We start from the raw sequence: 54,301 nt of genomic DNA on the forward strand, positions 1-54,301 counted from the left end.
CCACGGCATGGCAGGCGGCAATCAGCACCACCGCCTGTTCCAGCGAGGTCTTCCCGGCCAGATTGGCGCAGTGACGCCGCGACTCTTCCGTCAGCGTCTGAAGAATGTCCTCCCCCGCCGGGTGGTCCTTGGCGGAGCCGAACAGGGCGACCTGATAGCCTCTTGCAATCAGCGATTGCGCCAGCGCGGCATAATGATAGTGCGGCCAGCGTTTGGCGGGGCCGAATTCCGCGCCGGGGCAGAAGCCAATCAGCGGACGGGCATCGTTCAGACCGAAGGTTTGCCGCATCGCGGCGATTTCTTCAGATGCGACCTGTAGCCGGGGCCACAGCAGCGGCTGCGGCAGATCCTGCGCGCTATGAATACGGTTGCCGTCGTAGGCCAGGGCGACGTAGCGCTGCACCATCAGCGGAAAGGCGGATTTATCCAGCACGCGGATATCATTCAGCAGGCCGTAGCGCATTTCTCCGCGCCAGCCGGTCCGTTGCGCAACCTTGGCGAAAAAGGGCACCAGCGCGGATTTAAACGAGTTGGGCAGCACATAGGCGCGATCGTAACGGGCGGCGCGCAGCGCGACCCCCAGGCGGCGACGTTCGCCCAGCGCCAGCGCGCCGTGGCCCAGCGGCATGGCCAGCGCCTGATTGACCTCCGGCATGCGCGCCAGCAAAGGACGGCACCAGGCGGGCGCCATCACGTCAATGACCGCCTGCGGGTGTTGCGCCTTAAGCGTGCGATACAGGCTGTGCGACATCATCATATCGCCTACCCAGGAGGGGCCGATGACCAGGATTTTCATGCTGTTTTCATACCGCTTATCTCATTCCTTGTTCGCTTAAACGGTACGGTTCAGCCAGGCCATGTATTCGGCCACGCCCTCGGCGACGGTTTTAAACGGTTTATCGTAACCCGCGGCGCGCAGTTTGGTCAGATCCGCCTGGGTATAGGCCTGATAACGGCCCTTCAGCTTGGCGGGAAATTCGATGTATTCCACGCTGCCTGTTTTATGGAACGCCAGCGTGGCGTCGGCGACGGCCTGGAATGATTCAGCCCGACCTGTGCCGCAGTTGAAAATACCGGAAACCCCTTTTTGCCAGAACCACAGGTTGACGGCGGCGACGTCGGCGACGTAGATAAAGTCCCGTTTGAAGTTTTCGCTGCCGGAGAACAGTTTCGGGTTTTCGCCCTGCTTGATCTGGCTGTTCAGGTGGAAGGCGACGCTCGCCATGCTGCCTTTGTGCCCTTCACGCGGTCCGTAGACGTTGAAGTAGCGGAAACCGCAAATCTGTGACTCGGCCTGCGGCAGGATTTCGCGTATGTATTGGTCGAACAGGAATTTGGAGTAGCCGTAGACATTCAGCGGCTGCTCATACTGACGCTCTTCGACGAAGTTATCGTCACGCCCGCCATAGGTGGCGGCGGAGGAGGCGTACAGGAACGGGATATTGCGATCGAGACAGTAGTGCAGCAGGTCTTTGGAGTATTGATAGTTGTTGTCCATCATATACTTGCCGTCCCACTCGGTGGTTGACGAGCAGGCGCCTTCATGGAAGACGGCGTCAATATCGCCCAGGTCGTCGCCGGCGATGATACTGGCGATGAAATCCTCTTTGTCCATATAGTCGGTGATATCCAGATCCACCAGATTGACGAATTTCGTCCCGTCTTTCAGGTTATCGACAACCAGAATATCCCGATAGCCAATGTCATTGAGTGCTTTTACGATATTGCTGCCGATAAAGCCGGCGCCGCCAGTAACGATAATCATGGGATCTACCCTTGTTAATCTTGCCGGTGAGGCACCGCGCCTCACCCTATGTATATGACCGTTATAATAGCATTTCATTTTACCGCAAGCAGCCCGGCGTTTGCGCTATCCGCCAATTGCGCATCTGTGACCGGCATCAGACAATGTGCCACGGGTCGTGACGCGGATTGCATTTTCAGACTCTTTACCGCTCATTTCCGGTGGCTTCCGCTAGCTTATTAAGGGTTACGGACAGGCTTTTAACCGGAGAAAATCCCTATGCCCGCCGCCTTTTATCAACAGCTCGCCGCACAGATTATGGCCGCCCGCCAGGAGGGGCTTTTCAAGGAAGAGCGGCTGATTACCTCCCCGCAGCAGGCGGAAATCGCCGTGGCGGACCAGAATAATCTGCTGAATTTCTGCGCCAACAACTATCTCGGGCTGGCCGACGACGCGCAGGTGATAGCGGCGGCGAAAGCGGGGTTGGACCGCCACGGCTTCGGCATGGCGTCGGTGCGCTTTATCTGCGGCACGCAGGATATTCACAAACGGCTGGAGCAGCGGTTGGCGGACTTCCTGGGCATGGATGACGCGATTCTGTACTCATCCTGCTTTGACGCCAACGGCGGCCTGTTTGAAACGCTGCTGGGTCCGGAGGACGCCATCCTGTCCGATGCGTTGAATCACGCGTCGATCATCGACGGCATCCGGCTCTCCAAAGCCCGGCGCTACCGCTATGCCAACAACGATATGAATCAGCTGGAGGCGCAGCTGCAGCAGGCCAGAGCCGAGGGGGCGCGCCATATCATGATCGCCACCGACGGCGTCTTTTCGATGGATGGGGTGATCGCCAATTTGGCGGGGATCTGCGATCTGGCCGAGCGCTACGATGCGCTGGTGATGGTGGATGACTCCCACGCGGTCGGTGTCGTCGGGGACCGGGGGAGAGGCACGCACGAATACTGCGGCGTGATGAAACGGGTCGACATTATTACCGGGACGTTGGGCAAAGCCCTGGGGGGCGCCTCCGGCGGCTATACCGCCGGGCGGCGCGAGGTGATCGACTGGCTGCGCCAGCGCTCGCGCCCTTATCTTTTCTCCAATTCGCTGGCCCCGGCGATCGTCACCGCCTCGCTCAGGGTGCTTGAAATTCTGGCGCAGGGGGATGAGCTGCGTCAGCGGCTGTGGGCCAATGCCCGCCAGTTCCGCGAGCAGATGACCAACGCGGGCTTTACCCTGGCCGGGGCCGACCACGCCATCATTCCCGTAATGCTCGGCGAGGCGCAGCTGGCGCAGGACTTTGCCCGGGCGTTGCAGCGCGAGGGGATTTACGTGACGGGATTCTTTTACCCGGTAGTGCCCGGCGGACAGGCGCGCATCCGCACCCAGATGTCCGCCGCGCATACGCCGCAACAGGTTCAGCGGGCTGTCGACGCCTTTATCCGGGTGGGGCGGCGCCTGGGGGTGATTGCCTGAGAGAGCGATGATGAAAGCACTGGTGAAATTACGCGCTGAACCGGGGATCTGGATGACCGATGCGCCGCGGCCGGCGCTGGGCCATAACGACGTGATGATCAAAATCCGTAAGAGCGCTATCTGCGGCACCGACGTCCACATCTATAACTGGGATGAATGGTCGCGGAAAACCATTCCGGTCCCGATCGTCGTCGGACATGAGTACGTCGGCGAAATCGTGGCCATCGGTCAGGAAGTCAGCGGGTTCGGCATCGGCGACCGCGTTTCCGGCGAAGGACACATTACCTGCGGACACTGTCGCAATTGCCGCGCCGGGCGCCGCCATTTGTGCCGTAATACCCTTGGCGTCGGCGTTAATCGCCCCGGTTCGTTTGCCGAATATCTGGTTATTCCCGCCGATAACGCCTTCCGCATTCCCGACAATATTTCCGACGAGCTGGCCGCCATCTTCGATCCCTTCGGCAATGCGGTGCATACCGCGTTATCGTTTGATTTGGTCGGCGAAGACGTGCTGATCGCCGGCGCCGGGCCGATCGGCATTATGGCGGCGGCGGTGTGCCGCCACGTGGGCGCCCGCCATGTGGTGATTACCGATGTGAACGATTACCGGCTGGAGCTTGCCGCTAAAATGGGGGTGACGCGGGCGGTCAACGTGGCGCGCGAAAACCTGGCCGCGGTGATGATTGAGCTGGGAATGTCCGAAGGTTTTGATATCGGGCTGGAAATGTCGGGCGCGCCGGCCGCGTTTCGCGCCATGCTAAAGTCGATGAATCACGGCGGGCGTATCGCCATGCTGGGCATTCCCCCGCGGCCGATGGCGATCGACTGGGGCGAGGTAATTTTTAAAGGATTGTTTATCAAGGGCATCTATGGACGGGAAATGTTTGAAACCTGGTACAAAATGTCGGCGCTGCTGCAGTCCGGCCTGGATCTGTCGCCGATCGTCACCCACCGCTTTTCCATTGATGATTTTCAACAGGGGTTCGACGCCATGCGCTCCGGCCAGGCGGGTAAAGTGATCCTTGACTGGGGTGACAGCGCCGGCTGATATGAGATCTCCGAGCCTGCGCGAGGCCCGGAGATGCTGCGAGAATAAAACTACCGCCTGGTCGCCGGTTCACCCGGCGCCAGCCAGGTTTGCCAGCGGCGTTTTACAAAGGTGACGGCGGCGCTGTCGCGGATGCTGCTGGCGGCCAGCTCGAAGATAGCGCCCTCTTTCACCGGCTGCGGCGCTTTTTTCACCTTGCACTGCTGCACGCCGCGGAATGGATTGCGGGGTTTGGCCGGTTTCTGCGTTTCTGACGGCGGCAGGGGTTGGTAGTGCGCCGGTTCGTTCAGCAACTGGCTGGGACGCACCAGCACAATGTCGGGCTCCAGCGTCGGCAGCATTTGCTGCAGCACCCGGATGGTCGACGGATGCGGATGCCCGATGGCGATGGCGGAACCGCTGCGCCGCGCTATCTGCACCGCGCGGTTAAACTGGCGGCGGATATCGGCTTCGTTCTGCGAGTCATCGAGGAATACTCGGCGCTTAATCACTTTTACCCCGGTTCCGACGGCGGCCTGACTGGCCTGGCTGCTGCCGATGGTCATGCTGTCGAGAAAATAGAGATGATAGGCGCTCAGGGCCTGCATCACTTTCTGCATGCCGGGGAGGCTGGCGGTCATCGCGCTGCCCATATGGTTGTTCATCCCTACGGCGTAAGGAACGTTGTTGACGGACTGGCGGATAATGCGCTGGATCTCTTCGCTGCTCATGCCGGGATGCAGGGTATCGCGCTCCAGCGGCTGTTTGCTCATTGGCGCCATCGGCAGGTGAATCAGCACTTCGCGCCCTTGATTATGCGCTTTGGTCGCCATTTCTCTGGCGTAAGGCGCGTTGGGCAATACCGCGACCGAAATGGCGGTCGGCAGGTTTAAAATCTGATTCTCGTTATGAGGACGGTAGCCAAAGTCATCGATGACGATGGAAAGTTTGCCGGCCATCAGACAAGGGGATAGCGTTAATAAACTGAAAAATAAAATTATTTTGGATTTTAAATGAGACAAGACTATCTTCCCAGCCAAGGTTGTGGATTGACCGCCTGACCCTGGCGACGAATTTCAAAATAGAGCGCCGGCTGGCTTTGCCCGCCGCTGGTGCCCACCAGCGCGATGGGCTGGCCCGCTTTAACCTGCGCGCCGACGGAAACCAGCGCGCTTTGATTGTAGCCGTATAAACTCATGTCGCCTTTGCCGTGCTGCACCACCACCACCAGGCCGTAGCCTTGCAGCCAGTCGGCCATCAGAACGTTGCCGTCGGCGATGGCTTTCACTTCGGTTCCCTCCGGCGCGGCGATAACCAGCCCTTTCCAGCGTAACTCGCCCTGCAGCGGTTCGCCGAAACGGTGTTCGATCCTCCCGCGCACCGGCCAGAATGCCTGGGCGGCGGGCCGCCCCAGCCCGCCGGTGCGCGCCATCAGCGACTGTTCGCTTTCCGTCGGCTTATAGCTGCCGCCGCGGCGTTTGGCCTGCTGCTCTTTCGCCCGTACTTTGGCGGCTTCGCGCGCTTCACGTTCGGCTCTGGCTTTGGCTTCGCGCTCGGCCCGGGCGATCTGATCGCGCAGGCGGGTTTCATTCTGCCGCAGCTCGGCTAGCTGACGCTGATCTTTTTCCAGCGAGCTTTCCAGGGTGACCAGCGTTTTTTTACGTTCGGACTGCGCCTGTTCCAGCGCCTGCTGCTGTTGCTGCTGGTCGCTCAGCAGCGTTTTCTGCTGGTTTTGTTTCTGCTCCAGCAGCTGTTTCTGATCGGCCAGTTCGCTTTGCGTTTGCTGAAGGTCGTTGATGGATTTCTGACGCGCGTCGTTCAGATAACCGAAATAGGCGAGAATACGTTCGCTGCGCTGGCTTTCCTCCCCGCTCAGAATCAGCTGCAGCGCGCTGTGCCGACCCTGACGGAATGCGGCGTCAAGCTGATGGGCCAGGATGTTCTGCTGCGTTTTCTGCTGCGACTGCAGCCGGGTAATGGAGGCGCCGAGCGCGGCCAGTTCCTTATTCAATGCGGCCAGCGTGTTGCGCGTCTCATGGAGCTGGCGGCTCGACTGGGCAATCGACTGCTCCTGCTTTTTCAATTGCTGGAGTAGCGCGCCGCGCTGCTGTCGCTGTTGCTGAACGATTTTTTCTTTTGCCGCGATATCCTGCTGCAGGTTTTTGAGCTGCGCCTGGTTATCCGCCGCCTGGCTGGCGGCGGACAACAGCAAAACGCCGACGCAAAACGCGCTGGCGCACCGGGTGAACCGCTTGTGGCGCGCCGCAGATCCAACGTTGGCGCCACATGCCGCTCGCAACTGAACAGATAACGCTTTTTTACTCATATCAAGGGATTATTCCACGATGAACCGCGGCTGACCAGTTGTCTGTTGTCCGATTTCTATTTCCATTCGTGACAAAAACGACGCGGCGCCGGCGCAGCGGATGCATCAATAATAGATAAATGGGAACGTATGCGCATAAAATGGGTGAATTACCTTATCTGCGCGGAAATTTTTTATGGCCCGCCATCCCTGGCGGCCACCCTGCGGGCCGTCGCCGATGCGACGTTAAAAATTTCTCCTGGAAATTTTTTATGTATCGCGCCGCAGATTCCGTACGCTATGTTGGCTTACTGGCTGTATTTGCCGTATCACGCAGGTATACTCAGGAACCTTATATTTTTATCGCTTAACTGATTCGGGAGTCGTTACACCCCATGCAAGAGATTATGCCATTTATTAGCAAGCATCCTATATTGAGCGTGGCTTGGGTTGCCCTGCTGGTTGCTGTTATCGTGTTGACGGTGAAGAGTAAATTTTCCAAAGTGAAAGACGTGGCTCGCGGCGAGGCGATCCAGCTAATCAACAAAGAAGATGCCGTGATTGTCGATATTCGTAATCGTGACGACTATCGTCGCGGTCACATTGCCAACGCATTTAACCTGTTGCCCACTGATATTAAAAACGGCAGCGTAGGCGAGTTGGAAAAGCATAAAGCGCAGCCGGTGATCGTGGTGTGCGCCAACGGTCTTTCTTCGCGCGAAGCGGCGAGCAACCTGCTGAAAGCGGGCTTTGAACGCGTACTGGTGCTGAAGGACGGCCTTGCCGGCTGGAGCGGTGAAAATCTGCCTTTGGTCCGTGGCAAATAATCCGCGGGCTGACCGCGACGCCGGGATTAGGTAAACGCAATTTAGATAAATGAACTGACGCCTTCGCTGACGATGGACGGCGTCAAAGAAATCCAACAAAAGGTATTATTTAACATGTCCGAACAAAACAACGCCGAAATGTCTTTCCAGATCCAGCGTATTTATACCAAGGATATCTCTTTTGAAGCGCCGAACGCCCCTCAGGTATTCCAGCAGGAATGGCAGCCTGAAGTGAAGCTGGATCTGGACACGGCATCCAGCCAGTTGGCGGAAGATATCTATGAAGTGGTGCTGCGCGTCACGGTGACGGCTTCGCTGGGTGAAGAGACGGCTTTTCTGTGTGAAGTTCAGCAGGGCGGAATTTTCACCGTGGGCGGTATCGAAGGCACCCAGCTGGCGCACTGCCTGGGCGCATACTGCCCGAACATTCTGTTCCCTTATGCGCGCGAGTGCATCACCAGCCTGGTTTCCCGCGGTACGTTCCCGCAGTTGAACCTGGCGCCGGTCAACTTTGATGCGCTGTTTATGAGCTATCTGCAGCAGCAGACAGAAGGCGAAGGCGCCGCCGAACCGCGTCAGGATGCCTGATGAACGCGTCCGACGCTTCAATGGCCGTCATCGGTGCCGGTTCATACGGCACCGCATTGGCCATTACGCTGGCGCGTAATGGCCACCAGGTCGTGCTCTGGGGGCACGAGCCGGCGCATATCCAGGCCCTGCAGGCCGCTCGCTGTAATCAGGCGTTTCTTCCTGATGTTCCTTTTCCTGATTCGCTGCGGCTGGAAACGGATCTGGCGCGGGCGCTGGCCGCCAGCCGGAATGTGCTGGTGGTGGTGCCCAGCCATGTGTTCGGCGACGTACTGCGCCAGATTAAACCGCATTTGCGGGCTGATGCGCGCATCGTGTGGGCGACCAAGGGGCTGGAAGCGGAAACCGGGCGCCTGCTGCAGGACGTGGCGCGTGAAGCGCTGGGCGAGAAAATCCCGCTGGCCGTCGTGTCCGGGCCGACCTTCGCCAAAGAACTGGCCGCCGGTCTGCCGACGGCGATTGCGCTGGCGGCGACGGATAGCGGCTTTGCCGACGATCTGCAGCATTTGCTGCATTGCGGCAAAAGTTTCCGGGTATACAGCAATCCTGATTTTATCGGCGTACAGTTGGGCGGCGCGGTGAAAAACGTGATTGCCATCGGCGCCGGCATGTCCGACGGCATCGGTTTTGGCGCCAACGCGCGAACGGCGTTGATTACCCGCGGCCTGGCGGAGATGACCCGGCTGGGCGTGGCGTTGGGCGCCGATCCCACCACCTTTATGGGGATGGCCGGGCTGGGCGATCTGGTGCTGACCTGTACGGATAACCAATCCCGTAACCGGCGTTTCGGTATGATGCTGGGGCAGGGGATGGACGTTCAGGAGGCGCAGGATAAAATCGGTCAGGTGGTCGAGGGATACCGTAACACCAAGGAAGTGCTGGCGTTGGCGCAGCGCCACGGCGTGGAAATGCCGATTACCGAACAGCTCTGGCAAGTCCTGTATTGCGGCAAAGACGCCCGGGAAGCAGCGCTAAGTCTGCTGGGGCGTACGCGTAAAGACGAAAGCACTAATTTATAATATCCTGTTTTTTCGGGCTTTCTTAATACAGACGGCCCGGATGTTTTGTGAGTAATAGACATCAGGGGTGATGGCGATTGATGCGTGGCATTTCGGAGAGTAAGGCAATGTCGACAGAAGAACTGGCACTGGTCTGGAACAATATTAAGGCGGAAGCGCGTAGTTTGGCTGATAGCGAACCTATGCTGGCCAGTTTTTTTCATGCCACATTGCTGAAACACGAGAACCTGGGCAGCGCGCTGAGCTATATGCTGGCCAATAAGCTGGCGAGCGCGATCATGCCGGCCATCGCCATTCGTGAAGTGGCTGAAGAGGCGTATCAGGCCGACGCGCAAATGATCGTCGCCGCCGCGCGCGATATTCAGGCGGTGTGCCTGCGCGATCCGGCGGTCGATAAATACTCGACGCCGCTGCTTTACCTGAAAGGGTTTCATGCGTTGCAGGCGTATCGCATCGGTCACTGGCTCTGGTCGCAGGAGCGTAAAGCGCTGGCGATCTATTTCCAGAATCAGATTTCGGTCTCTTTTGGCGTCGATATCCATCCGGCGGCGACGATTGGCTACGGCATTATGCTCGATCACGCCACGGGCATCGTGATCGGTGAAACGGCGGTGGTGGAGAATGATGTCTCTATCCTGCAGTCCGTCACCCTTGGCGGTACGGGCAAGACCAGCGGCGATCGCCATCCTAAAATCCGTGAAGGGGTGATGATCGGCGCGGGCGCCAAAATCCTGGGGAATATTGAGGTCGGTCGCGGCGCTAAAATCGGCGCGGGCTCGGTGGTGTTGCAGTCCGTTCCTCCTCATACCACCGCCGCCGGCGTGCCCGCGCGCATCGTCGGCCGTCCGGAAACGGATAAGCCGTCGATGGATATGGATCAGTATTTCAACGGCGTGAACCGTGGCTTTGAGTATGGCGACGGCATTTAATACCGGCCGCGCATTAATAAAAAACCTCGTATTTATTAATTCTCCGCAAATACGCGGGTTTTTTGTTTTTGCGGGTAAGAACTGTCCGAAACCCTTTCCCTAATTATCATTTATTTAACCGCCATTGCCGTTTGTTCCGCATAATGGCGGCTTATTTTATTGCCGTACCATCTGTGCAAACAGAATGCATTAAGCTATATGTTTTGTTAAACCCGATAGATTTCAAGGGGCGGGAAGGCGCTCGACGCGCCGGCGACTTGAAAAGGTAAGAGTAGTAATATTATGGTTGCAGAGAGTCTACTAATGTATTTAAAGCGTATTTTAATCATCCTGTGTTTTACGGCGTCATCCGCCATGCCGATTGTGACTTATGCAACTGACACGGCGCATAGCGGCGGTGTGGCGAGCAGCGGTACTACGACTAGCGGCGTCGGCGCTGAAGCCGGCGGGCATGATGAAAGCTGGTGGCAGAGAAGTAAAAATAACCTGTCTAAAACATGGTCGGAATCCCCGAACCACGATATCTATATTCCCGCTATTACCTGGCATAACCGCTGGACCTACGATAAAGATAAAACCGATGAATATAACGAGCGTCCGTGGGGCGCGGGATATGGTGTTTCACGCCTGGATGAAGACGGCGACTGGCATGGGATTTACGCCATGGCGTTTAAGGATTCCCATAATAAATGGGAGCCTATCGGCGGTTATGGCTTTGAGAAACGCTGGCGGCCGACCCGCGATCAGGATTTCCAACTGGGGCTGGGTTTTACCGCCGGCGTGACGATGCGCGATAACTGGAACTATATTCCTATTCCGGTGCTGTTGCCTCTGGCCTCAATCAATTATCAGAAGCTCTCTTTCCAGGCGACCTATATTCCCGGCACCTACAATAACGGCAACGTCTTTTTCGCCTGGTTCAGATGGCAAATTTGATCCCGCCGTTCCCCTTTGTTGATACTTAATTCGCCAAACCCCTTTCGCAATAATTGAAAGGGGTTTGACGCAGGGGATTAAATCCGTCGCGTTTATCGGGCGATATTATCGGGTAATTATCCGCTGGTTATTTATTCAAATGTAAACCATATTGACTGAAATTCATTCGCCGTTCTCCGTTACAATAGCGACACTTCTTTCTTGAGCGGATATTGCGCTGTGCCATTACTGATTATCACCACCATATTGTGGGCTTTTTCATTTAGCCTGATTGGCGAATATCTGGCCGGCCAGGTCGACAGCTGGTTTTCCGTATTGATGCGCGTCGGGCTGGCGGCATTGGTCTTCCTGCCGTTTTTACGCTGGCGGGGCTATGCGCCGCGGGTGATTTTACTTTATCTGCTGGTGGGCGCCTGCCAACTGGGGATTATGTATCTGTTTGTTTTCCAGGCGTATCTATACCTTACGGTGCCTGAATTTTTACTCTTCACGGTAATGACGCCGCTGTATGTCACCTTAATTTACGATCTGCTGCGGCGCGAGCGCCTGCGCTGGGGCTATATGTTCAGCGCGCTGCTGGCGGTGCTGGGGGCAGCGGTGATCCGCTACGACGAGGTCAGCACGCATTTTCTGTGGGGGCTGGTGCTGGTACAGGCCGCCAACATTTTCTTTGCCATCGGGCAGGTCGGATACAAGCGCCTGATGGAAGTGCATCCGATGCCGCAGCATACCGCCTTTTCATGGTTCTATCTGGGCGCGCTGGCGGTTTCGGTGGCGGCCTGGCTGCTGTTTGGTAACGCCGATAAACTGCCCACGACGTCGTTGCAGTGGGGAGTCCTGGTTTGGCTGGGGGTTGCGGCTTCGGGGTTGGGCTACTTTATGTGGAACTATGGCGCCACCCAGGTCGACGCGGGCACCCTGGGGATCATGAATAATTTCCACGTTCCCGCCGGGTTGCTGGTCAACCTGGCTATCTGGCAGGAAAAGGTCCACTGGCCGAGCTTTATCATTGGGGCCATTATTATCATGTCCTCGCTGTGGGTACACCGGCATTGGGTCGCGAAGCGTCCCGCACAAAGGGTAAATGCTCACAGGCGTGCTGACGCGCCGAGCGAATAAAGGCTTCGATCACCGGTTGGCGCTGTTCCCCGTCCCGCACGGCGGCGTACAACCGGCTCCACAGCCCCTCTCCCAGCGTTTTTGTCACAATCAGTCCCTGACGTTCAAAGCTCTCCACCACCCAGTGCGGCAGCGCGGCGATCCCCATGCGGGCGGCCACCATCTGGATCAGCAGCAGCGTGTTGTCGACGCTCTTCAGCGCCGGGCTGACGCCGGCCGGTTGCAGAAAGTGGCGCCAGACGTCCAGCCGCTGGCGCTGAACCGGATAGATCATCAGGGTTTCCGCCCCCAGGTCTTCCGGTTCGATTTTATCTTTTCCCACCAGCGGATGGTCGGGCGCCAGCGCCAGCCGGACTTCAAAATCGAACAGCGGCGCGTAGTGCAGCCCGCTGCGCGGCAGGATATCCGAGGTCATCACCAGATCCAGCTCGCCCTGTTGCAGCGCGGGCTGCGGGTCGAAGGTGACGCCGGATTTAAAGTCCGTCGCCACCTGCGGCCAGTTTTGATGGAACTCATCCAGCGCCGGGGTCAGCCACTGAATACAGCTGTGACACTCAATCGCCAGACGCAGCGTGGCCTGGTGCGGTTCATGACACGCCTGTAGCGCCTGCTGAATCTGCGGCAACACCTGCTCGGCCAACTGCAACAGGATCTCTCCCTGCGGCGTAAAGCGCAGCGGCTGGCTTTTACGCACAAATAGCCTGAACCCAAGACGCTGCTCCAGATCGCTGAACTGGTGTGATAACGCCGACTGGGTTTGATGCAGCGCGGCGGCGGCGGCGGCCAACGACCCCGTATTGCGCAGTGCTTGCAGCGTTCGCAGGTGTTTAAGTTCGATCATGAGAGTCCTTCACAGTGACAGTGAATAAATTGCGCTTGTGCATTATACACTACCTGCGGATTATGGATGTGTAAACATCTGGACGGCTAAATGAGGAATTAACGATGACCATCTTAAATCACACACTGGGTTTTCCGCGCGTTGGATTACGACGTGAACTGAAAAAAGCGCAGGAAAGCTATTGGGCAGGCAACGCAACCCGGGAAGAGTTGCTGGCCGTTGGACGCGATCTTCGGGCGCGTCACTGGCAGCAACAAAAGGATGCGGGCGTCGATCTGCTGCCGGTGGGTGATTTCGCCTGGTACGATCATGTCCTCACCACCAGCCTGCTGCTGGGGAACGTACCGGCCCGTCATCAGAATGCCGATGGCTCGGTCGATCTGGACACGCTGTTCCGCATCGGCCGCGGACGCGCGCCGACCGGCGAACCCGCCGCCGCCGCCGAGATGACCAAGTGGTTCAACACTAACTACCATTATATGGTGCCGGAATTTGTCAAAGGCCAGCAGTTCAAACTGACCTGGACGCAACTGCTGGAAGAAGTGGACGAAGCGCTGGCGCTGGGCCACAAGGTGAAGCCCGTGCTGCTGGGGCCGGTCACCTATCTGTGGCTGGGTAAGGTAAAAGGCGAGCAGTTCGATCGCCTGTCGCTGTTGCAGGATATTTTACCGGTCTATCGGCAGGTATTGGCCGAGCTGGCTAAACGCGGCATCGAATGGGTGCAGATCGATGAGCCGGCGCTGGTGCTGGAGCTGCCGCCGGAGTGGCTGGCGGCGTTCCAACCGGCGTACGATGCGCTGCAAGGGCCGGTGAAACTGTTGCTGACCACCTATTTCGACAGCATCGGCCAGAATCTGGATACGGTCAAAGCGCTGCCGGTACAGGGGCTGCACGTCGATCTGGTGCACGGCAAAGACGACGCTGCTGCGCTGAATGAACAATTGCCCGCCGACTGGCTGCTGTCGCTGGGGGTGATTAACGGGCGCAACGTCTGGCGCGCCGACCTGAGCGCCTGGTTTGAGCGCCTGCAACCGCTGGCGGGCAAACGGAATCTGTGGCTGGGAAGCTCCTGCTCTTTGCTGCACAGCCCGATCGATTTAAGCGTCGAAACGCGTCTGGACGATGAGGTGAAAAGCTGGTTTGCCTTCGCCATCCAGAAATGTGCGGAGCTGTCTCTGCTTTCCCAGGCGCTGAACGGCGGCGATGTGCAGGCGCTGGACGCGTACAGCGCGCCGATCCGCGCTCGCCGTACGTCCACCCGCGTAAACAATCCGGCGGTGGAGCGGCGTCTGGCGGCCATCACTGCGCAGGATAGTCTGCGTCAGAGCGCTTACCCGCTGCGCGCCGCGGCTCAGCGCGAACGCTTCAAGCTGCCGGCATGGCCGACCACCACCATCGGCTCTTTCCCGCAAACCACGGAAATTCGCGGCCTGCGTCTGGACTTCAAGCAAGGGCGTCTGGACGGAAACAACTACCGCACCGGCATCGCCGAGCATATCAAGCAGGCGGTGGTCGAGCAGGAACGTCTGGGACTGGACGTGCTGGTGCACGGCGAAGCCGAGCGTAACGATATGGTGGAGTATTTCGGCGAGCATCTGGACGGTTTCGTCTTTACCCAGAACGGCTGGGTGCAGAGCTATGGCTCCCGCTGCGTGAAGCCGCCGGTGATTATCGGCGACGTCAGCCGCCCGCAGGCCATTACCGTTGAGTGGGCGAAATACGCCCAGTCGCTGACCGACAAGCCGATGAAAGGCATGCTTACCGGCCCGGTGACCATTCTGTGCTGGTCGTTCCCGCGCGAAGACGTGACGCGTGAAACCATCGCCAAACAGATTGCGCTGGCGCTGCGCGACGAAGTGGCCGATCTGGAAAAAGCCGGTATCGGCATTATTCAGATCGATGAACCCGCCCTGCGTGAAGGTCTGCCGCTGCGCCGTTCCGACTGGGATGCCTATCTGGCCTGGGCGGTGGACGCTTTCCGCCTGAATGCCGCCGTGGCGCGAGACGATACGCAGATCCACACCCATATGTGTTACTGCGAATTCAACGACATTATGGATTCCATCGCCGCGCTGGACGCCGATGTGATCACCATCGAAACCTCGCGTTCCGATATGGAGCTGCTGGAGTCGTTTGAAGAGTTTGAGTATCCGAACGAAATCGGTCCGGGCGTGTATGATATCCACTCGCCGAATGTGCCGAGCGTGGAGTGGATCGAAGCGCTGCTGAAGAAAGCGGCGCAGCGTATCCCGGCGGAGCGTCTGTGGGTTAACCCGGACTGCGGTCTGAAAACCCGCGGCTGGCCGGAAACCCGCCAGGCGCTGGCCAATATGGTTGAGGCGGCCCGGCGTCTGCGCGACGCGCGCTAAGCCGGTAACATTAACGATCGGTTACAGGGAGGCGCTGCCTCCCTCAGACTATTGACAACGCTCGTTATTAGGGAGAGCGTGGCGAGGGGCCGTAGCGGCGTAAGCCGCCGGAGCGCCCCTCGGTACGGTAGGCCCGGGTATCGCCGACTTACAGGCGACTTTGTCAGCAACCTCCCTTTTTTACGCATAGAAACAGCGGGTTTTTTGTCTGCCGCCAGGAATAGCAACGGCTAAAGAATCTACAATAACGGAACCAAAACGGCGCAAAAGCGTTGTTGATAACGCTTAATAGTGATGTGAATCACAATTTTATGTATGTTGAGTTTCTGTTTCTTTTTTATGAGTGATTGTCATCACTAAAAAACGCCTGGTAATAGGCTAAAATTCTTCCTTATTTCCTCTGATGACTTAACTTATTGCCTGGGAGGGCGGTTATGTCCAAATCTGATGTGTTTCATCTCGGTCTGACAAAGCCTGATTTACAGGGCGCGACGCTGGCGATTGTGCCGGGCGACCCTGAGCGAGTGGAAAAAATAGCCCGCCTGCTGGATAACCCGGTCCCTCTGGCGTCGCACCGTGAATTTACCTCCTGGCGCGGCGAACTGGACGGCAAGCCGATTATCGTCTGTTCCACCGGCATTGGCGGCCCGTCAACGTCGATTGCGGTGGAGGAGCTGGCGCAGCTGGGCATCCGCACCTTCCTGCGGGTGGGGACGACCGGGGCGATCCAGCCGGGCATCAACGTGGGGGATGTGCTGGTGACGACCGCGGCGGTACGGCTCGACGGCGCCAGCCTGCATTTCGCGCCGCTGGAATTTCCGGCGGTGGCCGATTTTGACTGCACCACCGCCCTGGTCGAGGCGGCAAAGGCGTCCGGCGCGGCGCTGCACGTTGGCGTGACCGCATCATCCGATACGTTTTACCCCGGCCAGGAGCGTTATGATACCTTTTCAGGCCGCGTGGTGCGCCGTTTCCAGGGATCGATGGAAGAGTGGCAAAGCATGGGGGTGCTGAATTATGAAATGGAATCCGCCACCCTGCTGACGATGTGCGCCAGCCAGGGGCTGCGCGCCGGGATGATAGCCGGGGTGATTGTCAATCGCACCCAGCAGGAAATTCCCGATGTCGCCACCATGAAGCTGGCTGAAACCACGGTGGTCAAGGTTCTGCTGGACGCCACCCGTCGCCTGCTGGCTCGCGCATAAACGGTATTACCGCATATCGGGCCGGCGATAGGCAATGCCGGCCCGTTTCCCGGCCTGCCCGTTATGACCACCGCAAGGAGATGTATGACCGAACCCACGTTACTCCATCCTTCCCTGGTTCCGCTGGACGGCGGGATCAATTTCCGCGATCTGGGCGGCAATCGGACGGCGGACGGGCGGCTTATCCGCCGCGGCAAGCTATTTCGAGCCGGCTCGCTGGATTTATTGACGCCGGCGGACTGCGAACGCCTGGCCGGCGTGCCCGTCGCCGATGTTCTCGACTACCGCGATCCGGATGAAATCGCCCTCAAGCCCGATATCCTGTGGCCCGGCGCGAACTACCATCCGTTCCCCGCCAACCCGCTGCGGCACGAAGTCACGGCGAATCTGGATTCTTTGGGATCGGAGGTGCTGGAGTCCTTCGACTCGCGGGCCTTTATGCTGGAACTTTACCGCCGTTTGCCTTTCGATAATTCCGCTTATCGCCAACTGGCGTCGCTGCTGTTGCAGCCGGATAACGGCGCGCTGGTACAGCACTGCGCGGTGGGCAAAGACCGCACCGGTCTGGGATCGGCGCTGGTGATGCTGGCGCTGGGGGTTGATGAGCAAACGGTGATTGAAGATTATCTGCTGACCGAAACCACGCTGACGCCATTCCGGCAGCAGTTGATGACGCATCTGGCGCAGACCCTGAGCGAGAAAGCGCTGGGGCGGTTTTCCTATGTGCTGTCGGTTAAGGAAGAGTTTATCGTCACGGCGCTGCGGGCGATTAATGAACGCCACGGTTCGGTTGACGGCTGGATGGAGGCGGAGTACGGGCTGGATAACCGCGCCCGGCAGTTTCTGCAGGATAAATATCTGGCGTGATGCCGAACGCGCCGGGAAAGCGATGACAAAGGCCGGTCATATTAACCGGCCTTGGATCGTTGACAAACTAGCCTTATGACCGTCGTCCCCGCGGCTGTAGGCGGGGACCTTCTTCCGCTGGTAGCGCCGAGTTCAAGGGATTCCCGCCTGCGCGGGAATGACGGATTTGTAGGTTGAGACTTTGTCATCAATTGAAAGGCCGGTCATGGACCGGCCTTTGTCGTTTCCGCGTTTAGCTTTTATCGATCAGCCGGTATTGCGCATCCCCGCGGCGACCCCCGCGATGGTCACCATCAACGCCAGCTCTACCTCCGGGTCCGGCTCTTCCTGCTGACGCGAGCGGTGCAGCAGCTCGGCCTGAAGCACGTTCAACGGGTCGGTATACACGTTGCGCAACGCGATGGATTCGGCGATCCACGGCAGGTCTTCCATCAGGTGATCGTCGTTGGCGATGGTCAGCACCACATGGATATCTTGCGCCAGCTGCTCGCGCAGCTGTTTCCCCAACGGCCACAGCTTCTTGTCGACCAGACGCTGGTCGTAGTATTCGGCCAGCCACAGGTCGGCTTTGGAAAACACCATTTCCAGCATCCCGATGCGGGTGGAGAAAAACGGCCAGTCGCGGCACATGGCTTCCAACTGCGCCTGTTTGCCGTCGTTGACGACCTTCTGCAACGCGGCGCCCGCCCCCAGCCACGCGGGCAGCATCAGGCGGTTCTGCGTCCAGGCGAAAATCCACGGAATGGCGCGCAGGCTTTCCACCCCGCCGGTAGGACGGCGTTTCGCCGGGCGGGAGCCCAACGGTAATTTACCCAGCTCCAGCTCCGGCGTGGCGGAGCGGAAATAAGGGACGAAGTCCGGGTTTTCGCGTACGTAGCCGCGATACATCTCGCAGGAGACGCGGGACAGCTCGTCCATCACCTCGCTCCACTCCTGTTCGGGCTCCGGCGGCGGCAACAGGTTGGCTTCCAGAATCGCCCCGGTGTACAGCGCCAGGCTGCTGATGGTGACTTCCGGCAGGCCGTACTTAAAGCGGATCATCTCCCCCTGTTCGGTGACGCGCAGGCCGCCCTTCAGGCTGCCCGGCGGCTGAGACAGCAGGGCGGCGTGGGCCGGCGCGCCGCCGCGGCCGATGGAGCCGCCGCGACCGTGGAACAGCGTCAGCGCGATGCCGGCTTTCTCGCAGGTTTTAATCAGGGCGTCCTGCGCGCGGTACTGCGCCCACGACGCCGCCATCACGCCGGCGTCTTTCGCCGAGTCGGAATAGCCGATCATCACCATCTGTTTGCCCTGAATGACGCCGCGATACCAGTCGATGTTCAGCAACTGGGTCATTACGTCGTCGGCATTGTTCAGGTCTTCCAGCGTTTCAAACAGCGGGGCGACCGGTAAGGCGAACGGGCAGCCGGCTTCCTTGAGCAGCAAATGCACCGCCAGTACGTCGGAAGGCGTACGCGCCATGGAAATGACGTAGGCGGCGATCGAACCGGCGGGCGCTTTGGCAATGACTTTACAGGTATCGATCACCTCTTTGGTCTCTGCGCTGGGTTCCCACTGGCGCGGCAGCAGCGGACGTTTGGAGCTTAATTCGCGGATCAGGAAGGCCTGTTTGTCGGACTCGGACCAGCTTTCATAGTCGCCCAAACCCAGGTAACGGGTGATTTCCGCCAGCGCCTCGCTGTGATTGGTGCTTTCCTGACGAACGTCGATGCGCACCAGAGGTACGCCGAAGCAGCGCACGCGGCGCAGCGTGTCCAGCAATTGACCGTCGGCGATGATGCCCATGCCGCAGGCATGCAGCGACTGATAACAGGCGAACAGCGGATCCCACAATTGTTCATTGCTGACCAGCAGGTCTTTCGGCGGTAACAGCTCTCCGCCTTTGAGACGCGCATCCAGATAAGCCAGCGTGCTATTCAACTGGGCTCGCAATGATTTCATGATGGCGCGGTACGGCTCCTGTACTTCATCGCCGCCGGCCAGCTTGCGTAGTTCCGGCGTACAGGCGGACATCGACAGTTCCGATACCAGGGTCTGAATATCCTGCAGGAACAGGTCGGCCGCTTTCCAGCGGCTGAGTAATAATACCCGGCGGGTCACTTCGGCGGTCACGTTGGGGTTGCCGTCGCGGTCGCCCCCCATCCATGAGGTAAAGCGTACCGGCACGGCTTCTACGGGCAAACGGTAGCCGAAAGATTTTTCCAGCAGTTCATCCAGCTCGCGTAAAAAAGCGGGAACGCCTTCCCACAGGCTATTTTCCACCACCGCGAATCCCCATTTGGCTTCTTCCAGCGGGGTCGGCCGTATTTTGCGGATTTCGTCGGTATGCCAGGACTGGGCGATCAATTGACGCAGGCGGCGCATAATACGGTTGCGCTCATAGTCCGCCAGATCGTCGTGATCGAGCTGCTTCAGGCAGGTATTCACCTCGACCAGCTTGTGGATCAGCGTGCGACGGGTGATCTCGGTGGGGTGCGCGGTCAGCACCAGCTCGATGGACAGCGATTCGACCGCGTTGCGAATATCCCTTTCCGTCAGATCCTTATTTTCTTTTAAGCGCGCAAAGGCCTTGGAGAGCAGTTCCGGGTTGCTGGCCGCCTCGCCGTGCGGCGAGATGGTGTGGTATTGCTCGGCGGTATTGGTAAAGTTAAGGAATTGGCTAAATGCGCGGGCAACCGGCAATAGCTCATCGTTGGACAGATTTTGTAGTGTGTTCAGCAGTTCCTGACGGTGCTTTTCACTGCCTGCTCGGGAGGATTTTGATAATTTACGGATCCTTTCGACCTTATCAAGAATGTTCTCACCCAGCGCTTCCTTAATCGTATCGCCAAGCAGCTTGCCTAGCATGCTGACGTTACTGCGCATTGCCGAATATTGCTCGCTCATAGTTACCCTGACCCACCTCTGATTTTTTTGTAAGTTTGTTTCACCTGAAAGACGTACTGCGCTCCTTTCATCTAGCCATGATGCGGTTGATTCGTCAATTGACGATTCTTTGTGCGCGTTATTCTTTTATACCGCCCATATTTTTACCTGCTTTGATATGGACATGGCAATTTGTGAAATTTAATTACAGACGTGCTGACATTAGGGGCGCTTATCGGGAGAGGAAACGGGCCGCATGACGTAGCGGCGATCGCGGGCCGTGCAGACCGGCGATCGCCATATTACTTCAGCTTATTTCGCCGGGCGGCGAAATAACTAATGCATTTCCCGGTCGTCGATATAACGGCGTTGGTCCGCGGCGGGAGGGAAATACTGATAAAGCCAGGTTTCGCTCAGCGTCTCGCCCTGCGAACGTAAGAACAGCCGCATATCGACGGGATCGTTCTTCTCGCTGGTCGGATACCAGTCGAACAGAATACGGTAGCCGTCAAAAGGCTCGACGTAGAGGATTTCGATATTTTTGGCCTGACCGTCGGAGAGGGTAATCACCGGCTCTATCCCTCTGGGGGCCGCGGATTTCAGATCGCCGCCGACGAAATCCACCGCAAAACGCCGCGCCCACTGTGCGGGATAGTGTTCGCCCGGCGCCCACCCTTCCGGGAAGCCGCCCATTCCCGTGCGCGTGGCATGCACCCTGGCGAGAGGCGTGCGCTCCGGCGCGTCGGCGCTCCAGTACAGTTTATAGCGGTAGTTGTATTCGCTGCCGGCTTTTATCGGGGTTTCGGGGTGCCAAAAACAGACGATATTATCCAGCGTCTCTCCGGTGGTCGGAATTTCCATCAGCGTGACGGCGCCTTTGCCCCACCGGCCGACGGGCTCCACCCACAGGCTCGGCCGCTTGTGGTACCAGCCGATGACATCCTGGTAATTATCGAAATCGCGATCGGTTTGCAGCAGCCCGAATCCCTTGGGGTTATTGTCCTGATAGGTATTGAAGCGGAGTTTTTGAGGATTGTTCAACGGCCGGCAAATCCATTCTCCCTCTCCCGTCCACATGGCCAGCCGGTCGGAGTCGTGAATCTGGGGATGGATGGTGTCGCACATGCGGCGCTCGTGGTTGCCGCAGCTGAACATGCTGGTCATGGGCGCGATGCCCAATTGCTGGATATCCTTACGGGCATGCAGCTGTTTTTCGATATCCATCACCACGCGCTCCGCCTCGCAGTCGATGACGAAACGGTAGGCGCCCGTGGCGCTGGGGCCGTCCAAAAGCGCATAGACGGTGAAGGAGGTGGCTCCCGCTGCCGGCTGTTCGAACCAGAAGGCGACGAAGTCGGGGAACTCCTCGGGCTGGGAGGTATAGGTGTTGACGGCGATCCCGCGCGCCGACAGGCCGTACTGATAGGTGGAGTCCACGGCGCGGAAATAGCTGGCGCCGAGGAAAGAGACGATGTCCCTCTGGGTCAGTTCCGGCGCTTTAAATACCCTGAAGCCGGCGAAACCGAGATCGTCTTTACCTTCGAGCTGCGAGACGTCGACGCCGGCGCCGGTATAGTCGAACAATTCCGGGCGGAAATGAATTTCACGCGCCGTGTTGTTGGCGGAATCGATGGAGAACATACGTACAGGGCGGGTAAATCCCATGCCGACGTGAAAATATTGTACGTCCAACTGGCGATTTTCCAGCGAGTTCCAGAGCGAATGCCCGGCGTCATAGCGGATATCGTTGTAGGCCTGCGGCGTCAGCTTGGCCAGCGTGGGAGGAAGCGCCGCCGACTGGCCGTTATAGGGCTGCCTGGCGCGATCCGCCGCCATTTTCTTGAGCAGGGAAAAACTGAAAGGCGTCGCATTGCCGTCCGCGATTTGCTCTCCCGCGGCCAGGGCCGCGCGGGGAAAAACCGTGGCCAGCGCCGGAATGCCGCAGCCGGCGGCCAGCGCCATGGAGGCTTTGAGAAATAATCTTCGATTCATAGCAGCATTACTTTCCTTAAGTTGCAGAAACCCCTTTGCGATGGCGAAACTTGCTGGAATAACCAACCGGCAGCAGTGTAACAAGGGCGCTAAGCATGGGCGATGCCGATATGTGCGAATGAAAAACATATTCATCTATTGCTATAAAAACAGCAAAAACTCTTATTATCCTGAACTTTTTTTACCTTTCTTCACAATAGAGCCTGCTATTGAGGCGCGAAGGCCCCGGAAAACGGCCTACAGCTTGGCGCTTTGGCGAACGACCAGCGCATAGGTGAGGGTGAAAGAGAGCGTCAGCGCGATGATGACGCCGGAGACGGCAAAAATAAAATACGGACCGATGTAGGCCGGCAGGCTGAAAATGCTTGATAAGATGTAACCGAATAGCCGCACTCCGAAGAAAGCGATAAACGCGGAGGCGATCGAGCTTGCAGCGGTCGCGGCAATAAAGGCCTTTTTATATTTGGTCAGCACGCCGAATAAAGCGGGTTCCGTAATACCGAGCAGGGCTGACACCGCGGCGGATAACACCACCGATTTGTCCTGGCGGTTTTTGGCGTGAAAATAAATGGAGAATGTTGCGCCGGCAATGGCCATATTCGCCATAAACATCATCGGCATCAGCATATCGAAGCCCCGATCGGTGAAGTTCTGCAGCGCAATGGGGGTCATGGCGTGGTGCATGCCCGTAAGAATCGCCACCGGCCGGATGGCTCCGACCACAAATCCGGCAAAAATGGATGAAATATCAAACAGGTTCTGGATAAACAGCGCCAGTAATTTGCCGAGGTAAATTCCCAGCGGTCCGATCAGCGTCAGCGATACCAGCGCGGTAATGAACAGCGTCAGGGTTGGCGTAAATACCGTTTTCAGCACTGACGGCATAATGGCGTCGACCCAACGATGGATGTAACTCAGCGCCAGTACGGAGAAAATAACCGGAATGACGCTGGCCGAATAGTTAAAAACGGAAACCGGGATAACGCCAAGGAAAAAGAAGGCGCTTACCGCGTCCGGGCTGTGGCCGGCCAGCGCTTTGGCCGCTTCCATCAGTGACGGATACATCAGGCAGGCGGCGATGGCCGCCGCCAGATATTCATTGGTTTTGAATATCTTGGCCGCGGATACCGCCAGAAAGAACGGTAAAAAATAGAATACGCCGCTGGCGATCAGGTCGATAACGATCACCGTATCGGTTTTGGCCGAGATGACATTCAGCGCGATTAATCCGGCCAGCAGCCCTTTGATCATCCCGGCACCGGCGATGGCCGGCACGATAGGACCGAATACGCCGGAGACGGTATCCATAAACAGGGATATCAGGCCTTTTTTATTCTTTTGCGTCTCGGCGTCGGTTGTCGATGGCGATAGCGATAGCATCGCCACTAAAGCCTGGTAATAAGTTTCCACCTGAGGGCCAATAATAATTTGAAACTGGTCGCTTTGATTTTGCGCGCCTAATATTCCCGGCAACGCCTTAATTTCTTCCGCGTTAACTTTATTATCATCAATCAGATCAAAACGAAGGCGAGTCATACAGTGCCAGACTTTATTGATATTTTTATTTCCGCCGACCAGGTTAATGATCGACTGAATTACTTCATTTTTCCCCATAAATAAATCCCTCGCTTGGCCTTCATGTATTTTAGACCGAATTATTTACTGGGATAGTAGGTTTCTCCTTAAGTAAAAACAAACCAATAAATCATGATCTACATCACAACATTAGTTTAAAACTGGGTTGTTTTTTATAAAATCTATAATTGGTATGGTTTTTTTGGTAATTAAATCATTTTTTCAAACCAAAATAATTCTTTTGCATTAAGTCGTTTACAAGGCGAAAAAAAGGCAGTAGAAAGCAAAAAAGAAACGGTTTTTGATATTGCCTTTCCGCCTGTTTTTTCTATTCAGGCCGGAAATGCTGGAGGATACTTTTGTGTTGCCGACAATAATTACCAATATTGAATGTTTGGTCACCCGGCCCGACCGACATAATCTGGTTACCGTTATCGTCAGTACGGATAAAGGCATAACGGGTTATGGCTGTGCGACCTTCCAGCAGCGTCCGCTGGCGGTAAAAGCCATGGTGGATGAATATCTCAAGCCGTTACTGGTCGGGCGGGACGCCAATAATATCGAAGATCTGTGGCATATGATGATGGTTAACGCCTACTGGCGAAACGGCCCCGTCATCAATAATGCGGTGGCCGGCGTGGACATGGCGCTCTGGGATATCAAGGGCAAGCTGGCCGATATGCCGCTCTATCAGCTATTCGGCGGTAAATCCCGCGATGCCGTCGTCGCATACAGTCATGCGGCGAGCGATACGCTGGCCGGGTTGTTTCTGGACGTGGATCGCCTTTATGCCCGCGGCTACCGTCATATTCGCTGCCAGTTGGGTTTTTATGGCGGCAACGCCGCCTTACAGCATGGTACGCGGCAGCCGACGGACGGCGCTTATTACGATCAGGATCAATACATCACCGACACCCTCGCCATGTTTCATGCGCTGAGAGAAAAATATGAAGACCGCTTTCATATTCTGCATGACGTGCATGAGCGGCTTTTCCCCCATCAGGCGGTGCGATTTGCGAAAGAAGTTGAAGCCTATCATCCTTATTTTATTGAGGATATTTTGCCGCCCGATCAGAACGCCTGGCTGGCGCAGATTCGCAGCCAGAGCGCGGTGCCGCTGGCGACCGGGGAGTTGTTCAATAATCCGGCCGAATGGCAGGATCTGGTGATCAACCGGCGAATTGATTTCATTCGTTGCCACGTCTCGCAGATCGGCGGCATCACGCCGGCATTAAAACTGGGGGCGTTTTGCCAGAATTTCGGCGTGCGGCTGGCGTGGCACTGTCCGCCGGACATGACGCCGATCGGCGCCGCCGTGAATGTTCATCTGAATATTCATCTGCATAACGCCGCGATCCAGGAGTTTGTCGATTATCCCGCCAATACCCTCAGGGTTTTCCCTGAGGCCGTCGAGCCGGAGAATGGCTATTTATATCCTATTGAAAAACCAGGAATCGGCGTAGGCATCAATCTGGAAGAGGCCCGTCGGTTTCCGGTCGTCTATCGCCCGCATGAGTGGACGCAGAGCCGGTTGCCGGACGGCGCCATTCACACGCCGTAGGCGGCGATCACGGGGACTGGCGGAACGTCAGGTTATCCTGATTGAAGGGAATGACATAGGCGCAGGAATAGTTGATATCAATAATGTCGCTGGACTCATAGACCCGGCCGCCTTGCAGGATCCCCCGGTTGATAATATGCATGGCGGCAATGCCCTTTTTACAGTCCAGCAGTTCAGCCTGCGCTTTATTCACGGTGACGGCCTGATAGTGCGTCAGTGAATGGGAAATGGCGTAGCCTTTGCTGAGCACATACTGCTGGATGGAGCTCTCAATAATCTTTTGATTGATATCAGGGAAATCAGCCGCCGGCATGGTCGATATCTCAATCTGCACCTTGCGCTTATCCACATAGCGCAGGCGACGGAATTCCCAGATAAAGGAATCCCGGGGGAGTGCGAATATCTGCTGCTCTTCCCGATTCGGGCAGCGTTTATGCAGACTGAGCAAACGGAATGAAATCTGGTTGAATTTCTTTTCGGTAATGGAGTTATAGACCAGCGGATTGCCGCGCACGCCCTGATTAATGAAGTTCCCCGCGCCCTGCACCATAGAAATCGCGCCAATGCTGGCGAGCTTTTCCAATGCGTTGCGGATCGTGAAGCGCGACACGCCGTATTCTTCGGCCAACTGGCGTTCCGGCGGCAGCTTTTCCGGCAGCGGGTCGCTGTGCTGATAGATTTTGCTTAACAGATCCTGGGCGATAAAATCTTTTTTCTTCATTGGTTCTCTCAAACGGCCTTATCCGCTTTGCGGGCGGATAAGGCCGCAAGTCGCAGGGTTACGGGTGGCAGAAATGCTTGATCATCTGCGAAATTAATTCTCTCGTCGGTTTGATAAAGGCGGTATCGAGGAATTCGTCCGGCTGATGCGCCTGATCGATGGAGCCGGGTCCCAGCACCAGCGTCGGGCAGATCTGCTGAATAAACGGCGCTTCGGTACAGTAATTGACCACCTCCGTCGGCGTGCCCAATAATTTTTCCACCACCGACACCAAATGGTGATCCGCCGGGCATTCATAACCGGGGATCGGCGGGTGCAGTTCGGCGATATTCAAGCGGCCGGGCCAGCGCTCGCTCACCGGCGCCAGCGCTTCGGACAGCAGGCCGTTCAGATCGCCGAGCGTCAGCCCCGGCAGCGGGCGGATATCCATATGCAGTTCGCAGCAGCCGCAGATGCGGTTGGCGGCGTCGCCGCCGTGAATATGGCCGAGATTCATCGTCGGGTAGGGAATATGGAACGCCGGGTTGTGATAGCGCTCCTGCAGGGTATTGCGCAGCACCAGCAGATGCGAGACGGCCTCATGCATCAGCTCGATGGCGTTGACGCCGCGGGAGGGATCGCTGGAGTGGCCGGACTGCCCCTGAATGCGGATGGCGCTGGACATATGGCCCTTATGGGCGCGCACCGGCTGCAGCGAAGTGGGTTCGCCGATAATGGCGCAGTCCGGTCTGACCTGCGTGGACCCGGCGAAATATTGGGCGCCGGCCATGGTGGTTTCTTCATCGGCGGTGGCGAGCACATAGAGCGGCTTGCTCAACTGCGCCGGGTCGATATCGCGCAGGGTATCGAGAATAAAGGCGAAAAAGCCTTTCATATCGGCGGTGCCCAGGCCGTACAGCTTGTTGTCGTGCTCGGTCAGCGTGAAGGGATCGCGCGTCCAGCGTCCGTCGTCGAACGGCACGGTATCCGTGTGCCCGGCCAGTAATAATCCCCCCTTGCCTTCACCTATTCTGGCCAGCATGTTAAATTTATGTTGCGTGCCGGGAACGGGCTGTACTTCGACATGAAAGCCCAAATCGCTGAACCAGCCGGACAGCAGGTTGATTAACGCCTGATTACTTTGATCGAGCGCGCTGTCGGTCGCGCTGATCGACGGCGTGGCGATCAACGCCCGGTATAGCTCAAGAAAAGGGGGTAAATTCATCTTCACTGTTGACAGCCTCTGGTTAGGATAGTATCAATATTCATGCATTTATTTTGAATAAAAATACAATAACGCCAGGCGAAAGGAAACCTTAAGGTCATCCGTGACGATTTCGTCTGGCTTCGCGGGTGAACGGCGTGATGGCCGGTGAGCCCTGTAGTCTGGTCCGCAGATAAGTAAGAAGGTACGCAGAATCCCATGCTGAATACGTTGATTGTTGGTGCAAGCGGTTATACCGGCGCCGAACTTGCACTTTACCTGAACCGTCACCCACAGATGAACATAACCGCTTTAGCCGTTTCAGCGCAAAGCGTAGATGCGGGAAAATCACTATCCGATTTGCATCCGCAGCTGAAAGGCATCATTGACCTGCCGGTCCGGCCGTTGACCGATGTCGCTGAAGCCGCCAAAGGCGTGGACGTGGTCTTTCTGGCGACGGATCACAAGGTCAGTCACGATCTGGCGCCCGAGTTTCTGGCCGCGGGCTGTACCGTCTTCGATTTATCAGGGGCGTTTCGCGTTAACGATGCGGAATTTTACCGCCGCTATTATGGTTTTGAGCACCAGCACGCCGACTGGCTGGCGCAGGCGGTCTACGGCCTGGCCGAATGGCGGGCCGAGGGCATCAAGCAGGCGCGGCTGATTGCCGTGCCGGGATGTTACCCCACCGCGTCGCAGCTGGCGCTGAAGCCGCTGGTGGACGGCCAGTTGCTGAACGCCGCGCAATGGCCGGTGATTAACGCCGTCAGCGGCGTCAGCGGCGCGGGACGCAAAGCCTCGATGACCAACAGTTTCTGTGAGGTCAGCCTGCAGCCCTACGGCATTTTCAACCATCGCCATGAGCCGGAAATCTCGACCCACCTCGGCACGCCGGTCATCTTTACGCCGCATCTGGGCAACTTTGCCCGTGGTATACTGGCGACCATCACCTGTCGGCTACAGCCGGGCGTTACGCAGCAGGATGTCGCCGAGGCTTATCACAACGCCTACCACGACAAACCGCTGGTGCGCCTGTATGAGAAGGGCGTGCCGGCGTTGAAATCCGTGGTGGGGCTGCCGTTCTGCGATATCGGTTTTTCCGTACAGGGCGAACACCTGATCGCGGTCGCCGCGGAGGATAATCTGCTGAAAGGCGCGGCGGCGCAGGCCGTACAGTGTATGAATATTCGTTTTGGTTTCCCGGAAACCCAGTCTTTACTTTGATCGCAATTTACCATTCTGAGGCACGAAGAGAACAATGAATCCGTTAATTATCAAGCTAGGCGGCGTTTTACTGGATAGCGAAGAGGCGCTGGAGCGCCTGTTTGGCGCGCTGGTCGCCTATCGCCGGCAACACCAGCGCCCGCTGTTGATCGTGCACGGCGGCGGCTGCCTGGTTGACGATCTGATGAAAAAACTGTCGTTGCCGGTGGTGAAGAAAAACGGCCTGCGGGTTACGCCGGCCGATCAGATCGACATCATTGCCGGGGCGTTGGCCGGTTCGGCGAATAAAACGCTGCTGTCGTGGGCGAAGAAGCACGGCATCGACGCCGTCGGCCTATGTCTGGCGGACGGCGGCAGCACCAGCGTGACGCAGTTGGATGAGGAGCTGGGATTCGTCGGTAAAGCGCAGGCGGGTTCACCGGCGTTGTTGAATACGCTGTTGTCGGCGGGATATTTGCCGGTGGTCAGCTCTATCGGCATTACCGACGGCGGCGACCTGATGAATGTGAACGCCGACCAGGCGGCGACGGCGCTGGCGCAGACGCTGGGGGCGGATTTGATCCTGCTTTCCGACGTGAGCGGCATTCTGGACGGCAAAGGTCAGCGCATTGCGGAAATGACGGCGCAAAAAGCGCAGCAGCTGATCGAGCAGGGCATCATTACCGACGGCATGATCGTCAAGGTCAACGCGGCGCTGGACGCGGCCCGCACCCTGGGGCGGCCGGTGGATATCGCCAGTTGGCGTCATGCCGATCAGCTTCCCGCGCTGTTCAACGGCGTGGCGATCGGCACGCGTATTTTAGCGTAAGCGGTTTTCGGGTATGGCATGATGCCATCCCGGTGTTTATTTGAATTTTGGGAGTAAGGGTTATGGCTTTGTGGGGCGGTCGGTTTAGTCAGGCGGCAGATCAACGTTTTAAACAGTTCAACGACTCGCTGCGGTTTGATTACCGTCTGGCAGAGCAGGATATCAGCGGCTCGATTGGCTGGTCGAAAGCATTGGTTACCGTCAATGTGCTCAGCGAGCAGGAGCAGCAGCAACTGGAACAGGCGCTGAACGCGCTGCTGGCCGAGGTACAGGCGGATCCCGAAGTGATTCTGCAAAGCGACGCGGAGGATATCCACAGCTGGGTCGAGCAGCGTCTGATCGACAAAGTCGGCGATCTGGGGAAAAAACTGCACACCGGGCGCAGCCGCAACGATCAGGTCGCCACCGATCTGAAACTGTGGTGCAAGGCGCAGATTGGCGAACTGCTGCTGGCGGTGCGTCAGCTGCGTCAGGCGCTGGTCGCCACGGCGGAGGCCAATCAGGACGCCGTGATGCCGGGTTATACCCATCTGCAGCGCGCCCAGCCGGTCACTTTCGCCCACTGGTGTCTGGCCTATCACGAAATGCTGGTGCGTGACGAAAGCCGTCTGGAAGACACGCTGAAACGTCTGGACGTCAGCCCGCTGGGCTGCGGCGCATTAGCCGGCACCGCCTATCCTATCGATCGCGAACAGCTGGCCGGCTGGCTGGGGTTCGCCTCCGCCACGCGCAACAGCCTGGACACGGTATCCGACCGCGATCACGTGCTGGAACTACTGTCCGACGCCTCGATCGGCATGATCCATTTATCCCGTTTCGCCGAAGATCTGATCTTCTTCAACAGCGGCGAGGCGGCGTTCGTGGAGCTTTCCGATCGGGTGACCTCCGGCTCCTCGCTGATGCCGCAGAAGAAAAACCCCGACGCGCTGGAGCTGATCCGCGGCAAGTGCGGCCGGGTTCAGGGGGCGCTGAGCGGCATGATGGTGACGCTGAAAGGGCTGCCGCTGGCGTATAACAAAGATATGCAGGAAGACAAGGAAGGGCTGTTCGATGCGCTGGATACCTGGCACGACTGCCTGATGATGGCCGGCCTGGTGCTGGAAGGGATTCAGGTGAAACGTCCGCGCTGCCGGGAAGCGGCGGAGCAGGGTTACGCCAACGCCACGGAGCTGGCGGACTATCTGGTGGACAAGGGCATCCCGTTCCGCGAGGCGCACCATATCGTCGGCGAAGCGGTGGTGGAAGCCATCCGCCAGGGGAAAGCGCTGGAGGCGCTGTCGCTGGCGGACTTGCAGATGTTCAGCCCTGTTATCGCCGAGGATGTGTATCCGATCCTGTCGCTGCAATCCTGCCTGGATAAACGCGCCGCGCAGGGCGGGGTGTCGCCGCAGCAGGTGGCGCAGGCCATTCAGGACGCGAAACGGCGTCTGGCGTAATTAAGCGCGCCATCCCGCTCTCAGGCCGGTGAACCCGCCGGCCTGAGGTATCGACGATTATCTTGCCTGCCGCATGCATTTTTGATCTTTTTTCCCCGTAATTGCCCGCCAAACGCCCGCGTAACCCGAATTCTCTCTGGACATCCATACAGTATCATCTTACCTTGACGGGCAGCAGCGACGGTCAGCGGAGGCGGAGTGGATATCAGCATATTTTATGGATTGGGCGGCGGCGTCGTCGGCCTGTTGGTCGGCTGGCTGGTGAGCAGCTTGGCGCACCAGCAGCGGCAGGCGCGCCATGAAACCGAGTTGCGTCTGCTTGAGCAGACGGCGCAGCAGACTCGGCAACTGCTGAGCGAGAGCCAGCAGAGCAACAAACAGTATGAACAGCGGCAGCGCGACCATGAACTGGCGCTGCGTAACCTTCACGGCCAGCTGGCCGCCGGCCAGGAGAAGTTGCAGCAACTGGCGCAGTTGCGTGAGGAGTGCGTTCAGCTAAATCAGGAACTGCGCGCCCTGCGCGAGGTTAACAGCGCTCAGGAGGCGGAACTGCGCGAGGTGACCATCCGGCTGGAAGAGACGCGCATGGCGGCCGAAGAGAAGCAGCGCCTGCTGATGAACAGCGAGCAGCGGCTGACCACCCAGTTTGAAAATCTGGCCAACCGTATTTTCGAACACAGCGGTCGCAAGGTGGATGAGCAGAATAAACAGAGTCTGGATCGCCTGCTGATGCCGCTGCGCGAACAGCTTGATGGGTTCCGGCGTCAGGTGCAGGATAGCTTCGGCGCGGAAGCCCGTGAGCGCCACACCCTGACCCATGAAATTCGTAGTCTGCAACAGCTCAACGCCCAGATGGCCCGGGAAGCGATTAATCTCACCAAGGCGCTGAAAGGGGACAACAAGACGCAGGGCAACTGGGGCGAGGTGGTGCTCAGCCGGGTGCTGGAAGCCTCCGGGCTGCGCGAAGGGTATGAATACCAGACGCAGGTCAGCGTGCAGACCGGCGCCAACAATCGTCTGCAGCCTGACGTGATCGTCCGTCTGCCGCAGGGAAAGGACGTGGTTATCGACGCCAAAATGTCGCTGGTCGCCTATGAGCGCTATTTCAATAGCGAAGACGAGGCGGAACGGTTGGCCGCCCTGAATGAACACCTGCTTTCCGTCCGCGGTCATATTCGTCAGCTGGGCGGCAAAGACTACCAGCAGCTGCCGGGGCTGCGCTCGCTGGATTACGTGCTGATGTTTATTCCCGTCGAACCGGCGTTTCTGGTGGCGATCGATCGTCAGCCGGAGTTGATCGGCGAAGCGCTGAAGCACAATATTATGCTGGTCAGTCCCACCACCTTGCTGGTGGCGCTGCGCACCATCAACAATCTGTGGCGCTATGAGCAACAGAGCCGCAACGCGCAGCAGATCGCCGAGCGGGCGGCGCGCTTGTACGATAAACTGCGGCTGTTCGTCGATGATATGGAAGCGCTGGGCCAGGGGCTGGATAAAGCCCACGGCAGCTACCGGCAGGCGATGAACAAACTCGCTTCCGGGCGGGGGAACCTTATCGGTCAGGCTGAGGGGTTCCGCGCATTGGGCGTGGAGGTAAAGCGCCCGATCAGTCCGTCGCTGGCGGATCAGGCCGCCCGGCATGAAAGCGCCGCTCAGGATGCGCTGACCGAGACGCCCGCGGCGGCGGAAGCCGGGAGCGACCCGCAAAAATCAGCGGCGGAAAAAGGCTAGATCGTTCCCCTGGCGCCGGCTTTACCGGTGATCTCTATCCTGAAACGATCGGCATTAGGACGGTGGGCTTTTTATCCGGGTCTGTTACACTCTTTCCATTAAATGGCTAGACCCGATAGTTGACTAAAATAGTAGGCGGATAACATGGCAAATGAGCCGGAGAAAACAACCGATTTTGGTTTTCGCACTGTCGCCAAGAATGAAAAAGAAGTCATGGTGGCTGACGTTTTCCATTCTGTAGCAGCAAAATACGATCTGATGAATGACCTGATGTCGCTCGGCATTCACCGTATCTGGAAAAGATTCACCATTGAGTGCAGCGGCGTGCGGCGCGGTCAGCGGGTGCTGGACGTCGCCGGCGGCACCGGCGATCTGACGGCGAAATTCTCCCGCATCGTCGGCGATGAGGGGGAAGTGGTGCTGGCCGATATCAATGCCTCGATGCTGAAGGTCGGCCGCGAGAAACTGCGCAACAAAGGCATTATCAATAACGTCAGCTACGTGCAGGCGAACGCGGAAGAGCTGCCTTTCCCGGACGATTTCTTCGACTGCATCACCATCTCTTTCGGTTTGCGCAACGTTACCGATAAAAACAAGGCGCTGCGCTCCATGTACCGGGTACTGAAGCCGGGCGGCCGCCTGCTGGTGCTGGAATTCTCCAAACCGACGCTGAAGCCGTTAAGCAAGGTTTACGACCTGTACTCGTTCCACGTCCTGCCGCGCATCGGCGAGATGGTGGCGAGCGATGCCGGCAGCTATCGCTATCTGGCGGAGTCAATCCGCATGCACCCCGATCAGGAAACCCTGAAGGGGATGATGAGCGAGGCCGGTTTCGACAGCGTCAATTATTTCAATCTTACCGGCGGCATCGTCGCGTTGCATCGTGGTTTTAAATTCTGATTGGATATGCCAATGCTGATAACCTCTGTGCTGACCGCCACGCTGGAAACGGCGCTGAATCAGCTGCTTTTTCGCGACCGCAGTCTGAAAGCGGCGCGTCAGCGCCTGCACGGCAAAACGCTGCAGGTCGAACTGTCTGAACTGAGCGCGCCGCTGGTGCTGATCTTCAGCGAGCAGCGGCTCGACGTGGTAAGCCAGTGGGAGGAGCGCGCGGATTGCCGACTGAAGACGCGTTTATCCGTGTTGTTGAAGTTACGCGATCGGCAGCGGCTTTCTTCACTGATGCGCAGCGGCGACCTGATCGTCGAAGGCGATATTCAGGTGGCGCAGCAGTTTATCGCGCTGCTTGATTTGGCCGAGTTCGACCCGGCGGAATGGCTGGCGCCCTATCTGGGGGATGTGGTCGCTCAGGGATTGAGCCAGACGGCGCAAAAAACGCTGGGCGCGGTGAGCCGCATCGTGCGCGGCCAGCGGCGCGCCCTGTCCGAAACGCTGACCGAAGAGTGGCGGCTGGCGCCGGGCAAACTCGAAAATGCCTGGTTCCAGGAGGAAATCGCCGCCCTGGAGAAATCAGCGGAAAGCCTGGCCGAACGGCTGACCAAGTTGGAGACGCTGCGATGATGCCCGGTGAACTGCTGCGCCTTTACAGCATCGTCCGCGTATTGCTGAGCTACGGCCTGGATGAGCTGATCCCTAAAATGCGTTTGACCATCCCGCTGCGCTTTGGCCGCCGGCTGCTGTTCTGGATGCCGAATCGCCATGCCGACCGGCCGCTGGGGGAACGTATCCGTCTGGCTTTGCAGGAGCTTGGTCCGGTATGGATCAAGTTCGGTCAAATGATGTCGACGCGGCGTGACCTATTCCCGCCGGCGATCGCCGATCAGCTGGCCATGCTGCAGGATCGGGTCGACCCTTTTGACGGGCGGCTGGCGCGCAGGCAAATCGAGCTGTCGATGGGGGAGATCCCGCTGGAGAACTGGTTTGATGATTTTGACGTCAAGCCGCTGGCATCGGCGTCGATTGCGCAAGTGCATACCGCCCGCCTGAAGGCGACCGGCAAAGAGATCGTCATCAAGGTCATCCGGCCGGATATTTTGCCGTTGATTAAAGCCGATATGCGCCTGATGCATCGCCTGGCCGGCTGGCTGCCGCGGCTGCTGCCGGACGGCCGGCGCCTGCGCCCGCGCGAAGTGGTGCGCGAATATGAAAAAACGCTGCTCGATGAGCTGAACCTGCTGCGCGAGGCGGCGAACGCCATTCAGCTGCGGCGTAATTTTGAAAATAGCCGCATGCTGTACATTCCCGAGGTATATCCGGATTACTGTAGCGAGAGTATGCTGGTGATGGAGCGTATCTACGGTATTCCGGTTTCCGATATGGAGGCGTTGAAAGCCAACGGCACCAATCTTCAACTGCTGGCGGAACGCGGCGTTCAGGTCTTTTTTACCCAGGTGTTCCGCGACAGTTTTTTCCATGCCGACATGCACCCCGGCAATATCTTTATCAACGACCAACACCCGGACGATCCGCAATATATCGGGATAGACTGCGGGATAGTCGGTTCGCTGAACAAAGAAGATAAGCGCTATCTGGCGGAGAATTTTATCGCCTTCTTCAATCGCGACTATCGTAAAGTGGCCGAGTTGCATGTGGATTCAGGCTGGGTGCCGGCGGATACCAACGTCGAGGACTTCGAGTTCGCCATCCGCACCGTGTGCGAGCCTATTTTTGAAAAGCCGTTGGCGGAAATTTCATTCGGTCATGTGTTATTGAATCTTTTCAACACCGCCCGCCGTTTTAATATGGAAGTACAGCCTCAGCTTGTTCTGTTGCAAAAAACGCTGCTGTATATCGAAGGCATCGGCCGCCAGCTCTATCCGCAGCTGGACCTGTGGAAAACGGCGAAACCGTTTTTGGAAAACTGGCTGAAAGAGCAGGTCGGCCTGCCGGCGGTGATCCGGGCCTTGAAAGAAAAGGCGCCGTTTTGGGCGGAAAAGCTGCCGGAGATCCCCGAATTGTTTTACGACGGTCTGCGCCAGCACAAGATACTGCGCCAGAGCGTGGACAGGCTGGCGGAGGAGTTGCGCGCCCAGCACGTTCGTCAGGGACAATCCCGTTATCTGCTGGGAATTGGCGCAACGCTATTGATAAGTGGTACGGTGTTACTAGTTAGCCACGTGGAGGCGGATATCGTACCTTCCGGACTGATGGCTGCGGGGGTTGTCGCCTGGATTATCGGTTGGCGTCGAACTCGTTGAAACAGATCATGATGCATAGCAGGATTACCCTATATAATAGGGGTAATTTTGGTGACCCCCCTTTTAAAAGAGGTAAACGTTATGGGCGGTATTAGTATTTGGAACTTGTTGATTATCGCAGTCATCGTCGTATTACTGTTTGGTACCAACAAGCTGAGAACGTTGGGCTCCGATTTGGGCGCTTCCATTAAAGGCTTTAAAAAAGCCATGGGCGACGATGCGTCGTCAGCCGACAAGGCGGATAAAACGCAGCAGGATGCTGATTTTGCAACCAAGTCGATTGCCGAGCAGCAGCCGGAAGTTAAACCGGATGAAACAAAGAGCCAGCATAAAGAGCAGGTATAAGCGGTGTTCGATATCGGGTTTAGCGAGCTGCTATTGGTAATGGTGATCGGCCTGGTGGTTCTTGGGCCGGAACGGTTGCCCGTAGCGGTAAAGACGGTGGTCGGTTGGATTAGAACGCTGCGCTCGCTGGCGTCTACGGTTCAGAATGAGCTGTCGCAGGAATTGAAGCTGCAGGAGTTGCAGGACAGCCTGAAGAAAGTGGAAAAAGCCAGCCTGCAAAATTTGTCGCCGGAATTGAAAGCCTCCATGGATGAGCTGAAAGAGGCGGCGGAGTCCATGAAGCGCGGCTATGCCGAAAAATCGCCTCCGGGCGATGCGCAGGAACCGCCGTCTTATCAGCCGCTAAACGACCCCGAGGCGGTTCATGACGGGGTGATTGATACCGAAAACGCGCCGCCGGCCGTGGCTCATCAGCAGCCTGAGAGCGAGGGGATTGCAAACGCTCCGCCCGCTGGCAACAAAATCAAACCTGAACCGGCGCCTGCGGTTTCTACCCATCAACCAAGTGACGATCGTTAGTTTATGGCCGCTGAAGATACCCAACCGCTGATCAGTCACCTGATCGAACTGCGTAAGCGGTTGCTGAACAGTATTATTTGTGTGCTGGTGGTGTTCTTTTGTCTGGTGTATTTCGCCAACGATATCTACCAGATGGTTTCCGCGCCGCTGATCGCGCAGCTCCCGGTGGGCGCCAGCATGATCGCCACCGACGTGGCGTCGCCGTTTTTTACGCCGATAAAGCTGACGATGATCGTATCGGTGTTCGTCTCCGCGCCGCTGATCCTGTACCAGGTCTGGGCGTTTGTCGCTCCGGCGCTGTACAAACATGAGCGCCGGCTGATGATGCCTTTGCTGCTTTCCAGCAGCCTGTTGTTCTACGCCGGGATGGCGTTCGCCTACTTCGTGGTTTTTCCGCTGGCGTTTGGCTTCTTTGCCAAAACGGCCCCCGAAGGGGTTCTGATCGCCACCGATATCAACAATTACCTCGACTTCGTCATGGCGTTGTTTATGGCGTTCGGCGTGTCGTTTGAAGTGCCGATTGCGATAGTATTGCTATGCTGGAGCGGCGTGGTGACCCCGGAAGACCTGAAAAAGAAACGGCCTTATATGCTGGTCGGCGCTTTCGTGGTCGGCATGCTGTTGACGCCGCCGGATGTGTTCTCGCAGACGCTGCTGGCGCTCCCCATGTATCTGCTGTTCGAAATCGGCGTATTCTTCTCCCGGTTTTATGTTGGTAAAGGCCGCCGCGCTGAAACGGAAGAGCCAGCGCCATAAGGAGCGGCTCCCTGTTTTTGGCAAAGGAAATAGCCTCTCTCTGAGAGGTTTTGTTTTTTGCGCGCCCTGGCGGCGTCACTGTAGCGATAGGCGGGTAAGTAGCCAATGTTCGATATCGGAGTCAATTTAACCAGCTCCCAGTTTGCCAAAGACCGGGAACAGGTGGTCGCGCGCGCAAAACAGGCTGGCGTCAGCGGGATGCTGATTACCGGGACCGGCGTTGCGGAAAGCCGTCAGGCATTGGCGCTGGCGCAACAGTACCCGTCTTACTGCTGGTCGACGGCGGGGGTTCATCCCCACGACGCCAGCCGCTGGGATGAGGCCGCCGCCGAGCAGATTTATCGTCTGGCGCAGTCGGACTCCGTGGTGGCGGTCGGCGAATGCGGGCTCGATTTCAACCGCAACTTTTCCACTCCGCAACAGCAGGAACAGGCGTTCAGCGCTCAACTGGCGCTGGCCGCCGAGCTGGCTTTGCCCGTTTTCCTGCACTGCCGCGATGCTCACGCCCGTTTTATCGCCTTGCTGCGCCCCTGGCTCGACAAGCTTCCGTCCGCGGTGGTCCATTGCTTTACCGGCAGCCGGGACGAGCTTGACGACTGCCTGGCCGCGGGTCTGATGGTCGGCATTACCGGCTGGGTGTGCGACGAACGACGCGGCCTGGCGCTGCGCGCCTTGCTGAAACATATCCCCGCCGATCGGCTGCTGCTGGAAACCGACGCCCCCTATTTACTGCCGCGGGATTTAACGCCCAAACCCGTATCCCGCCGTAACGAACCCTGTTTCCTGCCCCATATCGTTCGTCAGGTTGCGGGCTGGCGCGACGAAGACGTCGCGTGGCTGGGGCAAAAAACAGATGAAAACGCCCGCCGGGTTTTCCGGCTGGTCTGATTCAGGAGAACAATGATATGAGCCATGCCTTTCCCGGTACTTTCCCCGGCCGACGAATGCGGCGTATTCGCCGCCACGATTTCAGCCGCCGTCTGGTGGCTGAAAACCAGCTGACGGTCAACGATCTGATCTACCCGGTTTTTGTTATGGAAGGGAAAAACCGCCGGCAGGAAGTTCCTTCCATGCCGGGGGTATACCGCATGACCATCGACGTGCTGCAGCGCGAGGCCGAAGAGATCGCCAGGCTCGGCATCCCGGTGCTGTCGCTGTTTCCGGTCATCGAGAGCGACAAGAAATCGTTAAACGCCGAGGAAGCCTATAACCCGGACGGCCTGGTGCAGCGCACCGTGCGCGCCCTCAAGGACGCGGTGCCGGAACTGGGGCTGTTGACGGATGTGGCGCTCGATCCCTACACCACGCACGGGCAGGACGGCATCATTGATGAAGACGGCTACGTGGTTAACGACGTCACCAAAGAGATTCTGGTGCGTCAGGCGCTGTCGCACGCCGAGGCCGGCGCGGAAATCGTGGCGCCCAGCGATATGATGGACGGGCGCATCGGCGCGATCCGCGAAACGCTGGAAGCGCGGAACCTGATTAATACGCAGATTATGGCGTATTCGGCGAAATACGCCTCTTGTTACTATGGTCCTTTCCGCGACGCGGTGGGTTCCGCCGGCAATCTGAAAGGGGGGGATAAAAAGACCTATCAGATGGACCCCGCCAACGGCGACGAAGCCCTACAGGAGATTGCGCAGGATCTGCAGGAAGGCGCCGATATGGTGATGGTCAAACCGGGTATGCCGTATCTGGACGTGGTCAGGCGCGTGAAAGAGACGTTCGGCGTGCCGACGTTTGCCTACCAGGTTTCCGGCGAGTACGCCATGCATATGGCGGCGATCCAGAACGGCTGGCTGCAGGAACAGCCGGTTATCATGGAGTCGCTGCTGTGCTTTAAACGCGCCGGGGCCGATGGCGTGCTGACCTACTTCGCCAAGCGCGTGGCGCAATGGCTGCACGACGGGCAGTTACGGCGCTGATCGCCTTTCGTCAGGGCGGCTGGCGCCGTTCCTGGCGATTACATCTTCTGAAACTGCCGGTTATCAATGCTCTGGCGAACCTGTTTATTCAACAAGTTCAGCAGCAGCATTGAGCGGGCTTCCCCATCCGGCTCGGTATAGATAGCCTGCAGGCCGGTGAAAATCCCATCGGTAATCAGCACTTCATCACCCGGCTGCGGGGTTTGCGGATCGATAATGCCCTGCGTCGGACGCAGCGACAGATCATCGATCACCTGCTGGGGGATGACGGCGGGCAGATTGCCGAAGCGCACGAAATTACTGACGCCGCGCGTCGCGCTGACGGTGGTGGTATGGATGTGTTCCGGATCGAACTCCACAAACAGATAGTTCGGAAACAGCGGTTCACAAACCTCGGTACGTTTACCCCGTACAATTTTATCCAGTGTGATCATCGGGCTAAGACAGGTAACATCCTGACGCTCAAGATGCTCCTTCGCCCGCAGTAGTTGACCACGTTTACAATATAGTAAGTACCAGGCTTCCATAATTTTGCAGACTTATGATTTCGGTCGATCAGCATATCAAATGCCGGCGTGGATAAAAAATTTTCGTGAGAAATTTTTAACGCCGCCTGGCAACGGCCTGCCGGCAAGATAAATAGCCGCACTAAGGAGCGACAGGCCGGTGAAGAGACTTTATAATAGCCAGTTCCACAGACTGCCCCGATGATCAGCATGAAATATCGTGACTTACGCGAATTCCTCTCTCTGCTGGAAGAGAGGGGTGAATTGAAACGCATCAGCCAGCCCATTGATCCCTATCTTGAAATGACGGAAATAGCCGATCGCACCCTGCGTGCCGGCGGTCCGGCGCTGCTGTTTGAAAACCCGAAGGGTTACGAGATGCCGGTACTGTGCAATTTGTTCGGTACGGCGCAGCGCGTCGCCATGGGCATGGGGCAGGAGGATGTCGGCGCGTTGCGCGATGTCGGCAAGCTGCTGGCTTTTCTTAAAGAGCCTGAGCCGCCGAAAGGATTCCGCGATCTGGTGGATAAAATGCCTAAATTCCGCCAGGTGCTGAATATGCCGACCAAACGGCTGGCTTCCGCGCCCTGTCAGGAACAGGTATGGCAGGGCGACGACGTCGACTTAAGGCGGATACCGGTGATGCACTGCTGGCCGGAGGACGCCGCGCCGCTGATTACCTGGGGACTGACGGTGACCCGCGGGCCGCACAAAGAGCGCCAGAATCTGGGGATTTACCGGCAGCAGGTGCTGGGGAAAAACCAGTTGATCATGCGTTGGCTGTCGCATCGCGGCGGCGCGTTGGATTTTCAGGAGTGGCGCGAGCAAAATCCGGGGCAGCGCTTCCCGGTTTCCGTCGCGCTGGGCGCCGACCCCGCCACGATCCTGGCCGCCGTCACGCCGGTTCCCGACTCGTTATCCGAATATGCCTTCGCTGGGCTGCTGCGCGGGCACAAAACCGAAGTGGTGAAATGCCTGTCCAACGATCTGGAAGTGCCGGCCGGTGCGGAAATCGTGCTGGAAGGCTATATCGAGCCGGGCGAGACGGCGGCGGAAGGGCCGTATGGCGACCACACGGGGTACTACAATGAAGTCGATAGCTTCCCGGTTTTCACGGTGACGCATATTACCCAGCGGCGCGATGCGATTTATCATTCCACCTATACCGGGCGTCCGCCGGATGAACCCGCCGTATTGGGGGTGGCGCTCAATGAAGTTTTTGTGCCGATTTTGCAAAAGCAATTTCCGGAGATTGTCGATTTTTATTTGCCGCCGGAGGGTTGCTCTTACCGTCTGGCGATCGTTACCATGAAGAAGCAGTATGCCGGTCATGCCAAACGCGTCATGATGGGGGTATGGTCTTTTTTACGGCAGTTTATGTACACCAAATTTGTTATTGTCTGTGACGATGATATTAACGCCCGCGACTGGAAAGACGTTATCTGGGCGATCACCACGCGCATGGACCCGGCGCGCGATACCCTATTGGTGGAAAATACGCCGATAGACTATCTGGATTTCGCCTCGCCGGTTTCCGGTTTGGGTTCCAAAATGGGACTGGATGCCACCAACAAATGGCCGGGCGAAACGCAGCGCGAGTGGGGGCATCCGATCAGGAAAGATCCGCAGGTATGCGCCCGCGTTGATGCCATATGGGATGAACTTGCCATTTTTAGCGACAGAGAACCCCGGTCTTAACCTGCTGTTGCTCTGTTCCCAGCTTTGCTTTGACGACGACCCTACAGAGGGAATGCATGACAACATTGAGCTGTAAAGTGACTTTGGTAGAGGCAATAACCGATACGGTTTATCGGGTGCGTTTATTACCTGAGGCTCCTTTTTCTTTCCGCGCCGGCCAGTATCTGATGGTGGTGATGGACGAACGCGATAAGCGTCCTTTCTCGATGGCGTCCACGCCGATGGAGAAGAACGTTATCGAGCTGCATATCGGCGCTTCCGAGCTTAATCTTTACGCCATGGCGGTGATGGAACGTATCCTGAAAGAGAAAACGCTGACGGTGGACATTCCCCACGGCGAAGCATGGCTGCGGGAAGAGAGCCAGCGTCCGCTGGTGCTGATCGCCGGCGGCACGGGTTTTTCCTATGTGCGCTCTATTTTGCTGACGGCGCTGTCTCAGCAACCCGACCGCGCCGTCGCCATCTATTGGGGAGGCCGGGAAACCAAACACCTTTACGATCTCGCCGAACTGGAAAAGCTCGCCACGCAATATCCCAACCTGCAGGTGATCCCGGTGGTTGAACAGCCGGAAGAGGGCTGGCGCGGCAGAACCGGCACGGTGCTAAGCGCGGTGCTGCAGGATTACGGTTCCCTGGCCGAGCAGGATATTTATATTGCCGGCCGTTTTGAAATGGCCAAAATCGCCCGCGAACGTTTTTGCAACGAACGCGGCGCGCTGACGGCGCATATGTTCAGCGACGCGTTTTCGTTTATCTGAGCAATAAAAACGTTTTAACGAGGCATAGCCTTGGCCCGTCATAAAAGCTTGCCGTTTCCCATGGCGTTCAGATAGCGGAAACGGCAAGCGCGCCTAAAAAGACTATCCGCGGGGCGTGGACGACGATAGCTGAATACGTTCCAGCGGCCCGACGATAAACAGATACGAAATTAACCCCACCAGCCCCATCGAACCGACATAGAGAATGGCGTAATCGAACGATTGCGTTGACGACAGAATAAAACCGATAACGAGCGGCGTAATAATGCTGGCGAGATTGCCGCACATGTTAAAGACGCCGCCGGCGATACCGAGCGTCTCTTTGGGCGAGGTGTCGCTCAGCACGCACCATCCCAGATTGCCGAATCCTTTAGAGAAAAAAGCCAGGCTCATGGCGGCCACCACCACGACTTCCGATTGAGTGTAATTGGCGGCGACGATGGTGCACGACAGCAGCATGCCGCAGATAATCGGCAGTTTGCGCGCGATAGTCAGGCTGTAGCCGCGCCGTAGCAGATAGTCGGAGAACGCGCCGCCGCTCAATCCGCCGATAAAACCGGCGATGGCGGGAATAGACGCGATAAAGCCCACTTTCAGAATGGACATGCCTTTTGCCTGATACAGGTAGGTTGGAAACCAGGTCAAAAAGAACCATGTGATGGACGTGACGCAAAACTGACCGATATAAACGCCGATCATCATGCGATTAATGCACACCGTTTTAAATTGAGCCAAACTGATTTTTTCTTTTTTCTTGCTGGCGCCGAGATGCGGTTCGCCGCCGCCGGACTGAATATAGTCAATTTCCGCCTGATTAATCTTTTTATGACGGAAAGGGTCCTGAACATAAATAAACCATAATCCGCCCAGCGCCACGCCAATCGCGCCGATATAATAAAAGACATAATGCCAGCTTAAATTGTGCAGAATAATCGTCATTAACGGGGTGATAATTCCCAGGGAAATATATTGTGCGGCCTGATATACGGAAGTGACGAAGCCGCGCTCCTTATTCGGGAACCACTGTACGCTCAGCCGGCTGTTGGCGGGAAAGGCGGGCGCCTCTATCGCTCCCATAAGTAAACGCAGTATAATCAATACCACCAGCGGCGAAGCGAAAAGATAAATCGTCCCCTGAAACATGGTGACGATTGACCAGGCGATTAAGGCGCAGCCGTAGACGATGCGCGAACCAAAGCGGTCGAGCAGCCAGCCGCCGGGAATTTGCATGATAACGTAGGAAATACCGAATACCGAAAACGCCAGCCCCATCATTTCGGGATTAAAGCCCAATTCTTTACTCATAATAGGCGCAACCACAGAAAGTGTTGCTCTATCGGCGTAATTAAATACGGTGGCTAAAAAAAGGAATAATAAAATAACGTAGCGGACATTGGTCCGTTTTATGGCAGTGTTCATGGTAAACAACTCCTGTTAAATAGGGTTGTATTTCGTTATGTCGTAGGGATACGGAGCGTCACGGCCAATACGTTGCGTATCGGCCGTGGTAGCGATGTTATTTAAATTCGCACGTCAGGGTGGTCCATTTACGCGCCTGCTCGCTGATGGTGAAGCCCAGCCCGAGACGGTCGGAAACCCACATCCGTCCGTCGCGCAACGCCAGCTGTTCATTAAAGAGCGGGTTCAGCCATTCGAAATGTTCCAGCCAGGGTTCGATGGGGTAGGCGGCGGCAAGATGCAGATGCACCTCCATCGCGAAGTGCGGCGCCAGCTTGCGCCCATGTTTGGCAGCCAGATCCATGATTTTCAGGAACGGCGAAATGCCGCCGACGCGGGGAGCGTCCGGCTGTACGAAGTCGCTGGCATTACCGAGAATCAGCTGCTCATGCTCGCGGAAACTGGTCAACATTTCGCCGGTGGCGATAGGCGTATCAAGCGCGGCGGCCAGCGCGGCATGCCCTTCCACGTCGTAGGCGTCCAGCGGCTCTTCAATCCACACCAGATTGAACGCCTCCATTTTTCTTCCCATACGAATCGCGGTTTCGCGATCCCACTGCTGGTTGGCATCCACCATTAACGGGAAGTCGTCGCCCAATTCTTTACGTACCGCGGTAAGGCGACGAATGTCTTCCGCCGTATTCGGCTGGCCGACTTTGATTTTAATGCCGCCGATTCCGTTTTCACGCGAGATAGCGACATTTTTTAATACCTGATCCAACGGTGTGTGCAGGAAGCCGCCGGAGGTGTTGTAGCACTGTACGGAATCACGGTGTGCTCCCAGCAACTTGGCCAGCGGCAGCCCGGCGCGTTTGGCCTTCATATCCCACAGGGCGATATCGAGCGGCGAAATCGCCTGAACGGCCATGCCGCTGCGGCCGACGGATGCGCCCGCCCACAGCAGTTTGGTGTAGATCTTGTCGATGTCGTTAGGATCTTCTCCCAGCAGATTATCCGCGATTTCTTTGGCGTGGGCATAGATCCCCTGGCCGCCCGCCCGTTTCGAGTAGCTGAAACCGACGCCCTCAAAACCGTCGCGGCTGCGGATTTCTGCGAAAATAATGGCGACTTCGGTCAACGGCTTCTGGCGCCCGGTGAGGACCTTGGCGTCGCTGACGGGCGTAGCGAGCGGTAAAAAAGCCAGCGAAAGTTTGACTGATTCAATACGGTCGCCGGAATCGGCCGCGGTGCGGGCATCGGCGACTTTGGCGTAGCTTACGGCATCTGAATTGGCATGGGCGCTCATGGGCATTCTCCTGGTTAAATGATTGCGCTAACATTTGTAAATTACATTTTCTCTGAAGGCTATTTCCCAGCAATGGATTTGTAAAATAGATCACATTTTGCGCAAAATGGCGTTATTTTTTGTTATTCCCGTCGCGGAATATTGTCTTTTTATGCAATTTAAAAATTATAAATGTTAACGCAATCATTTGGATAAGTGCCTGATGCGACATGTGCAATCGCCCAGCAGAAATAGCAATGCCGCGGGTAAAAAAGCGCAAATGCGCAGGGATAACCAATGGCGCCGCAAACGTCAGCAACGCAACTAGAAAACCGGTTTACTATCAATGATAATGAGGTTCGTCCAAGCCCGACCTTCTATGAGGAAATGTGTCATTGAAAAGCGATAAACGCGCCAGTGGTAATCAGCCGCGCAACCCTACGCTTGAAGATGTGGCCAGAGCGGCTGGCCTGTCGCCAATGACGGTAAGCCGGGCGTTGAATAATCCCGCTATCGTGCGCGCCTCGACCGTCGCCCGGGTGATGGAGGCGGTGCGCATTACCGGCTATATCCCGAATATGCTGGCCGGCGGGCTGGCTTCGCGGCGCAGTAGGCTGATCGCCGTCGTGGTGCCGCAAATCAATAATAATATGTTCGTGGACACGGTTCAGGCGATTAGCGATGAACTGGCCGGGCGCGGTTATCATATGCTGCTGTGCGTTGTGGGATATACGCATGATTCCGAAGCCGATATCGTTTCCACCATCCTGTCGCGCCGCCCCGACGGCATCGTGCTGACCGGCATCCACCATGCGCCGGAACTGCGCAAAATCATTCTTAACGCCAATATTCCGGTGGTGGAAATCTGGGATTTAACCCCGACGCCGCTGGACATGCTGGTGGGGTTTTCCCATGAGAATATCGGTAAGGCCACCGGCCGGTATCTGTTACAGAAAGGCCATACGCGTTTTGCCCTGATTTGGACCGCGGACCGCAGGGCGGAGCAGCGTAAGAAAGGCGTCTATGATGTGGTGCAGCGACAGCCGGGCTGCCATGCGCGCGAGGTTATCGTGCCGCTTCCTGCGACGCTGGCGCTGGGGCGACGCGGTTTGAGCATGTTGCTGGAGGAGGACGCACCGTTTGATGCGGTGATTTGCAGCTCCGATACGCTGGCTCAGGGCGCCATTATGGAAGCGGCGGCGCGGGGGCTGACGGTGCCGAAAGATATCGCGGTGATGGGGTTCGGCGATCTGGCCTTCGCGGCGCATAACATCCCGCCGATCACCACCGTGGGCGTGGACCGCTGGAGAGTAGGCAAAGACGCGGCCACCATGCTGGCCGATAAAATCGAAGGCAAAAGCGTGGATACCCCGGTGGTGGATATCGGTTTTACGCTGATGGAACGCGAATCCGCATAATGCCTGACGGCCGTGCGCGGCGGTAGCGCGCACGTTTGCGTCGCGGCGGCTAAACCCGCTCAAATACCGTGGCGATCCCCTGGCCCAGCCCGATGCACATCGCCGCCACGCCAAATTGCACGTCGCGGCTTTCCATCAGATTGATCAGCGTGGTGGAAATTCGAGCGCCGGAACAGCCCAGCGGGTGACCGAGCGCGATGGCTCCGCCGTTGAGATTGACCTTTTCATCCAACTGCTCCATCAGCCCCAGATCTTTTATGCAGGGCAGGGTTTGCGCCGCGAAGGCCTCATTGAGCTCAAACAGGCCGATATCGTCAAGGCGCAGTCCGGCGCGTTTCAGGGCCAGCGTGGTCGCCGGCACCGGGCCGTATCCCATAATGGACGGTTCGCAACCGACCACCGCCATCGCCCGGATGCGCGCCCGCGGCGTTAATCCCAATGAGGCGGCGCGCGATTCGCTCATGATTAACATCGCCGCCGCGCCGTCGGAAAGGGCGGAAGAGCTGCCGGCGGTGACGGTGCCGTTGAGCGGATCAAAAGCCGGCTTGAGTTCCGCCAGGCCGGCGACGCTGGTTTCCGGCCGAATAACCTCGTCATGGTCAAAGCGGTGTAAAACGCCGTCGGCGTCATGGCCGGACGTCGGGACGATCTCCTTGCGGAAAGCGCCAGACGTTGTGGCGCTGGCGGCGCGCTGATGAGAGCGGGCGGCAAACCGGTCCTGCATCTCCCGGCTGATATTGTGTATGCGCGCCAGCATTTCGGCGGTCAGTCCCATCATGGCGGCGGCTTTGGCGACGGTGCGGCCGAGTCCGGGATGGAAGTCCACGCCGTGGTTCATGGGAACGTGCCCCATATGTTCAACGCCGCCAATCAGGCAGACGTGGGCGTCGCCGACCATAATGGCGCGGGCCGCATCATGCAGCGCCTGCATGGAGGAGCCGCATAGCCGGTTAACGGTGGTCGCCGGAACGGTCACCGGGATTTCCGCCAGAAGCGCGGCGTTGCGGGCCACGTTGAAGCCTTGCTCCAGCGTTTGCTGCACGCAGCCCCAGTAAATATCGTCTATCTCATCCGCTTCCAGCGCCGGGTTTCTGCCAAGCAGGCTGCGCATTAAATGCGCGGATAGCTCTTCGGCCCGCACCTGGCGGAATGCGCCGCCTTTGGAACGGCCCATCGGCGTGCGCACGGCGTCAACAATCACTACGTTTTCCATCTTCTCTGACCTCATGCCGGTTGCCCTTGGGAAACGTCCGCGTGCGGCGCGACGGGGGGATAATAACTTTCGTTGCGGCCGGCTTTCTGTTGCAGCCCGTCAGGAACCTGATAAATGGGACCGAGATGCGCCAGTTGCCGCGCCGTCGCCGCGTAACGGGCGCTGCCCTGGGTGTCCAGATAGCGGCAGGCGCCGCCGCGGAAGGGCGGGAAGCCGAGCCCGTACACCAATGCCATATCCGCCTCCGCCGGGCTATCGATAATGCCTTCCTCCAGGCAGCGGGCCACCTCGTTAATCATCGGGATCATCAGGCGGGCGATAATCTCCTCGGCGCTAAACGCTTTTCGTGGCCGGCTGATTTCCGCCAGCAGGCCGTCAACGCGTTCATCCTGCTCTTTGCGCGGCTTTCCTTTGCCGTCCGTCTGGTAGCGATAGAAACCCAGCCCGTTTTTCTGACCGAAACGCTGGTTGTCGAACAGCACGTCGATGGCGTCCCGGTAGTACTTGCCCATGCGCTGCGGGAATCCTTCGGACATCACCGCCTGCGCGTGGTGGGCGGTATCGATGCCCACCACGTCCAGCAGGTACGCCGGCCCCATCGGCCAGCCAAACTGTTTCTCCATCACGCTATCCACGTCGCAAAAATCCGCGCCGTCGCGCACCAGCAGGTTAAACGCGCAAAAATAGGGAAACAGCACCCGGTTAACGAAGAAGCCGGGGCAGTCATTGACCACAATCGGCGTTTTCCCCATTTTGCCGGCGTAGGCCACCACGCGGGCGATGGTGGTTTCGGCCGTCTGCGGGCCGCGGATAATTTCCACCAGCGGCATGCGATGCACCGGGTTAAAAAAGTGCATGCCGCAAAAGTTTTGCGGCCGTTTTAAGGCGGCGGCCAGTTGGGCAATGGGAATGGTTGAGGTGTTGGAAGCCAGCACGGCGTGCGGGCCGACGTGAGCTTCGGTTTCCGCCAGCACCTCGGCCTTCACCCGCGGGTTTTCAACCACGGCCTCGACCACCATATCGAGGCGCTCAAAACCGGCGTAGTCCAGCGTCGGATGAATATTGGCCAGTATCCCCGCCATTTTTATACCGTCCAGCCTGCCGCGCTCCAGCTGCTTGTTCAGCAGTTTCGCCGCTTCGTTCATTCCCTGGGTAAGCGGCTTCTCATGGATATCTTTCAGGCGGATGGGCGTGCCTTTGTACGCCGACTGATAGGCAATGCCGCCGCCCATAATGCCCGCGCCCAGCACGGCGGCCTGCGCCGGCGGCGATAGCTCGCCGACGCGCTTTTTCGCCTTGCCTTTTACATACTGATCGTTAAGGAAAAGGCCAACCAGCGCGCGAGCGGAATCGGTGCGGGTCAAGGGAATAAAGTTTTGCGTTTCCAACTGCAACGCCGCATTGCGCGGCATGGCGGCGGCGGCCTCAATGGTTTTGACCGCGGTCATCGGCGCCGGGTAATGTTTGCCCGCGGTTTGCAGCACCATGGCTTTGGCGGTGGCGAAACACATGGCGGCCTCGATGTTATTGAGCTTCAGCGCTTCCAGCTTGGGGCGCCGCGCCGCCCGCCAGTCAAGCTCGCCGGCGATGGCCTGCCGCAACATCTGCGCGGCGGCGGCGAGTAATTTTTCATTGGCGACCACCGCATCCACCAGGCCCGCTTTTAATGCTTCGGCCGCGCCGATATCTTTGCCCGCGGCGATAATTTCCAGCGCGCTATCCGCTCCCAGCAAGCGCGGCAGGCGCACCGTTCCGCCAAAACCCGGCATAATGCCCAGTTTGGTTTCCGGCAGGCCGATGCGGATATCGGCGGCGGCAAGGCGGAAATCGGTGGCCAATACGCATTCGCAACCGCCGCCCAACGCATACCCGTTAACGGCGGAAAGCGTGGGGACGGGCAGGTCTTCCAGGCGGCTGAAAATGCCGTTGGCAAAGTCCAGCCACTGGTGAAGTTTGTCTGCCGGCGCCGCAAACAACGAGAGGAACTCGGTGATATCGGCGCCGACGATAAAGGCGGGCTTATCCGAGCGTAATAGCAGCCCTCGCAATTGTTTCTGTTCCGCCAGTATATCCAACGCCTTACCCAGGCTGGTCACCGTCCGGGTATCCAGTTTGTTGACGGAGCCGGGCGCCGCAAAGACCAGCTCCGCAATGCCGTCTTCAAGCCAGTCGAGGTAGAGGGTTTCGCCTTGATAGAGCATGGTGATCTCCGCATTCAGGGGGGGGATCTGGTACGACCAGATGATTGAATTGTGGTTATAATGTTAAATTTTTGCAAACAAGGGATTGTTTTTTTGCCGGGGAGATCACAAAGCAGCCGACACTGCCGTTGCATTACGGCTGTGTTAAAATGGATGGATAATGCAGTGACAAACAGGGATACCCATGGAAAAGCTGGCTTCTTTATATCACCATCATCTGGTTACGTTGCAGCAGCGGGCGCAGGCGGTGCTGGCGCGCCATCAGCTTGACGCCTTGCTGATTCACTCCGGCGAGCTGCTGACGGTATTCCTGGACGATCACGACTACCCATTCAAGGTCAATCCGCAGTTTAAAGCCTGGGTTCCGGTGACCCAGGTGCCGAATTGCTGGTTATGGATCGACGGCGTCAATGCGCCGAAACTGTGGTTTTACTCCCCGGTGGATTACTGGCATAACGTCGCGCCGGTTCCGGAAAGTTTCTGGACGGACGAAGTAGACATTACGGTTCTGCGCAACGCCGATGATATCGGTTCGCTGCTTCCGTCGGCGCGCCGGCGGGTCGCCTACCTCGGTTACGCTCCGCAGCGCGCCCTGAACCTGGGGATTGACGCCGCCAATATTAACCCGCAGGGCGTGCTGGACTACCTGCACTACTATCGCGCCTATAAAACGGACTATGAACTGGCCTGCATGCGCGAAGCCCAGAAAACCGCGGTCGTCGGGCACCGCGCCGCGCACGAGGCTTTTCTGTCCGGCATGAGCGAGTTCGATATCAATCTGGCTTATCTGACGGCCACCGGCCACCGGGATACCGACGTGCCCTACGGCAATATCGTGGCGCTGAATGAGCATGCCGCGGTACTGCATTACACCCAGTTGGATCATCTGGCGCCGTCGGAAGCGCGCAGTTTCCTGATCGATGCGGGCGCGGAATATAATGGCTATGCGGCCGACCTTACCCGCACTTACTCCGCGCAGAGCGATAATGCATTTGCCACGCTGGTGAAAGATTTGAATCAGGAACACCTGAGCCTTATCGACACTATTCGCAGCGGAGTACGCTATACCGATTACCATATTCAGATGCATCAGCGCGTTGCCAGGTTGTTGACGTCACATCGCCTGATTCAGGGGATCAGCGAAGAGGCGATGGTGGAAAAAGGGCTGACCGCGCCGTTCCTGCCGCACGGCCTGGGGCACACTCTGGGATTGCAGGTGCATGACGTGGCGGGCTTTATGCAGGACGACCGCGGCACCCACCTGGCCGCGCCCGCGCAGCATCCCTATCTGCGCTACACCCGGATACTGGAACCCGGCATGGTTGTGACTATCGAACCGGGTATTTATTTTATCGACTCTCTGCTGGCGCCGTGGCGCGAGGGCGAATTCAGCCGGCATTTCGACTGGCAGAGGATTGATGCGCTGAAACCCTTTGGCGGCATCCGCATCGAAGATAATATCGTTATCCATGAAAAACGGGTGGAGAACATGACCCGCGATCTGAATCTATCCTGATGCAGGCCTATCCCGTACCGGCGGCGCCGGTCAGCATAAGTGAGGAAATCAAGAAAAGCCGTTTTATCACTTTGCTGGCGCCGACCGACGGCGTGGACGCCGCGAAAAATTTTGTGCAGCAGGTGAGGGCGCAGCATCCCGCGGCCAGGCATCACTGCTGGGCGTATGTCGCCGGGGCGCCGGACGATTCCCAACAGCTTGGATTTTCCGATGACGGCGAACCTTCCGGCACCGCCGGCAAGCCGATGCTGGCGCAGTTGCTGGGGAGCGGCATCGGGGAGATTAGCGCCGTCGTGGTGCGTTACTACGGCGGGATCCAGTTGGGGACCGGCGGGCTGGTGAAAGCCTATGGCGGCGGCGTCCAGCAGGCGCTGAAGGTAGTATCGCTGCGGGAGAAAGTTTTACAGAAAGAATATGGCTTGCGCTGCGACTATGCGTTATTACCTCAGGTTGAATCACTGCTATATCAGCTCGGTGGGCGGATATTGCACGGTGATTATGGTGCGGAAGTGACATTGCGTCTGTCTATTCCCGTCAGGGGAGTAGAGGAAGCGGCGGAGAGGTTGCGTGATATCAGCCGCGGCTCGTTGCATTTATTGCCGCTTTCACAATAATCCCAGCGCTGGTTTATGAATCATTAAGGAATTTTCTGCAATGCAGTTGCGTGCCATAACCCGTATTGTCGGCCTGCTGGTTATCCTGTTCTCCGGGACCATGTTTATTCCCGGCCTGGTGGCCTTGATCTATCGAGACGGCGCAGGACGGGCTTTCACCCAGACCTTTCTGGTCGCCCTGGCGATCGGCATCGCGCTGTGGCTGCCGAACAGAAAGCAGAAGCATGAGTTGAAATCGCGCGAAGGATTTCTGATCGTCGTATTGTTCTGGACGGTGCTGGGCAGCGTGGGAGCGCTTCCTTTTCTGTTTGCGGAGCATCCTAATCTCGGCGTGACCGATGCGTTTTTCGAGTCCTTCTCCGGGTTGACCACCACCGGCGCAACCACGCTGGTCGGGCTGGACTCGCTGCCGAAGGCGATTCTTTTTTATCGGCAAATGCTGCAGTGGTTCGGCGGTATGGGGATCATTGTGCTGGCCGTTGCCATCCTGCCGATATTGGGCGTCGGCGGTATGCAGCTCTATCGCGCTGAAATGCCGGGACCGCTGAAAGATAACAAAATGCGCCCGCGGATTGCCGATACCGCCAAAACGCTATGGCTGATCTATCTGCTGCTCACCGTCGCCTGTGCCGTATCGCTGTGGCTGGCGGGGATGCCGATTTTCGACGCCATCGGCCACAGCTTCTCAACGGTATCGGTAGGCGGTTTTTCTACCCACGACGCCAGTATCGGCTATTTTAACAACCCGATGATTAACAGCATCGTCGCGGTGTTTTTGTTGATTTCCGGCTGTAACTTTGGCCTGCACTTTGCGGTGTTGAGCGGACGCAGCCTCAAGGTTTACTGGCGCGATCCCGAATTCCGCATGTTTATTTTTGTACAGATATCGCTGGTTGCGGTATGCACCCTTGTTTTGTGGTTCCATAATGTCTACGCCAGCGGTATGCAAACGCTGAATCAGGCCTTTTTTCAGGTGGTGTCGATGGCGACCACGGCGGGGTTTACCACCGATAGCATCGCCTCCTGGCCGCTTTTTTTACCCGTATTGCTCCTGTGTTCCGCCTTTGTCGGCGGGTGTGCGGGATCGACCGGCGGCGGTTTGAAAGTCATCCGTATTCTGCTGCTTTTTCTGCAGGGTTCGCGTGAGCTGAAACGTCTGGTTCATCCCAATGCGGTATACACCATAAAATTGGGCCATCGCGCGCTGCCGGAGCGGATATTAGAGGCCGTTTGGGGCTTCTTTTCCGCCTATGCGCTGGTCTTTATCGTCAGTATGCTGGCGGTGATTGCGACGGGCGTGGATGATTTCTCCGCTTTTGCCGCCGTTGCCGCCACGCTGAATAATCTGGGACCTGGGCTGGGGGTGGTGGCGGATAATTTCACTTCAATGAATGATGCGGCAAAGTGGATATTGATTCTGACCATGCTGTTCGGACGTTTGGAGGTGTTTACTCTTTTAGTCTTGTTTACGCCGACTTTCTGGCGAGAATAAAACAGACAAAGGAATAGCGTAATGAAAGCTTTGATATTGTTTTCCAGTACGGATGGGCAGACAAGAGAGATAGCCTCTTATATTGCCAACACGCTTAAAGGGACGCTGGCGTGCGATGTCGTCAGCTTATTAAGTAAGCATGATATCGACGTAACCAAATACGATGCGATCCTGATCGGCGCTTCGGTGCGCTATGGGCGTTTTAATCCGGCGGTAAACCAGTTTATTCGGCGGCACCTGACGCGTTTACAGCAATTGCCCAGCGCTTTCTTCTCGGTCAATCTTACGGCGCGCAAACCAGAAAAACGCACGTTACAAACCAACGCCTATACGCGTAAATTTTTGCTAAGTTCGCCGTGGCGGCCGGACTTATGCGGCGTGTTCGCCGGCGCGCTGCGCTATCCGCGCTATCGGTGGATTGACCGGGTGATGATTCAGTTGATTATGCGTATGACCGGCGGTGAAACGGATAGCAGTAAAGAGGTTGAATACACCGACTGGGATCAGGTCGCGCGTTTCGCCCATGAGTTTGGGCAGATGGCGCGGAAAAAAAACGCATAGTGCGCTCTTTTTCCGCGCGTTGCCGAAAAAAAACGCACTCAGTCACTTTTTTGCATTTAGCCCTTGTAAGCCGGCGAGAACTCCCTATAATGCGCCTCCACTGACAGGGCAACGGCGGCAACGCGGTTGTGATGACAGTAGGAAGCCAGGCAATAATCACTTGACTTCACAGCGGAATTGCATAACATATGCGGCCCGCGCCACGGCGTAACGTGGCACTGCTCTTTAACAATTTAATCAGACAATCTGTGTGGGCACTCACAAGACAATATCCGCAAACGATATAAAAAGTCTTGAAGAGTGACTGACAGTAAATTCATTACGAATAAACAGTTATAAATTCTTTGAGCACAGCTATTAACGTAGCGAATCAAACAAATCTTAAATTGAAGAGTTTGATCATGGCTCAGATTGAACGCTGGCGGCAGGCCTAACACATGCAAGTCGAGCGGTAGCACAAAGGAGCTTGCTCCTTGGGTGACGAGCGGCGGACGGGTGAGTAATGTCTGGGAAACTGCCTGATGGAGGGGGATAACTACTGGAAACGGTAGCTAATACCGCATAACCTCGCGAGAGCAAAGTGGGGG

General features: G+C 57.5%; 46 protein-coding genes and 1 rRNA gene (1 of these 47 only partly in view). 32 read left to right on the forward strand and 15 right to left on the reverse strand.

Annotated features, from left to right (window positions below; genetic code table 11):
* Together rfaF and rfaD are read right to left on the reverse strand one after the other, a co-directional pair.
* Window positions 1-796 carry the 5' portion of an ADP-heptose--LPS heptosyltransferase RfaF gene (gene rfaF / locus MFP24_RS18480; protein ID WP_249231744.1) on the reverse strand. The gene continues 257 nt to the left of window position 1, outside the view, so only the first 796 of its 1,053 coding nucleotides appear in the window; it begins with the start codon at window positions 794-796; its stop codon lies beyond the left edge, outside the window.
* Between the two features lie 36 nt (window positions 797-832).
* Window positions 833-1,765, reverse strand: a complete 933-nt coding sequence (rfaD, locus tag MFP24_RS18485; protein ID WP_249231745.1) for an ADP-glyceromanno-heptose 6-epimerase — start codon at window positions 1,763-1,765, stop codon at window positions 833-835.
* Window positions 1,766-2,023: 258 nt separating this feature from the next.
* Here rfaD and MFP24_RS18490 point away from each other — a divergent pair, with 258 nt between their 5' ends.
* Together MFP24_RS18490 and tdh are read left to right on the forward strand one after the other, a co-directional pair.
* On the forward strand, window positions 2,024-3,220 hold the full coding sequence (locus MFP24_RS18490; RefSeq protein WP_249231746.1) for a glycine C-acetyltransferase: 1,197 nt from the start codon (window positions 2,024-2,026) through the stop codon (window positions 3,218-3,220).
* A 10-nt stretch (window positions 3,221-3,230) separates the two neighbouring features.
* Window positions 3,231-4,268, forward strand: coding sequence for an L-threonine 3-dehydrogenase (tdh, locus tag MFP24_RS18495; protein WP_249231796.1), 1,038 nt, complete (start codon window positions 3,231-3,233; stop codon window positions 4,266-4,268).
* A 50-nt stretch (window positions 4,269-4,318) separates the two neighbouring features.
* Here the strand turns inward: tdh and MFP24_RS18500 are convergent, their stop codons facing one another.
* Both MFP24_RS18500 and envC read right to left on the reverse strand, forming a co-directional pair.
* On the reverse strand, window positions 4,319-5,206 hold the full coding sequence (locus tag MFP24_RS18500) for a divergent polysaccharide deacetylase family protein (RefSeq protein WP_249231747.1): 888 nt from the start codon (window positions 5,204-5,206) through the stop codon (window positions 4,319-4,321).
* Between the two features lie 65 nt (window positions 5,207-5,271).
* Window positions 5,272-6,573 carry a murein hydrolase activator EnvC gene (envC, locus tag MFP24_RS18505; RefSeq protein ID WP_249231748.1) on the reverse strand — a complete coding sequence of 434 codons (1,302 nt, stop codon included), beginning with the start codon at window positions 6,571-6,573 and terminating at the stop codon, window positions 5,272-5,274.
* Between the two features lie 374 nt (window positions 6,574-6,947).
* On the opposite strand from envC, the gene MFP24_RS18510 reads away from it, so the two are divergent.
* The 6 genes from MFP24_RS18510 (at window position 6,948) to MFP24_RS18535 (ending at window position 11,970) form a co-directional block, all read left to right on the forward strand.
* Complete coding sequence (locus tag MFP24_RS18510) at window positions 6,948-7,379, forward strand: rhodanese-like domain-containing protein (RefSeq protein ID WP_249231749.1); 432 nt, start codon at window positions 6,948-6,950, stop codon at window positions 7,377-7,379.
* 114 nt (window positions 7,380-7,493) lie between these two features.
* Window positions 7,494-7,967, forward strand: a complete 474-nt coding sequence (secB, locus tag MFP24_RS18515) for a protein-export chaperone SecB (RefSeq protein WP_249231750.1) — start codon at window positions 7,494-7,496, stop codon at window positions 7,965-7,967.
* Window positions 7,967-8,986: an NAD(P)H-dependent glycerol-3-phosphate dehydrogenase gene (gpsA, locus tag MFP24_RS18520; protein ID WP_249231751.1), complete on the forward strand. Its 1,020-nt coding sequence runs from the start codon at window positions 7,967-7,969 to the stop codon at window positions 8,984-8,986. Before secB ends, gpsA begins: the two co-directional genes overlap by 1 nt.
* A 107-nt stretch (window positions 8,987-9,093) precedes the next feature.
* Complete coding sequence (gene cysE, locus MFP24_RS18525) at window positions 9,094-9,915, forward strand: serine O-acetyltransferase (protein WP_009110975.1); 822 nt, start codon at window positions 9,094-9,096, stop codon at window positions 9,913-9,915.
* Window positions 9,916-10,218: 303 nt separating this feature from the next.
* Window positions 10,219-10,851 (forward strand): lipid IV(A) palmitoyltransferase PagP, encoded by a 633-nt coding sequence (gene pagP, locus MFP24_RS18530; RefSeq protein WP_249231752.1) that lies wholly within the window; start codon window positions 10,219-10,221, stop codon window positions 10,849-10,851.
* Window positions 10,852-11,070: 219 nt separating this feature from the next.
* The gene (locus MFP24_RS18535) at window positions 11,071-11,970 is read left to right on the forward strand and encodes a carboxylate/amino acid/amine transporter (RefSeq protein ID WP_249231753.1); all 900 of its coding nucleotides are present in this window, start codon (window positions 11,071-11,073) and stop codon (window positions 11,968-11,970) included.
* On the opposite strand, the gene metR is transcribed toward MFP24_RS18535, so the two are convergent.
* A complete protein-coding gene (gene metR / locus MFP24_RS18540; RefSeq protein ID WP_249231754.1) occupies window positions 11,876-12,811 on the reverse strand; it encodes an HTH-type transcriptional regulator MetR in 936 nt (311 codons plus the stop codon). The genes MFP24_RS18535 and metR overlap by 95 nt on opposite strands.
* 104 nt (window positions 12,812-12,915) lie before the next feature.
* On the opposite strand from metR, the gene metE reads away from it, so the two are divergent.
* From metE to MFP24_RS18555, 3 genes are all read left to right on the forward strand, one after another.
* Window positions 12,916-15,180, forward strand: a complete 2,265-nt coding sequence (gene metE / locus MFP24_RS18545; protein WP_249231755.1) for a 5-methyltetrahydropteroyltriglutamate--homocysteine S-methyltransferase — start codon at window positions 12,916-12,918, stop codon at window positions 15,178-15,180.
* 434 nt (window positions 15,181-15,614) lie between these two features.
* Window positions 15,615-16,385 carry a uridine phosphorylase gene (udp, locus tag MFP24_RS18550; RefSeq protein WP_249231756.1) on the forward strand — a complete coding sequence of 257 codons (771 nt, stop codon included), beginning with the start codon at window positions 15,615-15,617 and terminating at the stop codon, window positions 16,383-16,385.
* A gap of 84 nt (window positions 16,386-16,469) precedes the next feature.
* Entirely contained in the window at window positions 16,470-17,252 is a 783-nt protein-coding gene (locus MFP24_RS18555) for a tyrosine-protein phosphatase (RefSeq protein WP_136164784.1), read from the forward strand.
* A gap of 246 nt (window positions 17,253-17,498) precedes the next feature.
* On the opposite strand, the gene ppc is transcribed toward MFP24_RS18555, so the two are convergent.
* The 3 genes from ppc to MFP24_RS18570 all read right to left on the reverse strand — a co-directional run bounded on the left by ppc (window position 17,499) and on the right by MFP24_RS18570 (window position 23,723).
* The gene (gene ppc, locus MFP24_RS18560; RefSeq protein WP_249231757.1) at window positions 17,499-20,138 is read right to left on the reverse strand and encodes a phosphoenolpyruvate carboxylase; all 2,640 of its coding nucleotides are present in this window, start codon (window positions 20,136-20,138) and stop codon (window positions 17,499-17,501) included.
* Window positions 20,139-20,453: 315 nt separating this feature from the next.
* The gene (locus tag MFP24_RS18565) at window positions 20,454-22,109 is read right to left on the reverse strand and encodes a glucan biosynthesis protein D (protein WP_249231758.1); all 1,656 of its coding nucleotides are present in this window, start codon (window positions 22,107-22,109) and stop codon (window positions 20,454-20,456) included.
* Between the two features lie 237 nt (window positions 22,110-22,346).
* Entirely contained in the window at window positions 22,347-23,723 is a 1,377-nt protein-coding gene (locus MFP24_RS18570; RefSeq protein WP_249231759.1) for a PTS transporter subunit EIIC, read from the reverse strand.
* Between the two features lie 322 nt (window positions 23,724-24,045).
* Here MFP24_RS18570 and MFP24_RS18575 point away from each other — a divergent pair, with 322 nt between their 5' ends.
* Entirely contained in the window at window positions 24,046-25,245 is a 1,200-nt protein-coding gene (locus MFP24_RS18575; RefSeq protein ID WP_249231760.1) for an enolase C-terminal domain-like protein, read from the forward strand.
* Between the two features lie 7 nt (window positions 25,246-25,252).
* Here the strand turns inward: MFP24_RS18575 and MFP24_RS18580 are convergent, their stop codons facing one another.
* Both MFP24_RS18580 and argE read right to left on the reverse strand, forming a co-directional pair.
* Complete coding sequence (locus MFP24_RS18580) at window positions 25,253-25,966, reverse strand: GntR family transcriptional regulator (RefSeq protein ID WP_249231761.1); 714 nt, start codon at window positions 25,964-25,966, stop codon at window positions 25,253-25,255.
* Window positions 25,967-26,024: 58 nt separating this feature from the next.
* Window positions 26,025-27,176: an acetylornithine deacetylase gene (argE, locus tag MFP24_RS18585; protein WP_249231762.1), complete on the reverse strand. Its 1,152-nt coding sequence runs from the start codon at window positions 27,174-27,176 to the stop codon at window positions 26,025-26,027.
* A 192-nt stretch (window positions 27,177-27,368) separates the two neighbouring features.
* Here argE and argC point away from each other — a divergent pair, with 192 nt between their 5' ends.
* From argC to hemB, 12 genes are all read left to right on the forward strand, one after another.
* A complete protein-coding gene (gene argC, locus MFP24_RS18590) occupies window positions 27,369-28,373 on the forward strand; it encodes an N-acetyl-gamma-glutamyl-phosphate reductase (RefSeq protein WP_249231763.1) in 1,005 nt (334 codons plus the stop codon).
* Window positions 28,374-28,407: 34 nt separating this feature from the next.
* Window positions 28,408-29,181 carry an acetylglutamate kinase gene (argB, locus tag MFP24_RS18595; protein WP_249231764.1) on the forward strand — a complete coding sequence of 258 codons (774 nt, stop codon included), beginning with the start codon at window positions 28,408-28,410 and terminating at the stop codon, window positions 29,179-29,181.
* A gap of 62 nt (window positions 29,182-29,243) precedes the next feature.
* Window positions 29,244-30,617, forward strand: coding sequence for an argininosuccinate lyase (gene argH / locus MFP24_RS18600; protein WP_249231765.1), 1,374 nt, complete (start codon window positions 29,244-29,246; stop codon window positions 30,615-30,617).
* A 198-nt stretch (window positions 30,618-30,815) separates the two neighbouring features.
* Window positions 30,816-32,348 (forward strand): DNA recombination protein RmuC, encoded by a 1,533-nt coding sequence (gene rmuC / locus MFP24_RS18605; RefSeq protein WP_249231766.1) that lies wholly within the window; start codon window positions 30,816-30,818, stop codon window positions 32,346-32,348.
* Window positions 32,349-32,492: 144 nt separating this feature from the next.
* On the forward strand, window positions 32,493-33,248 hold the full coding sequence (gene ubiE, locus MFP24_RS18610; RefSeq protein ID WP_249231767.1) for a bifunctional demethylmenaquinone methyltransferase/2-methoxy-6-polyprenyl-1,4-benzoquinol methylase UbiE: 756 nt from the start codon (window positions 32,493-32,495) through the stop codon (window positions 33,246-33,248).
* Window positions 33,249-33,260: 12 nt separating this feature from the next.
* A complete protein-coding gene (gene ubiJ, locus MFP24_RS18615) occupies window positions 33,261-33,869 on the forward strand; it encodes a ubiquinone biosynthesis protein UbiJ (RefSeq protein WP_249231768.1) in 609 nt (202 codons plus the stop codon).
* Window positions 33,866-35,506, forward strand: a complete 1,641-nt coding sequence (gene ubiB, locus MFP24_RS18620) for a ubiquinone biosynthesis regulatory protein kinase UbiB (RefSeq protein WP_249231769.1) — start codon at window positions 33,866-33,868, stop codon at window positions 35,504-35,506. Before ubiJ ends, ubiB begins: the two co-directional genes overlap by 4 nt.
* A gap of 81 nt (window positions 35,507-35,587) precedes the next feature.
* Complete coding sequence (gene tatA / locus MFP24_RS18625; protein WP_136164798.1) at window positions 35,588-35,851, forward strand: Sec-independent protein translocase subunit TatA; 264 nt, start codon at window positions 35,588-35,590, stop codon at window positions 35,849-35,851.
* Window positions 35,852-35,854: 3 nt separating this feature from the next.
* Window positions 35,855-36,370 carry a Sec-independent protein translocase protein TatB gene (tatB, locus tag MFP24_RS18630; RefSeq protein WP_249231770.1) on the forward strand — a complete coding sequence of 172 codons (516 nt, stop codon included), beginning with the start codon at window positions 35,855-35,857 and terminating at the stop codon, window positions 36,368-36,370.
* Window positions 36,371-36,373: 3 nt separating this feature from the next.
* Window positions 36,374-37,126 (forward strand): Sec-independent protein translocase subunit TatC, encoded by a 753-nt coding sequence (gene tatC / locus MFP24_RS18635; protein WP_249231771.1) that lies wholly within the window; start codon window positions 36,374-36,376, stop codon window positions 37,124-37,126.
* 105 nt (window positions 37,127-37,231) lie between these two features.
* Window positions 37,232-38,014 (forward strand): 3'-5' ssDNA/RNA exonuclease TatD, encoded by a 783-nt coding sequence (gene tatD, locus MFP24_RS18640; RefSeq protein ID WP_249231772.1) that lies wholly within the window; start codon window positions 37,232-37,234, stop codon window positions 38,012-38,014.
* A 17-nt stretch (window positions 38,015-38,031) separates the two neighbouring features.
* Window positions 38,032-39,054, forward strand: a complete 1,023-nt coding sequence (gene hemB / locus MFP24_RS18645) for a porphobilinogen synthase (protein ID WP_249231773.1) — start codon at window positions 38,032-38,034, stop codon at window positions 39,052-39,054.
* 38 nt (window positions 39,055-39,092) lie between these two features.
* Here hemB and rfaH read toward each other — a convergent pair whose 3' ends face one another.
* A complete protein-coding gene (rfaH, locus tag MFP24_RS18650; RefSeq protein ID WP_009110997.1) occupies window positions 39,093-39,581 on the reverse strand; it encodes a transcription/translation regulatory transformer protein RfaH in 489 nt (162 codons plus the stop codon).
* 180 nt (window positions 39,582-39,761) lie between these two features.
* Between rfaH and ubiD the strand changes: the two genes are divergently transcribed.
* Complete coding sequence (gene ubiD / locus MFP24_RS18655) at window positions 39,762-41,258, forward strand: 4-hydroxy-3-polyprenylbenzoate decarboxylase (protein WP_249231774.1); 1,497 nt, start codon at window positions 39,762-39,764, stop codon at window positions 41,256-41,258.
* 56 nt (window positions 41,259-41,314) lie between these two features.
* Window positions 41,315-42,016 (forward strand): NAD(P)H-flavin reductase, encoded by a 702-nt coding sequence (gene fre, locus MFP24_RS18660; RefSeq protein ID WP_249231775.1) that lies wholly within the window; start codon window positions 41,315-41,317, stop codon window positions 42,014-42,016.
* Between the two features lie 102 nt (window positions 42,017-42,118).
* Here the strand turns inward: fre and MFP24_RS18665 are convergent, their stop codons facing one another.
* Complete coding sequence (locus tag MFP24_RS18665) at window positions 42,119-43,435, reverse strand: MFS transporter (RefSeq protein WP_249231776.1); 1,317 nt, start codon at window positions 43,433-43,435, stop codon at window positions 42,119-42,121.
* Window positions 43,436-43,532: 97 nt separating this feature from the next.
* Window positions 43,533-44,720 (reverse strand): L-talarate/galactarate dehydratase, encoded by a 1,188-nt coding sequence (locus MFP24_RS18670; protein WP_249231777.1) that lies wholly within the window; start codon window positions 44,718-44,720, stop codon window positions 43,533-43,535.
* Between the two features lie 374 nt (window positions 44,721-45,094).
* Between MFP24_RS18670 and MFP24_RS18675 the strand changes: the two genes are divergently transcribed.
* Window positions 45,095-46,117: a LacI family DNA-binding transcriptional regulator gene (locus MFP24_RS18675; protein ID WP_249231778.1), complete on the forward strand. Its 1,023-nt coding sequence runs from the start codon at window positions 45,095-45,097 to the stop codon at window positions 46,115-46,117.
* 49 nt (window positions 46,118-46,166) lie between these two features.
* On the opposite strand, the gene fadA is transcribed toward MFP24_RS18675, so the two are convergent.
* Complete coding sequence (gene fadA / locus MFP24_RS18680; protein ID WP_249231779.1) at window positions 46,167-47,330, reverse strand: acetyl-CoA C-acyltransferase FadA; 1,164 nt, start codon at window positions 47,328-47,330, stop codon at window positions 46,167-46,169.
* 11 nt (window positions 47,331-47,341) lie between these two features.
* Window positions 47,342-49,531 carry a fatty acid oxidation complex subunit alpha FadB gene (fadB, locus tag MFP24_RS18685; protein WP_249231780.1) on the reverse strand — a complete coding sequence of 730 codons (2,190 nt, stop codon included), beginning with the start codon at window positions 49,529-49,531 and terminating at the stop codon, window positions 47,342-47,344.
* A gap of 184 nt (window positions 49,532-49,715) precedes the next feature.
* Here fadB and pepQ point away from each other — a divergent pair, with 184 nt between their 5' ends.
* From pepQ to MFP24_RS18710, 5 genes are all read left to right on the forward strand, one after another.
* Complete coding sequence (gene pepQ / locus MFP24_RS18690) at window positions 49,716-51,047, forward strand: Xaa-Pro dipeptidase (RefSeq protein WP_249231781.1); 1,332 nt, start codon at window positions 49,716-49,718, stop codon at window positions 51,045-51,047.
* A complete protein-coding gene (locus tag MFP24_RS18695; RefSeq protein WP_249231782.1) occupies window positions 51,047-51,661 on the forward strand; it encodes an IMPACT family protein in 615 nt (204 codons plus the stop codon). Before pepQ ends, MFP24_RS18695 begins: the two co-directional genes overlap by 1 nt.
* 40 nt (window positions 51,662-51,701) lie before the next feature.
* Window positions 51,702-53,153 (forward strand): Trk system potassium transporter TrkH, encoded by a 1,452-nt coding sequence (gene trkH / locus MFP24_RS18700; protein WP_249231783.1) that lies wholly within the window; start codon window positions 51,702-51,704, stop codon window positions 53,151-53,153.
* A 21-nt stretch (window positions 53,154-53,174) separates the two neighbouring features.
* Window positions 53,175-53,714: a menaquinone-dependent protoporphyrinogen IX dehydrogenase gene (gene hemG / locus MFP24_RS18705; RefSeq protein ID WP_249231784.1), complete on the forward strand. Its 540-nt coding sequence runs from the start codon at window positions 53,175-53,177 to the stop codon at window positions 53,712-53,714.
* A 383-nt stretch (window positions 53,715-54,097) separates the two neighbouring features.
* A 16S ribosomal RNA gene (locus MFP24_RS18710) occupies window positions 54,098-54,301 on the forward strand; the annotation flags it as partial.

The sequence above is a fragment of the Brenneria tiliae genome, from assembly GCF_023347575.1.
In the GTDB taxonomy this organism is placed as follows: Bacteria; Pseudomonadota; Gammaproteobacteria; order Enterobacterales; family Enterobacteriaceae; genus Brenneria; species Brenneria corticis.

Coding starts and splice junctions, on each gene's coding strand:
- pepQ (WP_249231781.1), top strand. CDS start 49,716: ATGGAAAAGCTGGCTTCTTTATATCACCATCATCTGGTTACGTTGCAG.
- trkH (WP_249231783.1), top strand. CDS start 51,702: ATGCAGTTGCGTGCCATAACCCGTATTGTCGGCCTGCTGGTTATCCTG.
- MFP24_RS18500 (WP_249231747.1), bottom strand. CDS start 5,206: ATGGCCGGCAAACTTTCCATCGTCATCGATGACTTTGGCTACCGTCCT.
- envC (WP_249231748.1), bottom strand. CDS start 6,573: ATGAGTAAAAAAGCGTTATCTGTTCAGTTGCGAGCGGCATGTGGCGCC.
- secB (WP_249231750.1), top strand. CDS start 7,494: ATGTCCGAACAAAACAACGCCGAAATGTCTTTCCAGATCCAGCGTATT.
- hemB (WP_249231773.1), top strand. CDS start 38,032: ATGAGCCATGCCTTTCCCGGTACTTTCCCCGGCCGACGAATGCGGCGT.
- pagP (WP_249231752.1), top strand. CDS start 10,219: ATGTATTTAAAGCGTATTTTAATCATCCTGTGTTTTACGGCGTCATCC.
- rfaH (WP_009110997.1), bottom strand. CDS start 39,581: ATGGAAGCCTGGTACTTACTATATTGTAAACGTGGTCAACTACTGCGG.
- ubiD (WP_249231774.1), top strand. CDS start 39,762: ATGATCAGCATGAAATATCGTGACTTACGCGAATTCCTCTCTCTGCTG.
- MFP24_RS18670 (WP_249231777.1), bottom strand. CDS start 44,720: ATGAGCGCCCATGCCAATTCAGATGCCGTAAGCTACGCCAAAGTCGCC.
- fadB (WP_249231780.1), bottom strand. CDS start 49,531: ATGCTCTATCAAGGCGAAACCCTCTACCTCGACTGGCTTGAAGACGGC.
- metR (WP_249231754.1), bottom strand. CDS start 12,811: ATGATCGAACTTAAACACCTGCGAACGCTGCAAGCACTGCGCAATACG.
- rfaD (WP_249231745.1), bottom strand. CDS start 1,765: ATGATTATCGTTACTGGCGGCGCCGGCTTTATCGGCAGCAATATCGTA.
- MFP24_RS18665 (WP_249231776.1), bottom strand. CDS start 43,435: ATGAACACTGCCATAAAACGGACCAATGTCCGCTACGTTATTTTATTA.
- argB (WP_249231764.1), top strand. CDS start 28,408: ATGAATCCGTTAATTATCAAGCTAGGCGGCGTTTTACTGGATAGCGAA.
- tatD (WP_249231772.1), top strand. CDS start 37,232: ATGTTCGATATCGGAGTCAATTTAACCAGCTCCCAGTTTGCCAAAGAC.
- MFP24_RS18695 (WP_249231782.1), top strand. CDS start 51,047: ATGCAGGCCTATCCCGTACCGGCGGCGCCGGTCAGCATAAGTGAGGAA.
- MFP24_RS18490 (WP_249231746.1), top strand. CDS start 2,024: ATGCCCGCCGCCTTTTATCAACAGCTCGCCGCACAGATTATGGCCGCC.
- tatC (WP_249231771.1), top strand. CDS start 36,374: ATGGCCGCTGAAGATACCCAACCGCTGATCAGTCACCTGATCGAACTG.
- ubiB (WP_249231769.1), top strand. CDS start 33,866: ATGATGCCCGGTGAACTGCTGCGCCTTTACAGCATCGTCCGCGTATTG.
- MFP24_RS18565 (WP_249231758.1), bottom strand. CDS start 22,109: ATGAATCGAAGATTATTTCTCAAAGCCTCCATGGCGCTGGCCGCCGGC.
- fre (WP_249231775.1), top strand. CDS start 41,315: ATGACAACATTGAGCTGTAAAGTGACTTTGGTAGAGGCAATAACCGAT.
- MFP24_RS18570 (WP_249231759.1), bottom strand. CDS start 23,723: ATGGGGAAAAATGAAGTAATTCAGTCGATCATTAACCTGGTCGGCGGA.
- cysE (WP_009110975.1), top strand. CDS start 9,094: ATGTCGACAGAAGAACTGGCACTGGTCTGGAACAATATTAAGGCGGAA.
- MFP24_RS18580 (WP_249231761.1), bottom strand. CDS start 25,966: ATGAAGAAAAAAGATTTTATCGCCCAGGATCTGTTAAGCAAAATCTAT.
- argC (WP_249231763.1), top strand. CDS start 27,369: ATGCTGAATACGTTGATTGTTGGTGCAAGCGGTTATACCGGCGCCGAA.
- gpsA (WP_249231751.1), top strand. CDS start 7,967: ATGAACGCGTCCGACGCTTCAATGGCCGTCATCGGTGCCGGTTCATAC.
- hemG (WP_249231784.1), top strand. CDS start 53,175: ATGAAAGCTTTGATATTGTTTTCCAGTACGGATGGGCAGACAAGAGAG.
- tatA (WP_136164798.1), top strand. CDS start 35,588: ATGGGCGGTATTAGTATTTGGAACTTGTTGATTATCGCAGTCATCGTC.
- fadA (WP_249231779.1), bottom strand. CDS start 47,330: ATGGAAAACGTAGTGATTGTTGACGCCGTGCGCACGCCGATGGGCCGT.
- tdh (WP_249231796.1), top strand. CDS start 3,231: ATGAAAGCACTGGTGAAATTACGCGCTGAACCGGGGATCTGGATGACC.
- ppc (WP_249231757.1), bottom strand. CDS start 20,138: ATGAGCGAGCAATATTCGGCAATGCGCAGTAACGTCAGCATGCTAGGC.
- MFP24_RS18510 (WP_249231749.1), top strand. CDS start 6,948: ATGCAAGAGATTATGCCATTTATTAGCAAGCATCCTATATTGAGCGTG.
- ubiE (WP_249231767.1), top strand. CDS start 32,493: ATGGCAAATGAGCCGGAGAAAACAACCGATTTTGGTTTTCGCACTGTC.
- metE (WP_249231755.1), top strand. CDS start 12,916: ATGACCATCTTAAATCACACACTGGGTTTTCCGCGCGTTGGATTACGA.
- MFP24_RS18555 (WP_136164784.1), top strand. CDS start 16,470: ATGACCGAACCCACGTTACTCCATCCTTCCCTGGTTCCGCTGGACGGC.
- ubiJ (WP_249231768.1), top strand. CDS start 33,261: ATGCTGATAACCTCTGTGCTGACCGCCACGCTGGAAACGGCGCTGAAT.
- udp (WP_249231756.1), top strand. CDS start 15,615: ATGTCCAAATCTGATGTGTTTCATCTCGGTCTGACAAAGCCTGATTTA.
- argH (WP_249231765.1), top strand. CDS start 29,244: ATGGCTTTGTGGGGCGGTCGGTTTAGTCAGGCGGCAGATCAACGTTTT.